This is a genomic window from Mariniflexile fucanivorans, assembly GCF_004341235.1.
In the GTDB taxonomy this organism is placed as follows: Bacteria; Bacteroidota; Bacteroidia; order Flavobacteriales; family Flavobacteriaceae; genus Mariniflexile; species Mariniflexile fucanivorans.
This window is the reverse complement of record NZ_SLUP01000003.1, coordinates 115,343-173,013: the sequence shown is the minus strand read 5'-3', so window position 1 is coordinate 173,013 and position 57,671 is coordinate 115,343. Positions and strand designations below refer to the sequence as shown.

The 57,671-nt window shown below is 32.8% G+C and carries 55 protein-coding genes (2 of these 55 running past the window's edge); 33 read left to right on the top strand and 22 right to left on the bottom strand.

Features of this window, described 5'->3' with window-relative positions; genetic code table 11:
• The 7 genes from EV196_RS07465 to EV196_RS07435 form a co-directional block, all read left to right on the top strand.
• On the top strand, positions 1–2,275 hold the final stretch of the coding sequence (locus EV196_RS07465; protein ID WP_132216946.1) for an endonuclease. Its footprint begins 2,963 nt before the window's first position; 2,275 of the gene's 5,238 nt are visible here — the last part of the coding sequence; its start codon lies off the left edge, out of view; the stop codon is at positions 2,273–2,275.
• A gap of 275 nt (positions 2,276–2,550) precedes the next feature.
• Positions 2,551–3,303, top strand: a complete 753-nt coding sequence (locus tag EV196_RS07460) for an energy transducer TonB (protein ID WP_132216944.1) — start codon at positions 2,551–2,553, stop codon at positions 3,301–3,303.
• Between the two features lie 227 nt (positions 3,304–3,530).
• Positions 3,531–3,956, top strand: a complete 426-nt coding sequence (locus EV196_RS07455) for a DUF2141 domain-containing protein (protein WP_132216942.1) — start codon at positions 3,531–3,533, stop codon at positions 3,954–3,956.
• A gap of 95 nt (positions 3,957–4,051) precedes the next feature.
• Positions 4,052–4,672, top strand: a complete 621-nt coding sequence (locus EV196_RS07450) for a tetratricopeptide repeat protein (protein ID WP_132216940.1) — start codon at positions 4,052–4,054, stop codon at positions 4,670–4,672.
• An 8-nt stretch (positions 4,673–4,680) separates the two neighbouring features.
• Positions 4,681–6,018, top strand: coding sequence for a 2TM domain-containing protein (locus EV196_RS07445; RefSeq protein WP_132216938.1), 1,338 nt, complete (start codon positions 4,681–4,683; stop codon positions 6,016–6,018).
• Positions 6,018–6,329 (top strand): 2TM domain-containing protein, encoded by a 312-nt coding sequence (locus tag EV196_RS07440; RefSeq protein WP_132216936.1) that lies wholly within the window; start codon positions 6,018–6,020, stop codon positions 6,327–6,329. Before EV196_RS07445 ends, EV196_RS07440 begins: the two co-directional genes overlap by 1 nt.
• Before the next feature lie 103 nt (positions 6,330–6,432).
• The gene (locus tag EV196_RS07435) at positions 6,433–7,188 is read left to right on the top strand and encodes a LytR/AlgR family response regulator transcription factor (protein WP_132216934.1); all 756 of its coding nucleotides are present in this window, start codon (positions 6,433–6,435) and stop codon (positions 7,186–7,188) included.
• Positions 7,189–7,195: 7 nt separating this feature from the next.
• Here the strand turns inward: EV196_RS07435 and EV196_RS07430 are convergent, their stop codons facing one another.
• The 5 genes from EV196_RS07430 to lpxD form a co-directional block, all read right to left on the bottom strand.
• Entirely contained in the window at positions 7,196–10,072 is a 2,877-nt protein-coding gene (locus tag EV196_RS07430) for an AsmA family protein (RefSeq protein ID WP_243652201.1), read from the bottom strand.
• Positions 10,073–10,288: 216 nt separating this feature from the next.
• Positions 10,289–10,426 (bottom strand): DUF2200 family protein, encoded by a 138-nt coding sequence (locus EV196_RS07425; RefSeq protein ID WP_132217447.1) that lies wholly within the window; start codon positions 10,424–10,426, stop codon positions 10,289–10,291.
• A gap of 15 nt (positions 10,427–10,441) precedes the next feature.
• Positions 10,442–11,242, bottom strand: a complete 801-nt coding sequence (locus EV196_RS07420; RefSeq protein WP_132216932.1) for a hypothetical protein — start codon at positions 11,240–11,242, stop codon at positions 10,442–10,444.
• Positions 11,243–11,510: 268 nt separating this feature from the next.
• Positions 11,511–13,034: a carbon-nitrogen hydrolase family protein gene (locus EV196_RS07415; protein ID WP_132216930.1), complete on the bottom strand. Its 1,524-nt coding sequence runs from the start codon at positions 13,032–13,034 to the stop codon at positions 11,511–11,513.
• A gap of 256 nt (positions 13,035–13,290) precedes the next feature.
• A complete protein-coding gene (gene lpxD, locus EV196_RS07410; protein WP_132216928.1) occupies positions 13,291–14,286 on the bottom strand; it encodes a UDP-3-O-(3-hydroxymyristoyl)glucosamine N-acyltransferase in 996 nt (331 codons plus the stop codon).
• Positions 14,287–14,423: 137 nt separating this feature from the next.
• Here lpxD and EV196_RS07405 point away from each other — a divergent pair, with 137 nt between their 5' ends.
• The gene (locus EV196_RS07405; RefSeq protein ID WP_132216926.1) at positions 14,424–15,377 is read left to right on the top strand and encodes a Fic family protein; all 954 of its coding nucleotides are present in this window, start codon (positions 14,424–14,426) and stop codon (positions 15,375–15,377) included.
• A 108-nt stretch (positions 15,378–15,485) separates the two neighbouring features.
• Here EV196_RS07405 and EV196_RS07400 read toward each other — a convergent pair whose 3' ends face one another.
• Complete coding sequence (locus EV196_RS07400) at positions 15,486–16,658, bottom strand: LETM1-related biofilm-associated protein (protein WP_132216924.1); 1,173 nt, start codon at positions 16,656–16,658, stop codon at positions 15,486–15,488.
• Positions 16,659–17,040: 382 nt separating this feature from the next.
• Here EV196_RS07400 and EV196_RS07395 point away from each other — a divergent pair, with 382 nt between their 5' ends.
• Genes EV196_RS07395 through EV196_RS07385 form a run of 3 tightly spaced genes read left to right on the top strand, consistent with a single transcriptional unit; the run spans position 17,041 to position 18,783 of the window.
• Positions 17,041–18,330, top strand: a complete 1,290-nt coding sequence (locus EV196_RS07395; RefSeq protein WP_132216922.1) for a DEAD/DEAH box helicase — start codon at positions 17,041–17,043, stop codon at positions 18,328–18,330.
• A gap of 5 nt (positions 18,331–18,335) precedes the next feature.
• Positions 18,336–18,557, top strand: a complete 222-nt coding sequence (locus EV196_RS07390) for a DUF6500 family protein (RefSeq protein ID WP_132216920.1) — start codon at positions 18,336–18,338, stop codon at positions 18,555–18,557.
• Positions 18,541–18,783: a VF530 family protein gene (locus EV196_RS07385; RefSeq protein WP_132216918.1), complete on the top strand. Its 243-nt coding sequence runs from the start codon at positions 18,541–18,543 to the stop codon at positions 18,781–18,783. The genes EV196_RS07390 and EV196_RS07385 overlap by 17 nt, the downstream gene beginning before the upstream one ends.
• A 38-nt stretch (positions 18,784–18,821) precedes the next feature.
• Here the strand turns inward: EV196_RS07385 and EV196_RS07380 are convergent, their stop codons facing one another.
• From EV196_RS07380 to EV196_RS07330, 12 genes are all read right to left on the bottom strand, one after another.
• The gene (locus EV196_RS07380; protein WP_132216916.1) at positions 18,822–19,133 is read right to left on the bottom strand and encodes an EF-hand domain-containing protein; all 312 of its coding nucleotides are present in this window, start codon (positions 19,131–19,133) and stop codon (positions 18,822–18,824) included.
• An 88-nt stretch (positions 19,134–19,221) separates the two neighbouring features.
• The gene (locus EV196_RS07375; protein WP_132216914.1) at positions 19,222–19,671 is read right to left on the bottom strand and encodes a tRNA (cytidine(34)-2'-O)-methyltransferase; all 450 of its coding nucleotides are present in this window, start codon (positions 19,669–19,671) and stop codon (positions 19,222–19,224) included.
• 78 nt (positions 19,672–19,749) lie between these two features.
• Positions 19,750–22,398, bottom strand: a complete 2,649-nt coding sequence (locus tag EV196_RS07370) for a chondroitinase-B domain-containing protein (RefSeq protein WP_132216912.1) — start codon at positions 22,396–22,398, stop codon at positions 19,750–19,752.
• A gap of 186 nt (positions 22,399–22,584) precedes the next feature.
• Positions 22,585–23,700 (bottom strand): T9SS type A sorting domain-containing protein, encoded by a 1,116-nt coding sequence (locus EV196_RS07365; protein WP_132216910.1) that lies wholly within the window; start codon positions 23,698–23,700, stop codon positions 22,585–22,587.
• Between the two features lie 287 nt (positions 23,701–23,987).
• Positions 23,988–24,131 carry a hypothetical protein gene (locus EV196_RS19870; RefSeq protein WP_165876122.1) on the bottom strand — a complete coding sequence of 48 codons (144 nt, stop codon included), beginning with the start codon at positions 24,129–24,131 and terminating at the stop codon, positions 23,988–23,990.
• A gap of 80 nt (positions 24,132–24,211) precedes the next feature.
• Complete coding sequence (gene trpA / locus EV196_RS07360; protein WP_132216908.1) at positions 24,212–24,976, bottom strand: tryptophan synthase subunit alpha; 765 nt, start codon at positions 24,974–24,976, stop codon at positions 24,212–24,214.
• Between the two features lie 137 nt (positions 24,977–25,113).
• On the bottom strand, positions 25,114–26,295 hold the full coding sequence (gene trpB, locus EV196_RS07355; RefSeq protein WP_132216906.1) for a tryptophan synthase subunit beta: 1,182 nt from the start codon (positions 26,293–26,295) through the stop codon (positions 25,114–25,116).
• Positions 26,296–26,365: 70 nt separating this feature from the next.
• Positions 26,366–27,073: a phosphoribosylanthranilate isomerase gene (locus EV196_RS07350; protein WP_132217446.1), complete on the bottom strand. Its 708-nt coding sequence runs from the start codon at positions 27,071–27,073 to the stop codon at positions 26,366–26,368.
• A gap of 137 nt (positions 27,074–27,210) precedes the next feature.
• Entirely contained in the window at positions 27,211–27,993 is a 783-nt protein-coding gene (gene trpC, locus EV196_RS07345; RefSeq protein WP_132216904.1) for an indole-3-glycerol phosphate synthase TrpC, read from the bottom strand.
• Positions 27,990–28,982, bottom strand: a complete 993-nt coding sequence (trpD, locus tag EV196_RS07340; RefSeq protein ID WP_132216902.1) for an anthranilate phosphoribosyltransferase — start codon at positions 28,980–28,982, stop codon at positions 27,990–27,992. Before trpD ends, trpC begins: the two co-directional genes overlap by 4 nt.
• A 52-nt stretch (positions 28,983–29,034) precedes the next feature.
• Positions 29,035–29,619 (bottom strand): anthranilate synthase component II, encoded by a 585-nt coding sequence (locus tag EV196_RS07335; RefSeq protein ID WP_132216900.1) that lies wholly within the window; start codon positions 29,617–29,619, stop codon positions 29,035–29,037.
• Between the two features lie 2 nt (positions 29,620–29,621).
• A complete protein-coding gene (locus EV196_RS07330) occupies positions 29,622–31,025 on the bottom strand; it encodes an anthranilate synthase component I family protein (protein ID WP_132216898.1) in 1,404 nt (467 codons plus the stop codon).
• 334 nt (positions 31,026–31,359) lie between these two features.
• Here EV196_RS07330 and EV196_RS07325 point away from each other — a divergent pair, with 334 nt between their 5' ends.
• From EV196_RS07325 to EV196_RS07310, 4 genes are all read left to right on the top strand, one after another.
• Positions 31,360–31,896, top strand: coding sequence for a TlpA disulfide reductase family protein (locus EV196_RS07325; RefSeq protein ID WP_132216896.1), 537 nt, complete (start codon positions 31,360–31,362; stop codon positions 31,894–31,896).
• Positions 31,897–31,902: 6 nt separating this feature from the next.
• Positions 31,903–32,523, top strand: a complete 621-nt coding sequence (locus EV196_RS07320) for a thioredoxin family protein (protein ID WP_132216894.1) — start codon at positions 31,903–31,905, stop codon at positions 32,521–32,523.
• Between the two features lie 109 nt (positions 32,524–32,632).
• On the top strand, positions 32,633–32,950 hold the full coding sequence (locus EV196_RS07315) for a rhodanese-like domain-containing protein (RefSeq protein ID WP_132216892.1): 318 nt from the start codon (positions 32,633–32,635) through the stop codon (positions 32,948–32,950).
• 272 nt (positions 32,951–33,222) lie between these two features.
• Positions 33,223–33,492 carry a hypothetical protein gene (locus EV196_RS07310; RefSeq protein ID WP_132216890.1) on the top strand — a complete coding sequence of 90 codons (270 nt, stop codon included), beginning with the start codon at positions 33,223–33,225 and terminating at the stop codon, positions 33,490–33,492.
• Positions 33,493–33,586: 94 nt separating this feature from the next.
• On the opposite strand, the gene EV196_RS07305 is transcribed toward EV196_RS07310, so the two are convergent.
• The 3 genes from EV196_RS07305 to EV196_RS07295 all read right to left on the bottom strand — a co-directional run bounded on the left by EV196_RS07305 (position 33,587) and on the right by EV196_RS07295 (position 34,774).
• The gene (locus EV196_RS07305) at positions 33,587–33,895 is read right to left on the bottom strand and encodes a hypothetical protein (protein ID WP_132216888.1); all 309 of its coding nucleotides are present in this window, start codon (positions 33,893–33,895) and stop codon (positions 33,587–33,589) included.
• Between the two features lie 146 nt (positions 33,896–34,041).
• Positions 34,042–34,260 (bottom strand): hypothetical protein, encoded by a 219-nt coding sequence (locus EV196_RS07300; RefSeq protein ID WP_132216886.1) that lies wholly within the window; start codon positions 34,258–34,260, stop codon positions 34,042–34,044.
• 16 nt (positions 34,261–34,276) lie between these two features.
• On the bottom strand, positions 34,277–34,774 hold the full coding sequence (locus tag EV196_RS07295) for a DinB family protein (RefSeq protein ID WP_132216884.1): 498 nt from the start codon (positions 34,772–34,774) through the stop codon (positions 34,277–34,279).
• A gap of 322 nt (positions 34,775–35,096) precedes the next feature.
• On the opposite strand from EV196_RS07295, the gene EV196_RS07290 reads away from it, so the two are divergent.
• From EV196_RS07290 to EV196_RS07280, 3 genes are all read left to right on the top strand, one after another.
• A complete protein-coding gene (locus tag EV196_RS07290) occupies positions 35,097–36,059 on the top strand; it encodes a helix-turn-helix transcriptional regulator (protein ID WP_132217445.1) in 963 nt (320 codons plus the stop codon).
• A 331-nt stretch (positions 36,060–36,390) separates the two neighbouring features.
• Positions 36,391–36,720 (top strand): hypothetical protein, encoded by a 330-nt coding sequence (locus tag EV196_RS07285; protein WP_132216882.1) that lies wholly within the window; start codon positions 36,391–36,393, stop codon positions 36,718–36,720.
• A 219-nt stretch (positions 36,721–36,939) separates the two neighbouring features.
• Positions 36,940–38,280, top strand: a complete 1,341-nt coding sequence (locus EV196_RS07280) for a sigma-54-dependent transcriptional regulator (RefSeq protein WP_132216880.1) — start codon at positions 36,940–36,942, stop codon at positions 38,278–38,280.
• 236 nt (positions 38,281–38,516) lie between these two features.
• Here the strand turns inward: EV196_RS07280 and EV196_RS07275 are convergent, their stop codons facing one another.
• Entirely contained in the window at positions 38,517–40,955 is a 2,439-nt protein-coding gene (locus EV196_RS07275; protein WP_132216878.1) for a hybrid sensor histidine kinase/response regulator, read from the bottom strand.
• A gap of 552 nt (positions 40,956–41,507) precedes the next feature.
• Here EV196_RS07275 and EV196_RS07270 point away from each other — a divergent pair.
• From EV196_RS07270 to EV196_RS07200, 15 genes are all read left to right on the top strand, one after another.
• A complete protein-coding gene (locus EV196_RS07270; protein ID WP_132216876.1) occupies positions 41,508–42,863 on the top strand; it encodes an undecaprenyl-phosphate glucose phosphotransferase in 1,356 nt (451 codons plus the stop codon).
• 33 nt (positions 42,864–42,896) lie between these two features.
• On the top strand, positions 42,897–43,370 hold the full coding sequence (locus tag EV196_RS07265) for a UpxY family transcription antiterminator (RefSeq protein WP_132216874.1): 474 nt from the start codon (positions 42,897–42,899) through the stop codon (positions 43,368–43,370).
• A gap of 555 nt (positions 43,371–43,925) precedes the next feature.
• Positions 43,926–46,208 (top strand): polysaccharide biosynthesis tyrosine autokinase, encoded by a 2,283-nt coding sequence (locus tag EV196_RS07260; RefSeq protein WP_165876121.1) that lies wholly within the window; start codon positions 43,926–43,928, stop codon positions 46,206–46,208.
• Positions 46,209–46,260: 52 nt separating this feature from the next.
• Positions 46,261–47,562 (top strand): lipopolysaccharide biosynthesis protein, encoded by a 1,302-nt coding sequence (locus EV196_RS07255; protein ID WP_243652200.1) that lies wholly within the window; start codon positions 46,261–46,263, stop codon positions 47,560–47,562.
• Between the two features lie 39 nt (positions 47,563–47,601).
• Positions 47,602–48,330 (top strand): CatB-related O-acetyltransferase, encoded by a 729-nt coding sequence (locus EV196_RS07250; RefSeq protein WP_243652199.1) that lies wholly within the window; start codon positions 47,602–47,604, stop codon positions 48,328–48,330.
• 9 nt (positions 48,331–48,339) lie between these two features.
• A complete protein-coding gene (locus tag EV196_RS07245; protein ID WP_132216867.1) occupies positions 48,340–49,278 on the top strand; it encodes a glycosyltransferase family 2 protein in 939 nt (312 codons plus the stop codon).
• 79 nt (positions 49,279–49,357) lie between these two features.
• The gene (gene rfbB, locus EV196_RS07240) at positions 49,358–50,401 is read left to right on the top strand and encodes a dTDP-glucose 4,6-dehydratase (RefSeq protein ID WP_132216865.1); all 1,044 of its coding nucleotides are present in this window, start codon (positions 49,358–49,360) and stop codon (positions 50,399–50,401) included.
• Between the two features lie 13 nt (positions 50,402–50,414).
• A complete protein-coding gene (gene rfbA / locus EV196_RS07235) occupies positions 50,415–51,284 on the top strand; it encodes a glucose-1-phosphate thymidylyltransferase RfbA (protein WP_132216863.1) in 870 nt (289 codons plus the stop codon).
• Positions 51,281–51,826, top strand: a complete 546-nt coding sequence (gene rfbC / locus EV196_RS07230; protein WP_132216861.1) for a dTDP-4-dehydrorhamnose 3,5-epimerase — start codon at positions 51,281–51,283, stop codon at positions 51,824–51,826. The genes rfbA and rfbC overlap by 4 nt, the downstream gene beginning before the upstream one ends.
• Complete coding sequence (gene rfbD / locus EV196_RS07225; protein ID WP_132216859.1) at positions 51,823–52,671, top strand: dTDP-4-dehydrorhamnose reductase; 849 nt, start codon at positions 51,823–51,825, stop codon at positions 52,669–52,671. The genes rfbC and rfbD overlap by 4 nt, the downstream gene beginning before the upstream one ends.
• A 51-nt stretch (positions 52,672–52,722) precedes the next feature.
• Positions 52,723–53,298 carry an acyltransferase gene (locus EV196_RS07220; protein WP_165876120.1) on the top strand — a complete coding sequence of 192 codons (576 nt, stop codon included), beginning with the start codon at positions 52,723–52,725 and terminating at the stop codon, positions 53,296–53,298.
• 66 nt (positions 53,299–53,364) lie between these two features.
• Positions 53,365–54,699, top strand: coding sequence for a UDP-glucose dehydrogenase family protein (locus EV196_RS07215; RefSeq protein WP_132216857.1), 1,335 nt, complete (start codon positions 53,365–53,367; stop codon positions 54,697–54,699).
• Positions 54,700–54,750: 51 nt separating this feature from the next.
• On the top strand, positions 54,751–55,875 hold the full coding sequence (locus tag EV196_RS07210) for a glycosyltransferase family protein (RefSeq protein ID WP_132216855.1): 1,125 nt from the start codon (positions 54,751–54,753) through the stop codon (positions 55,873–55,875).
• Between the two features lie 164 nt (positions 55,876–56,039).
• Complete coding sequence (locus EV196_RS07205; protein WP_243652198.1) at positions 56,040–56,471, top strand: acyltransferase; 432 nt, start codon at positions 56,040–56,042, stop codon at positions 56,469–56,471.
• Positions 56,472–56,476: 5 nt separating this feature from the next.
• On the top strand, positions 56,477–57,671 hold the 5' portion of the coding sequence (locus tag EV196_RS07200) for a glycosyltransferase family 4 protein (RefSeq protein WP_132216851.1). Its footprint extends 62 nt past the window's final position; the window shows 1,195 of its 1,257 coding nt (coding positions 1–1,195); its start codon is at positions 56,477–56,479; its stop codon lies off the right edge, out of view.

Here is a 57,671-nt window from a genome sequence, read left to right as displayed (position 1 = left end):
TATTCAAGATGATACAGCAGGTATAGCCATTTTCGACGAACTTGTTCATGGTCATGGTAATTTTATCATTGGAGATTCTATTACCGTTACAGGTACAAGAAGCGCTTTTAATGATCAAATTCAAATTAGCGCGGTGACTAATGTAGAAAATAATGGATTGCCAAATATCCCTATAGAGCCCGTTACAATTACATTGGCAGACATGGGCAATCACCCAGCCGAATTAGTAAAAATTCTAAATCCGGCATTTCCAAAACCAGGAGATATCCTTTTTGGAAACTCTAATTATGTATTAACAGACGCAAGTGGTAATGGCGAATTGAGAATAGATAATGATGTTGAAGACATTGTTGGACTAGGTCAGCCACAATCTTGTGATGAAATAGTGGGAGTTGTTGGTCGTTTTTATGAAACGTATCAATTATTACCGCGTATGACATCTGATATGGCATGTGCAGGAGCCTATATTCCTTTAGGAAGTTCGGTAACGGTTTCAAAAGATAAAACGTTTGATGTTGTGGCTTGGAATATTGAGTGGTTTGGCGATGAAACCAATGCGCCAACAGCAGGAAATCTAGATTCTGATGCGATACAAAAAGAGAGTGTAAAAACAGTACTTCAACAATTGGATGCCGATGTTTATACGGTAGAAGAAGTTTCAGACGATGTATTATTTGCGCAAATGGTAAGTGAAATGCCTGGATATAGTTACGTGCTTTCAGAAGCTGTTTCGTATCCAAATGATGAAACAGGTACACAACAAAAAGTTGGATTTATATATAATACCAATACCGTTTCTGTGGTAAGTACTAAAGCACTTTTGTCTAGTATGCACCCTTATTATAATGGTGGTGATGATTCCTTCTTGTCAGATTACCCTGTATCCGATAAAACGCGTTTCTATGCAAGCGGAAGATTGCCATTTATGATGACTGCAGATGTTACTTTAGATGGTGTAACCAAACAATTTAATATGGTAGCACTACACGCAAGAGCTAATGGGTCTACAGATTCTCAAGAACGTTATGATATGCGTAAGTATGATGTTGAGGTGCTTAAAGATACTCTAGATGCGCAATATCCAAATGCTAATTTGATTATTTTAGGCGATTTTAATGATGATGTAGACTTTACCGTTGCAGATAATGTATCAACAACAGTGAGTACTTTCGATAAATATGTGGTCGATCCAACAAATTATACGATTGTAACCAGTGCTTTAAGTGCTGGCGATTATCGTTCGTATGTTTTTAGAGAAAATATGATTGATCATATTATGGTTTCTAACGAGGTGGCTCCAATTTACATCAATCAATCCGTGAGTGTAGGCTACGAATTTTATAATGCTAGTTATACATCTACAACGTCGGACCATTTCCCGGTATCCGCTCGTTTTCTGTTAAAGGAACTTACTTTAAATGAAATAACAGCCACTAACGTGACGTGTGCAGGAGAACAAAATGGAACTGCAACAGCAACCGTTTCTGGAGGGATTACACCATATAGTTATTTGTGGAGTGATGGGCAAACAACGGCAACAGCCACAGGACTCATAGGAGGTTCTTACTCGGTAATTGTTACCGATGCTTTAGGAAATACGCTAACGAATGAAGTTGCTATTACTGAACCAATGCCATTAGAGTATACAAAAACAGAGGATGCTACTGTGTATTACGGGTATGCACCAGAATCTTGTACAACCATATCAATTTCTACGGTTTCAGGCGGAATGGCGCCATACACGTATGCTTGGAGTACAGGTGAAACCACCAATGCCATAAAAGTTTGTCCAGAAGAAACCACAACCTACTCTGTAACGGTTATGGATGCAAATGGATGTTCTATAGATACTGAAATCCTAGTGGATGTAGTGGATGTGCAATGTGATAATAATGGTAGATATCCAAAAGTAGAAATGTGTCATAATGGTCGTTCTATTTGTGTATCACAAAATGCAGTTCAAGCTCATTTAAATCATGGTGATACTTTAGGGGCTTGTAACGATAGTGAAAATGGAGATTTAAGTTTTAGCGTTTACCCTAATCCATTTAGATTGTATGTCACTGTAAAGCTAGAAAATGTAAAAGCGAATTCTAAAGTAAAATTCCTAGTTTATAATCATTATGGTAGATTAGTTTACAGATCTCATAATAACTCATTATGTGGTAAAAATAAAGAGATTTTACCATTATGGTATTTACAAAGAGGCTATTACTATTTGCAAATTTATGTAGACGATGAGTTGAAAGACACCCAAACTCTTATTAAAGAATAACAAGATTGCAATTTAAATTTATAAAAACCGCCGATTTTATCGGCGGTTTTTTTATAAAATGGCATTTTCTATAAACTTTTTTTGAACCATTAGAGAGGATAAAAAGAGCAACCAATTGGATGCTTTGTAGATCTGCTTAATTAGTCTTCGGTGGAGTCATTGGAGTTGAGTTTTTTTACTGATGAAATCAATTTCCAAACCAAATTAACCTGATAATTATCATTGTTATTTGTTCTTATATCTACTAACTTTAAGATAACAAAAAATAAATAGCCATGTTACTCCGAAAAAAAAATCCAGAATTAGAAATAGGTAGGAACAGTAGTATTTTTTTTGCTATTGGCTTAAACCTTATGTTGTTTTTTTCTTGGCAAGCTTTAGAGTATAAAACGTATGAAAAAAGTGAAGTTGATATAGATGTTTTAACTATGGAAGCGCAAAATGAAGAAGACATACCCCTTATAAATTACAATGCGCCACCACCGCCACCACCGCCAGCGGCTACCATTGCTATTAGTGAAAACATTCAAATAGTTGATGATGTTAAGGAGGTTGAAGAAACCGTGATGTTTAGTAGTGAAACCGACCAAAACGAAGCTATTTCAAGTAGTAAAGGTGTAGTGGGCGGCGTAGGTGTTAGTGATGTAAGGGTAAATGTGATTGAAGAAGATGTGGAAGTGGCTTTTGCCGTTATTGAAGATGTGCCTGTATTCCCTGGTTGCGAAGGCTTATCAAAAAGTGAAACTAAAGATTGTTTTCAGCAAAAAATGCAAGAACATGTGCTTAAAAATTTCACTTACCCAGAAACGGCATTGCAACTTGGTATTCAAGGGCGCGTATCGGTTATATTCGTAATCGACTCTAAAGGTAATATTACAGGAATACGCTCTAGAGGTCCAGATAAAATTTTAGAAAAAGAGGCTGAACGTATTATTGGGCTGTTACCAAAAATGCAACCTGGTAAACAACGCGGAAAACCTGTTAGAGTAGCTTACTCGGTTCCTATTTTCTTCAAATATCAAATTTAGTATTTTAGCTTGGTTTGATAATTGTATTTAAAAAAATCAAAAGACGTGACATCTTTTGATTTTTTTTTGTTCTTATAAATTGCTTTTTTTTGGAATTTAGGATTTGAAAACTCAGATTTTTCTTTTTATTTACAGTCCATCCTAAAAAAAATACAGTTGGGTAAGTGGTATTTTTAAAATCTGCTAAGGTGTTCGATATTTGTATCATAATTAAAAAACAAACCATCATGAAGAATCTAATTAAAATAGTATGTCTGTCACTTTTTAGTGTCATTACTTTAAACGCACAACAATCAAAACAGAACGATGTTACTGTGGTTATTTCAAATTTGAACAGTAATAACGGACGTGTGTTTGTGGCACTTTATAATTCTGAATCAACGTTTTTAGGTAAAGGCATTAAAAGCGATATTAGAAAAATTGAAAATAATAGCTGCACAATCGTTTTTAAAGATGTTCCAAACGGAACGTACGCCGTGTCTATGTTTCATGATGAAAATGATAATAATAAAATGGATACCAATTTATTTGGAATTCCTAAAGAAGATTATGGCTGTTCCAATAACGTCAAAGGATTTATGGGGCCTCCAAAATGGGAAGATGCTAAATTTCAAATTCAAAATGAATCAATCACTCAATACATAAAAATTTAAAATCAAAATAATAAAACTCCCATTCCGAAGTCTTGACACACAATTCAAGAGCCTTATGGAAGTAGTATGAAACCAAAAATAATAAATATAAACTCATGAAAAATTTAATAATCATCGCCACATTTATAGTTTCAGTAGTTACATCTGCTCAAACTAATTACGAACAAGGCATGCAAAAAGCCTTTGAACTCTGGGGACAAAATAACCCAACCGAAGCTTCCAATTTATTTGAACGCATTGGCAATGCAGAGCCAGATAACTGGTTGCCGCTTTACTACGCAGCTCAAGTTAATATTGTAAACAGTTTTGGTGAAAGTGATGAAGAAAAACTATCAGCACAATTAAAAAAAGCACAAGATCTAATTAATGATGCTACGGCTATTTCAAAAAACAACCCGGAAATTTTAGTATTACAAGCCTTATTACACACTGCTTGGGTCGCTTATGATGGTGCTACATACGGCATGACCTTATCTGGTAAAGTTGTTGAACTCTATACAAAAGCTGAAATGATAGCGCCAGAAAACCCGCGTGTGGTGTATTGCAAAGCCGAATGGAATATGGGTGGTGCCAAATATTTTGGACAAGATACCACGCCCTTTTGTAAGGACTTAGAACACGCTTTAGAACTTTTTACTAACTTTAAACCAGAAACACCTTTTAGCCCAAATTGGGGAAAAGACCGTGCAGAAATGCTATTAGAATCTTGTAAATAACATTTAGAATGAAAAAGTGGTTAAAGAACATACTCATATTATTTTTAATAGGTATTGGAATATTTGTTATAGATAATGCGGCTTCTGGCGGGTTTGAAAATAAAAGTTTTAAAGTATTAGTACTCACTTTTTTTATTTATCAATTATACTCTTTTGTTATTGGTATAGTGAATATGTCCTTTTTCGACTTTATGGAAAAGATAAATTGGAAACCGAAAGATAGATTTAAACGCATCATTATAGGCTTTATTGCTGCTACTGCATTAACGCTTATTTGTTTGTTCTTCTTAAATATGTTTACCGATATGTATTTTGATGGAAAAACATTGGAAGAATTTATTAAAGGTGAAAGTTTAGCTAGGTATAAGTTTAGTTTATGGATTACGTTAACTGTTATTTCTACGTTTCATATTATATACTTTTATAATAGGTACCAACAAAACAAGATAAAAGAACAAAAGGTTATTGCCGGTACAGCAAGTGCGAAGTTCGATGCGTTAAAAAACCAATTAGATCCACATTTTTTATTCAACAGTTTAAACGTATTAACCAGTTTGATTGAAGAAAATCCCGCGAATGCTCAAAAGTTTACCACCTCACTATCTAAAGTATATCGCTATGTTTTAGAACAAAAAAATAAAGAATTGGTATCGGTAGATGAAGAATTGGAATTCGCAAAAACCTACATGTCGCTTTTAAAAATGCGCTTTGAAGATAGTATTATTTTCGATATTCCCGAAAAAGCCAACAACCCAGAAAGTAAAGTAGTACCACTATCATTACAACTACTATTAGAAAATGCCGTAAAGCACAATACGGTAACATCTAAAAAGCCATTGCACATAAAAATTTATGAAGATGGTGATAGTTTGGTGGTTGAAAATAACCTGCAACCCAAACAGATAGTGAAAAAGAGTAGTGGCGTAGGTTTAAACAATATCATGCAGCGGTATGATCTGCTAACCACAAAAAAAATAAACATTAACAAAGAAGCAAACAGGTTTACAGTAGCTATACCAATGCTTACAAAACAAATTTATAACATGGAAACCAATCATAATTACAACGAGCAAGACGCCTATTACAAAGCCAAAAAACGTGTGGAAGCTATTAAAGCTTTTTACTCCAATTTAATATCTTATTGTTTAGTCATCCCCTTTTTAATATTTATAAACTACAAAACTTTCTGGGGTTTCCAATGGTTCTGGTTTCCAATGTTGGGTTGGGGATTGGGCTTAACATTTCATGCCTTTGGGGTTTTTGGATACGGCAAATCATGGGAAGAACGCAAAATTCAAGAAATTTTAGAGAAAGAAGAATCGTCAATCAATAAAACCTGGAAATAATGGATAAGAACTATATAGAAAAAGACAGATATCAACGCGCAGCGAAACGTGTAAAACAAATCTCTGGATTTTACAGACACGCCTTAGTGTATGCAATAGTCAACATCATGGTTGTTATTATAAACATTCAAAATTTAGGCGAAGGCGAAAGCTATTTTCAATGGCAAAATTTCATCACATTAGTCTTTTGGGGCATCGGTTTGTTGGCCCACGGGCTCTCCGTTTTCACCCCTAGTTTTCTATTAGGCAAAGACTGGGAAGAACGCAAAATAAAAGAACTTATGGAAAAAGATAAAAAACCTTGGCAGTGAAATTAGTTTTCAGTCACAGTCACATTCGCAGTCTCAGTTTTCAGTAAAAACTTTGCGACTTTGCAACTTTGCAACTTTGAAACTCATTTAAAAAAACCAACCAATGAAAGTAATCATCATCGAAGACGAAAAACCATCAGCACGACGCCTACAACGTATGCTAGCAACATTAAATATGGAATCCGAAACCATGCTCCATTCCGTTGAAGAATCCATCAATTGGTTTCAAAATAATGAACACCCCGATTTAATTTTCCTAGACATTCAATTAAGCGACGGATTATCATTCGAAATCTTTGAAGCCATCGAAATTAAATCTGCAGTTATTTTCACCACAGCTTATGATGAATATGCGCTTCAAGCTTTCAGGCTAAACAGTATAGATTATTTACTGAAACCTATTGATGATGAAGATTTAGCCAAAGCCCTAAATAAATACCAAGAACGCTTACCTCAAAAACAAGCCGTTACTTTAGATTTTAACGACATAAAAAAACTACTAATTAACCCAATAGACCGCGAATACAAAAAACGCTTTTCGGTAAAAGTAGGGCAACATTTAAAACTCATCAATATTGACGACATAGAATGTTTTTACAGTGAAAATAAAGGGACTTATTTACACACCACCGAAGGCAGAAACTATCTATTGGACACCACTTTAGAATTGTTAGAAAACGAATTAGAACCACAAACCTTTTTCCGTATCAATCGTAAATTCTTTGTAAATATCAATGCCATAAAAGATATGGTAAGCTACACCAATTCTCGTCTTCAAATAAAACTAAACTCCTATAACGACGATGAGGTTATTGTTGCTCGTGAGCGTGTAAAAGATTTTAAAGCGTGGTTGGAGTAATTAGTGATTAGTTGTTAGTCGGTTCTAGTGTAGGTTCTGTTTTTAAATTAGTACTCGGTATCGAGTCGTTTTGAACGGGGTTTACAGGAAGCGCTATCACTTCAGTGGTAGGCGTAGGGACATCATTTTCATTATATTCCGTTTCTTCCAGATCTTCAGTTTTTTTGCCAATATTCACATTCGGGTTATCTTGGGTGCCTGTTACTTTTATTGGAATTCCAATAATGCCAAGTGGCGGTAACCCTAAACGCATTTTAATATTTAGTTGGTTGTCAAAACTAGTTTGTCCTTCAATTCTGGTTCTAAAACCTGCCACTCTAAATCGAAATTGTTCAATATTAATAATGTTGTTTTTTATATTGGTTTTGATGTCTACTTTTGATAAGTCGGGATCTTTAAAAGCATCGGTTGCTGTTTGTTTACTTACCACATTAAACATTTTAAAACCTTTCATCTTTACATTTTTTATGGATAATGTGCCACCGCCAACAAGCGAAGGGTAAATAGGCGTCATATTTCCATCTAATTTTCCTTTTACTTTATAGTCGAGCGATACAATACCTTCTGCATTTTCAGCAGCCGAAGCTATGTTTCTAAACATTTTAATGTTGGTGTATGCTTTTTGAATATCGAAATCTTCTGCTTTAATTGAAAAATCAAAATCTGCTTTATTTACGGTTTCATCTTTATATGTTGCAGTCATTCTAGCGGTGCTTCCAATAATGCCGAAATTCACGTTTTTCAGTGATAATGTGCCTTGGTTTATTTGTAAGTTCCCTAATAAATTTTGGATGTTTAAATCTTGGAAATCAACTTCTTTAAAGTTGGCATTTAAATTAAAATCAAATATTTTAGGAATGACAACAACGCCTATCGTTGCGGTGCTTGTTGTTACGGTATCGGTTTCAGTTTTAGCAATTTCAGCATCCGTTTCTACTTCGTTTTCATTAACCGAAGATAAAAATTCATCTACATTTAAATAATTAGAGCTTACAGAAAAATTTCCTTTTAGAATTTCATTTTCAGAAAGTGCAAAATTAATAACATTTTCCATGTAACCATTCATCAAGAAATTTGAGGCACCATAAGACGCATTAAAATTGGTGAAGTTCATTTTATCTTGATTGAAGGTGAAAAGTCCTTTATTAATAACGAACGCTTGCGGTAAAAATTCCGAAGTTGTTTTTATATTCCGAAGTTCTAAAGTTCCTTTGTTTTCCAAGGCGTTATAATTACCGTTTGTAGCATCACTTTGCTTGCCTTTAAACGAAACATCGGCATTGGCGTACCCTTCAAGATCTAAACCTTTTTGAGAAAAAACCTTGTAGATTTTAGAAATATCCAGTTCGCCTTTGGCTTTGATGTTGTAATTAATATCTTCAAAATTGTTTAGTGAAGCTGTTAAATAAAAAGGTTTGTCTTCAAATACAAATGAAGCAGGTTCAATGTTCAAACTCAAACTTTCCATGGTGCCGTTGGTGTTTAAAATAGCACCTTTAAAGTTGATATCTTTTATTGGGTTTGGGTAATATGCTGTTTTAATTGAAGCATTGGTAAGTTCTAAATTTCCTTTGGTTTTAGGGAATTTGTTTTCAGCTTTGTTATAGGTTCCTTTTGCAACAATGTCTGCAAATAAGTTTCCTTTTAAATCGAATCCGGAAACGCCAATGGTTTTATGCAATTTGCCTAAATCTATTTTAGACCTAATTTTGGCATCAATATCAGAATTGGTTAACCCTTTTAAATTCAAAATAGCACTAAAATAGTCTTTACCTAAATTGAAATAAATAGAATCCAAAGTCACTTCCACCTTATCAGGATTTAAAGCTGGTAGTTTTGTTTTTAAATTCATATAAATATTCTTAGCAGGTTCCAAAGCTTCATTATAAGCGACTAAACCATTTCTAATATTCATGTTAAATAAAACATCTGGACTTATATTTTCTGAAGCAATGTACTTGCCTTTAAGAGAAAAGAACAAGTCGGTTTCTCCCTCAATTTTTGTTTTTCCTAACCAAGTAACATATTGTGGAGGAAGCGCCGTAAAGAAGTCTAATAATTGGCTTTTTTCAGATTTCACAACAAAATCAAGATTATAGCCATTACTTAAAAAATTGAATTTCCCTTTAAAATCTACAGGAAGTTGATTGATCATTAAATCGTTTTGGTCGAAAATAAATGATAAGGAGTTGGTGTTAATTTTTGTAACAAGCTTCGCATTTACTTTTTTGTTTTGAAGATATTGTTCTTTTGCAAATTGAAAATCGAACGATTCAATTTGAGCTTCGGTTTGTAAATCGAAAATAGCTTCATCTAGTTTGCCTTTTCCTAAATAATTAAATCCCTTCGCATCAATTAAAATATCGGTAGAAGCATCATTATAAACCAAGTGTGTATCGGTAATTTTAATACGTCTTAATCTTACTTTAGCAGATGATTCATCGTTTTCAACATCTTTATTTTCAGAAACATATACATTGTAGTTGGCGCCACCATTTTTGTTGACTTTAATATTTACAAATGCTTTGTCTATATAAATACCGTCTACATTTACAGATTTTGAAAAAATTAAACGGCTTACATTTATACCCAATGAAATTTGGTTCGCAGATACTAAAGTGTCGTTTTTAAAAGGTTCAGAGCCTTTAAGTAAAAAATCTTCAAGATCTAAAGTTAGGGAAGGGAAGTGGGTGAAAAAAGATAAATTGGCTTTGGTAAAACTAAGTTCGCCTTTTAAGTTGTTGTTTGCTAATTGCTTTATTTTATCGGTTACATAATCCGGAAATAACATCGGGAACACAATAATAAATACGAGTACTGATACAATAAAAACGCCTGTTATTTTAAGCGTTTTTGTTATTATTTTTCCACCTGAATACTTCACTTTGGTACGATTTTAAGATTAAGAATCATCGTTTTAAAAATCAGGCAAATATATTAAGTAAAAGCACATTTTGGTAAGTAATTGTTATTAAAGAAATCACAAAGTTTTAAATGGTTTTTTTGCGAAAGTAAGTCGTTAAATTTCAATGTTATTCAACAAGAAAACGTTCTCAATTTCACGTACTTTGGCTAATTCATCAACTAACTTATCTAAATATCATACTTGTTTAGTTAATGTGTATTCAATACCTTCTATCCAGTAGCCACAAATGACGCCTTTAATTAAATGGGTATTTGGGTTTAAATTTGCTTTTTCAAAAAAGGTTTTGAAAGTTTCTTTCTCGTCTAAAAGTATTTGTGTTTTATTTTTTCAAGGCCGATTGTCTATAAATGTTATTGAAAAAATAATGTTTAGAGCTTCACCATGTCTAAAATAATAGTCATAATCGGGTAATTTGTTTAAAACTTCAACAAGTTTTGTTTCTAAGTTTTTGTTAGCAATTCCTTTGATTTTTGAAATAGAAAAATCATATTTTGATTTACCCGTTTTTAAATAAATAGAAATTTTTTTATTTTTCAATTCATTTATAGTTTTTTGGTCTAAATTATTTTCAATAAAAGTTATTAAGTTTTTCGTATTCTTAGTGTAAATGGATTTATAATAGTTGCCATTTTCAAGTTCCATATTTTCAATTTGTCCTTTTTCGATATTTAATTCCCACTCTGATTCGTAAATTGGGAAACCTGGACTTTGACTCATCCATATATGTTCTCCTTTTGGTACAAAAAGACTGCCAGAATACCAGTCGACTAAAACTAAATTATTTTTTGTTTTATGAGGAAATAATTTATTCAAATCCGTTTTTATACTATCTTTTTTAAAGTTGTAACTGTATATGTTAGATAAATATAGTTCACTATTTATAATTTTCCATTCAGCAATATAATTTTTTAAACAACCCCAACATTCAGGTTTTACTTCTTTGTTGTCGAAAAGATTTTTTTGGTCAAATTTAGGCAGACATTCTAAAGGGAAAGTTTGAATTTGAATTGTGTCATTTTCCCATATTAACAAATCTGGGAGCGAGTAGGGTTGTGAAGAATAGTTTCTATATTGAGAAAAAACGATGTTTATTGAAAATAAGATTATATAAAGGACTGTTCTTTTCATATATATGCTAACGGCTTGATATGAAGCAGTTTTAATATTTCATATCCAAATCTAAACGAATATAGTTGAAATTTTTTACAAAGTCAAGAGCTAAATTTCAAATAATGAAAAGAGGCTGTCTGAAAAGTATAATTCTGTGTCATATTGAGCTTGTCGAAATATTTTAACCTACTGATAATCAACATCGGTTTCGACAAGCTTAACCTGACAAAGTAAATATAATACACTTTTCAGACAGCCTCTTCGAATATTTAGATGTCTTAAAAATCTATTTCTTCCGTAAGTCAAACAAATCTTTACGTCTATCACGTAAGTTTCTAACGCTACCAAATTGGTTTAGTTCGCGAAGCATGTCAATATCAACATCGGCAATTAAAATCATTTCGGTATTGGTGGTTGCTTCGGCTTTAATACCGTTTGCAGGAAATGCAAAATCGCAGGGCGTAAACACCATAGATTGTGCAAACTGTATATCCATATTATGTACTTTTGGTAAGTTGCCAACGCTACCCGCAATGGCAACATAACATTCGTTTTCTATAGCGCGTGCTTGGGCGCAATGGCGCACTCTAGAATATCCATTTTGAGTATCGGTTAAAAACGGTACAAATAATATGTCCATACCTTCATCGGCAAGAATTCTGCTTAATTCAGGGAATTCAGCATCATAACAAATTAAAATACCAATTTTTCCACAGTCTGTATCAAACGTTTTTAATTCGTTACCACCTTGCATGCCCCAAACTTTAGCTTCATCGGGTGTTACATGTAGTTTTTCGTAGCGTTCTGTTGTTCCATCGCGCTTACATAAATACCCCACATTGTATAATAAATCGCCTCTTAATTCGGGCATACTACCAGTAATAATATTGATGTTGTATGAAATAGCAAATTCCGAAAACTTTTTCACAATGGTTGGCGTATATGCAGCCAATTCCCGAATAGCCTGACTTTCGCTCATGTGGTTATGGTCTGCCATTAAAGGAGCGTTAAAAAACTCTGGAAACAAGGCGAAATCCGAACGGTAGGCAGATACAGAATCTATAAAAAACTCTGCTTGTTGCATCAATTCTTCCATGTCTTTATACAAACGCATTTGCCATTGTATTAAGCCCAGGCGAATAACTTTTTTCTTAGTAATAGCCTTGTTGGTTTTCTTTTCGTAATAAATGTTATCCCATTCCAATAAAACCGCAAATTCCCCCGAAGCCGTATCACCTTCCAAATAACCTTTTAATATTTTGGAAGGATGAAAATCGTTCGATATCTGAAAGTTTAAAACTGGGTCGTGAATTTCTTTTCTTCTAACCTTGTTAATATATTCTTTAGGGCTCATTTGGTCGGCGTGCTTGTGGTAATTTGGTATTCTGCCACCAAACGCAATACCTCTCAGGTTTAGTTTTTCAGTAAGCTCTTTTCGGTAATCGTACAAACGTCTCCCAAGTCGTAAACCTCTATATTCTTTCTTTATAAACACATCAATACCGTAAAGTACATCGCCTCTATCGGTATGCGTACTAAACGTGAAATTCCCCGTAATATCTTCGTAGGTATGGTGATCGTCAAATTGGTTGTAATCTAAAATAATAGATAAAGCGCAACCGGCCAACTGCCCATTTACTTTAATAACTACTTGCCCTTCCGGGAATTTTTCAATTAAAGATTTTATATGGTATTTTCTCCAGTACGACCCAGGCATACTTGCGTAAGCTTCAATCATGACTTCTTTAAGTTGTTGGTAGTCTTCCAATGTTAAATACTGTAATTCTATGTTTTCAATATTACGTATCATGTATAAATTAATTCTTTTTTAATATTAATAATTATTTGGGCGTTACCCTTATCCTGAAACAAGTTCAGGAACCGGGTCGGGCTATTCGTTACAATCTTTTTAAAAAAGTTATTGTAAGGAAGCACGACAAAATCTCTTATAAATTTTTAGTCTTTACCAAAGTTTTTTTTCAATAGGTTTTAAAAAGGATTTTCACTGCTATCCCTAACGCAAAAAAAGCGTGTAAATTTAATGAAATTCTAGGTAAATAAGATAGTTATTGTTTTTTCATAAACTGACGCATGGCCACCCATTGTTTCAACATATCTCTAGCATCTTGCGCCGGATATCCCAACACGGTTTTTCCAGCTTCAACATCGCCCACAACACCAGAACCAGCACCAACAGTAGCCCCAGAATGTATAGTGGTATGGTCTTTAATTGAAGCACTTCCACCAATAATAACGCCATCTCCTAAAGTTACTGAACCTGCAAGTCCGCTATGTCCAGCCATAATGCACGAGCGTCCCATAATACTGTTATGAGCAATTTGTACAAGATTGTCAATTTTACAGCCATCGCCTACAATAGTCGAGCTAAATTTAGCGCGGTCTACACACGAGTTGGCTCCAATTTCAACATAATGCCCGATAATAACGTTACCAATTTGTGGTATTTTAACCAGTCCTCGTCCATCATCACTGGGTCTGTATCCAAAACCATCGGCGCCAATACTTACATTGGTATGAAAAATACAGTGGCTTCCAATAATACAGCGTTCGCGAATAACGGTTCCAGACCATATTACCGTATTATCACCAATAATAGTTTCATCAAACACACATACATTGGGGTATAAAATTACATTATTACCTAATTCAACATCTTTACCAACATAACAATTAGGGCCAATTTTACAACCAGAACCAATTTTCGCCGTATCGTGAATAACGGTTGTTGGGTGAATATCGGTATCAAAAACTGGTGGTGGCGGATTGAATAGCTCTAATATTTTAGCCATCGCTAAATCGGCATTTTTCACCTTAATGATGGCACGATTATCACTTGGTTCAATTTTTATATTGTCATTTACCACGACAGCACAAGCTTTTGAGTCTGCCCAATATTTTAAATATTTTTGACTTCCAATAAATGAAATATGATTGCTTTTGGCGCTTTGTAATTGTTCGGGACCTGTTATTTTTTCAGTCGTATTACCAATAAGCTCCCCTTTTAGAATGGTATTAATTTCTGATATTGTGTAAGTTGTCATTTGTTTTTGGCTGATTAGTTTTTTGTAAAGCTAATAGAAAAAAATTGGAATTAAATATATTTCTTTATTTTAAAAAATAATTTAATATCGGATAAGTTAAAAAATTAATATATCCGATTAATTTGTATCTTTGTGGTGTGTGGACAATAGATGTAACATATAGAGAAATATTAAACCCAACATTTGAGCGTTTGTTTGATAAACTAAAAAGCTTAAATGCAGCCAGAACATTGCCTAATAGTGCCTTGTTTAAAATTAAAGAGGCACTTACCATAGAATGGACTTACAACTCTAATAGTATAGAAGGCAATACTTTAAACCTTAGGGAAACACAATTAGTCTTGCAGGAGGGCATAACCATAAAAGGGAAATCTTTAAGAGAACATTTTGAGGCTAAAAACCACGAGCACGCCATCAACTATTTGTACACTTTAATTCATCCAGATTATGTGTTTAATAGTCATGATGTGTTATCGCTACATGGGTTGGTTTTACGCTCCATTGAGGATGATTTTGCAGGTAGATTAAGGAATGGTGGCGTAAGGATTTCAGGTGCTAATTTTATTCCGCCAAATGCCAACAAAGTACCCGATTTACTTGATGATTTGGTGGTGTTTGTAAATTCAAATCCAAAACAATTAAATGTTATTGAATTGGCTACTTTTTTTCATCATAAAATGGTTTGGATTCATCCTTTTTTTGATGGAAACGGAAGAACGGTGCGTTTAGCCATGAATTTAATTTTAATGAAAGCAGGTTTTCCGCCAGCTATCATATTAAAAAACGATCGAAAAAAATATTATGAAGCCTTAAATCAAGCAAATAATGGCAATTATGATAAATTGATGTTATTAATGTGTCAAGCTGTGGAGCGTACTTTGAATATTTATTTAAGCACTTTACCCAATAGTGATTACGATTATAAAAGTATAGCCGATATAGTTGAAGAACCTGATGTAATTTATGGTCAAGAATATGTGAGTTTGCTTGCTAGACAAGGTAAGATTGATGCGCACAAAGAAGGTAGAAATTGGTTTACTACCAAAAAGGCCATTGATGACTATATTTTAAATAGGAAACGCAACCGTTAATTTTTTGACACGAATTTCCACTAAAGATTCGTGTTTTATTTTTATTAAGTTTCTTATTTGTCAGGTTTGGAATTTCCATTATATGGAATTTAAACCTTTTTAGGTTTTTTATTCTTCAATTCTGTTCTCATCAAATGCAGATGGGAGCAGTTTGGGAATAAATTTCACTACTAATGGTAATAATAAAGCACCTCCAGGTAAAAGGAATATAGCAAGACTTGGTATGGATTTAAAAATATCCAATAGTTGTTCTTGTACCTTTTTTTGCTCTGCTGCAGTTAAATCGCGTTGGGTAGACTGTGTGAGTAATACCATAAGCTCCTTACTATCTTTCAATTCTTGGTATAGGCGTTTACTATTTCTAATAATTAATTTTTTTACCATTTTAGTAGAGTTATTGTAAAAACTCTTCGCCATGTTGCCAGAGCTTAGCAGTGCAATGCTGTCTCTATGTAAATTGTAAAAGGTGTTTATAGTTTTTATTGATTGTTTTATATGTAAAGCATCCAGCTGCAAATCGGTACTTAATTGAATTAAAAATGCTTGCTCTTTCTTGTCAATAGTTTGGTCATTCCAAGTTGCCATACATGCTAAATCCAGAATATAATATTTTTCTAAAATGCTATGAATGTTTTTTATGGCATCAGAATAAACTAGAGGCGTGCTATTATGAAATCGTAAAGACGATTCAAATAATTTTATTAAACTATCATCATATTTGTTTTTTGATGCTTTTGAATTCAAGGCATTTAAAGAAACCGCTTCAATTGTAGATTCTAAGTTTTTAATATAATCAACAGATATCGATTTATGCTTTAAAAACGCTTCGTAAGCCAATACATCTACATATAATAGAGCGTTTATAATAAAATAATTAAAGTTTTTAGTGATGAAATTGTCATCAATTTGAATACGCTTATGTATTATTTTTTCTAATTGTTCATTAGATTTTTTTTCACCAAGCAACCCAAAAAGGAATGATGTTTTAAGTTCGTTTATTTCGGTGTAAAAATTAATGACACTATCAACAAAAGGAGTCTCAGATCCCGTATTTTTATGTGTGTAAAGTAGCGCTAAACATAAATTGGTTTTAGAAAGCTCTTCGTCTGTAAAATCTTTATTATTGATAACATTACAAACAATGTCAAAATTACTGCCATAAATAAATCCGCAATCCTTTAAAGCGTTATAAAAGGTTTCACTTTCAACGTTTAAAAAAGAGTTGTTTTTTGCTACTTCTTTAAGCAATTTTTTTATCCAGCCTTTAGCTGATGGGTTCATAGTGCCAATATTTGTTCATGCAAAAGTAATGTTTTATGACTGTTATTAGCAAATATTTTGGTTAACAAAACTTTAACAAAGCCTTCTCTGGATTTAAATGTTATTAATTGTTTTAACCTGTTTCGTTTAAGCTTAATTGTGTCTATCGGATTTACTTTTGCCTGTGTCGCTTATAAAAATTAAACAGATATTATTGTATGTTAAGAAAACGAGCAATTAGGAATGAGCCACTACATGCCAAATATCTTTCAAAGTATATTAAAGCTAAAGCATCTAAATAATTAACCGTACATTTGTCGCTTAATAAAAAAAAAGAGGTGATGTTTAATAGAATAGATTGTCATCTCAAAATACCCAATTAAGGGTTTATCAAACAATTTATATGCAATTCAATTCTTTAGGCTTATCCCAAGCCTTGCTAAAAGCAATTAGCAAAAAGGGATACACAACCCCAAGTCCTATTCAACAAAAATCCATTCCCCATATATTACAAGGCAAAGATGTATTGGCAAGTGCCCAGACAGGTACTGGAAAAACAGCAGGGTTTACTTTGCCGCTTTTACATATTTTATCAGAAAACCCAAAAGAAAAATACAGACCCATTCGTGCATTAATATTAACACCAACGCGTGAATTGGCAGCACAAGTATATGCCAATGTTAGAGAGTATAGCGAGTTTTTAAACATAAAAAGTGCCGTTATTTTTGGAGGCGTTAACCAAAACCCACAGGTTGCCACCATGCGCCAAGGTATTGATGTATTGGTAGCCACCCCAGGGCGTTTATTGGATTTAATTAACCAAAATCACATTTCGTTAAAACGTGTTGAAATCTTGGTTTTAGATGAAGCAGACCGCATGTTGGATATGGGCTTTTTACGCGATATTGAACGTATTATTAAATTAATGCCCGAAAAACGCCAAAACTTAATGTTTTCGGCAACGTTTTCAGCCGATATAAAAAAACTGGCACATGGTATTTTAAATCACCCGGTGCAGGTAGAAGCTACTCCAGAAAACACTACGGTAGATGCCATTTCACAAAAAGTATACAGAGTTGCCAAAGGTTTAAAAACTGATTTGATTATAAAGTTGATATTAGACGGAAACTGGAAACAGGTATTGGTTTTTACCAGAACCAAACATGGAGCCAACAAGCTATGTGAAAAAATGGCAAAAGCAGGAATAAAAGCTGCTGCTATACATGGAAATAAAAGTCAAGGCGCGCGTACCAAAGCATTGGGAGGTTTTAAAAACGGCAGTGTGAGTGTGTTAGTAGCTACTGATATTGCAGCGCGTGGTTTGGATATTCCATTATTACCCCATGTTATTAATTTTGAATTACCTAATATTGCTGAAGATTATGTACACAGAATAGGCAGAACGGGTAGAGCAGGAGCTAGTGGTGAAGCGCTATCATTAGTAAGTGCTGATGAAACAACCTATTTACGAGATATTGAAAAGTTAGTAGGGATAAAAATTCCTGTTGAAATAGTTGAAGGGTTTGAACCTGACCCGAACGCCTCAACCGAACCAGAAAAACGCCAGCAACGTGGTGGTGGAAACCGTTCTAGAAACAATGAACGTTCGGCAAAAAGCAATACTCAAAAGAATGATAGTAGCCGTCGCCCGAAGCGTAACAACGATAGAAAACGAAACGACAGACGTAATTAATAGGTATGACGCCCAGTTTAAAAGCTAAAATTATTGAAGTTTGTAATGAAAAAATACAAACAAAAGGTGAAAATGTAGGTTTGTCTTTTTATGCATTTTTTGAAAATAAAAACAATAACCCAGAACTTTTAATGGAGGCTGCCACTTGGTGGATAAAAGAACATAAGTTAGACCACTTTGAAAAAGCTGTAAAAATTAAAGATTTAGCGCATGGAACAGCAACCTAACAACCCGTTACACGGTATAAAGCTAGAACAGATTATTAATGATTTGGTGGCGCATTATGGTTGGGAGTATATGGGTTATACCATAAAAATTAAATGTTTTATTGATAATCCTTCGGTAAAATCGAGTCTAAAGTTTTTAAGGAGAACACCTTGGGCAAGGACCAAAGTAGAGACCATGTATTTAAATATGTTGAAAAAGAATGAAAAGAAAAAAGGTTCAAGTTAATTAACTTGAACCTTTTTTAATATGGGATAAACAACTATCTATTCTTGTTTTTTCTTGCCTTCACCTTTACCTTTTACTTTTGCCATAGAAGTTTTAAACTCCTCTAAAGTTACTGCGCCATTGGCATCAGCATCCATAGCAGCAAATCTTTTTTCTTGTGCTTCAGCAGATACTTCTTTTTTAGTTTTGCGTGCCTTCATTTCTTCCAGAGAAATAGTACCATCTTTATTTGTGTCTAAAGTAGTAAACATTTTTTCTGGGTCTGGTTTCTTTTTGTCTTGAGCGTTTACTTGAGAAAAAGCTAATAAAGCAAATGAGAATAAGGCGAATTTTAAAATTGTTGTTTTCATTATTTAAGTTTTTAAATTGTTATTTGGCACTTTGACTATAAATTTAGAAAAAGGTTTAATGCCTAAAATAATTTTGTGAAAACTTTAATTATAAATGTTTTACGCCCTCATAAACAACGATGGCTACAGCATTTGCTAAGTTTAAACTTCTAACATGTGGGCTGTACAAAGGAATTTTGTAAAGTTGATTTGTGTGGGTTTCAGTAATGGATTTAGGCAATCCTACCGACTCTTTACCAAACACTAAAAACAGATTATCCTCAAAAGGAATTTCCCAATGGTTTTTTGTGCCATGGCTGGAAAGAAATACCATGTTGCCCTTTTTGTTTTTAGAGAAGAATTCATCTATACTATCATAATAAACAATTGTTACATGCTGCCAGTAATCCAAGCCAGCACGTTTAAGGCGAGCATCACTAATTTCGAATCCAAAAGGTTTTACCAAATGAAGTGTAGAGCCAGATGCCAATGCTAAACGCCCGATATTACCCGTGTTGTTGGGTATTTCGGGTTCAATAAGAACGATGTTAAGGGGCATAAAAAAGTGTCATTTTATTTAAAAAGCAAAGATACTGCAATTAAATAAAATGACACTTGGTCTGATCAATTATGCTATTTAATGTGAAACAATAAACATTTTAGAATCTTTAGAGGCATCACTATTTACAAGGTTTAAAATATAAGCACCATTGGATAAGGTTGAAACATCTACTTTAATTTCAGAGGTTAACGATTTAATAGGTTTTTCCATAACTTTTCTACCATCCAAAGTAAATACTTGTATAACATTTACTTGTGTTTTTATCTGGCTTACTGTTAGTATGTTGCTAACAGGGTTAGGATACATTTTAACTTGATTAGTTATTTGCTTATCATCAACGGATAAACTAACAGGGTCGCCATAAAACTCGATTTCATGAATAGTTGTATACCTAGAACCACCGGGTTGGCCATCACCAACTATTTTTACATATCTGGTACCTGCAGCGGCAGGCGATATTGTATAAGGTACTTTAACTGTTGGGGTTGTGCTAATTTGAAAAAATCCACTGCTTGGATATGCTAGTGTAAAATCACCGTTAGCTGGATATGTTTCAGGTGATACAGGTACTGTAGAGGACACCCAAATTTGTAAATTGTAAGTTTTTCCACTTGTAGTTGCAATATCTACTAAATCTAAATCAAAAGCGCCTTTTAAATCGTAAATTATAGAGGTATATCCAGCACTTGCGCATTCACCTAAGGCAGCACTTCCGGCCCATTGGGTGTCAGGGTTTTTATCCAAACTTTTCCATGCATCATTAAATTTTCCGGAGTGCCCATTAGCTTCTGTTTCTTCGTGACAAGCATATACGGCTTCAACGTCAGCGAAAAGAGGGTTTATAAGGTTTAAGCCATCACGTGGGTCTGGTGGAGGTGGCGCATCTTGGGTGATGTTTAAAGTTTTGGTAGTACCATTACCATCCCCTGAAGTTTGTGTAAAAGTTACAGAACCACTTCTGCTTTCGGTTCCAGTGTTTTCAGTAACTGTAACTGAAACTGTAGCGTCTCCAGTACCCGAACTAGGATTAATGGTTGTTATCCATGAATCGTTAGATGTAGCAGACCAACTTACGTTGGCAGTAATTGAAACATCCATACTACCCCCAGTGTGAGCAAATGTGGATAAACTGCCTACGACTAAAGTTTCAGGTATTACAACAGAACAAGTACCGCTATAGGAAGCACCTAAATAATTTACAAAACAAGCTCCAATTTCATTACCAACCATCCCATCAGTTATTGGTGTGTAAGTACCCATATCGGCACCTTTACCATCTGCACCTGTAAAAGTGAAAATTTCGCCAGATTGTGTAGCCGTAATTCCTGCCACTTCGGCAAAACCAGTATTCGTTGCACCTAAGCTGCTCGCTCCTTTCCAAACGTTTCCAGAGTAAGTCAATGCTGTACCAAGTGCAGTATAATCTTGATTAATTACAGGTGTTATATTTGAGTTACCTGAAGTAAAATAAATTAAGTTATCATTAACACTTCCTAATGGATCGGTTGACCCTTGAGCTATGTTATAAAATAAAGGCGCATTCGTGTTTACAATCGTGTTATTACTCAGATTAAGATTTTCAACTTTTTGATAGCCATTTGAAAGGCCAGTTGTAACTGAACAATCAACTGCCTTAGCTGCGCTTCCACCTAAAAATGTGATACCATTATTCCACTGTGCTTGATCTATAACAGTAATACAATCTTGAATATAATTATTCCTAATTATTTGATTACTATCAACAATTCTAATACCTCCAGTACCGTCAACATTCATACCTAAAAAGTAATTTCCATTAACTGTGGTGTCCGAACCATGGCGCAGTACTAAAGAACCTCTACATCTTCTAAAAGTGTTATTGATATAACTATTGCCTTTGCTTTTATTAGTGATGATTTCATTTTCACCATCTGCTTCAACAAAATAATTGTTCTGAACTAAAGCATTACTATTTACATTTTGATACTCACTTGTACCTATACGAATAGCTTCACTATCTCCTGAATTGGTATATGTGTCATCAATTTTCGCATATTTATAGAAATAATTATTAATAATTTTATGACCAACTTCGTCACAACGTGTATTTGGAAGTCCAGTACCATCAGCAGATGCGTTGAATTGATATTCTGCTAGAATAAAATTACCGGAACTTATTTTATTCATAAATGAACAATTAATTACGGTGTTGTAATTTCCATACATAACAACCCAATTATGTTTAACACTTGCGTATACACCTGTTGAAGCATTATATGTTGGTGTGCCGCCTGATACTTGTAAACCATCAACTACACAATTTTGAAGGGTACTATAGTAAGCATAATTAGAGCCATCTCTAAATTCAATAAAATTGCTGGCGCCATTACCACCTTGCCACCATAAGCCATCAATAATACAGTAATCTCCACCAATTTTCAATTGCTGGCCGTTGGTAAATTTAACGCCGCCTGGGGTTTGCGCCTTGAATGTAATGGGATTAGTTGAAGTTCCCACACCATTAACTTTCATTGTAAAACTTCCAGAATACGTACCATCTGCTATAGTTATGGTCGTTCCTGGGGCAAGTGTAGAAGTATAAGCCGCTGTAAGTTCTGAAGGGAGTTTTGTAGCGTCTTGCGAAAACACATTCGTATTCCATAAGAATATCAATACAATAATACCAGTTTTTAACAGAAACCCTTTAAATAATAAACCTTTTGTTTGAGTAATTTTTAGTTTCATTTCGAATAGTTTAGTTTGTGAATAATATGTGGTAAACCAAATTGGTAAACCAAATATAATATTTTTTTTTAAAAAGCAACTAAAATTTCATTCATTATTAGAACCTGTTACACAGGGAAATAGGTTAGTTTTAGATGAGTTTACTAAGAAAAAGGATTAAGCGGTAATTTAAGGCAAGTTCGAAATTTAATTTACTAGCAATTTTTCAATACAAATTGTACTTGAATCTTTTTTCAATTCTATAAAGTAGAGTCCTTTTTTTAAATTTGAAGTACTAATAGTTTTAGATGATGATTTTTGAGAGCGAATAATTCTACCTAAATTATCAAGGATATTGATGTAATTGAAGCTATTTGGAATGGTTTCTTTGATATAAACTTCATTATTACTAGGGTTTGGAAAAATGGTAATTAAATTATTTTTTTTTTCAGAGTTGTTTATTGATAACTTTGGGTTTTCATCAATACTAAAATTAGCGAATAACACTTGTTCATCACGTAAATCATCAGAGAAGTCCAAGCTTCTGTAAATACCCCATTTTGGACGGATATATATATCATCTATAGAACCACCAGATGGTACAACATTTCTCCAATTATTATTGGTATTAGAGTATGTTAAAAGGTTTGTGCCATCGCTTACTTTATTAATAACTACAGAATAAGTTCCTGGATTGCTATAGGTAATTGTTTCGGTCACTTCAACCCAATTTCCTAAAAAATTAGAAAGCGGGACTGATTTAACGGTTGTTTGAGAGCTAGATTCTGCATAACGTACTACAAAAACACCACCAGATGATGAATATAGGGTGAATGTATACATAGGCATGCTATCGAATTCATCATTTACACTTTTTAATTGGTGAATATGAGTAAATTTTGTGGTAGGTTGGAAACCTAAAGGTAATTTGAATTTCCATTTATAAACAAACGTTTCTCCTTCAACAGCTTTTAAATTTTCAGGTGATTTATCATAAACTTTAATTTCGTTACGTTGTCGATCTGTTGTAGTAGCGATGCATCTGTCATTATCAGGTGTAACGTGTATGTGAAAACGAAATACATTGGTGTTTAAGTCGGCATCAAAAATTTCGTCAATATGTCTGCTTGGGTTAGAAGTTGCTCCATTGTTGAATGTTTCATGTGCACAATCTGGTGCCTCAATAACATCATATCCAGGAGCTAAAACAGAGTTTATTAATTCGTAGGTGTTACCCGGTCCATCTGCATTTAGAATGACTTGCGAATTTATATGTTGAAAAGTAAAAAGCAGAGAGAAATAAAATAGAATGGCAGATTTCATATTTAGGGGTTTAATTGGTTTACCAATATGTTTTGCCAAATATATTGAAAATAGTATTCAAAAGTGGTGTTTATTATTTGCTGGGGTGTTATAAAACCAAAGCTTTTCATATATTATGGCATTAAAAATAAAAAGAGGCCGTCTGAAAAGTGTATTGTATTTACTTTGTCAGGTTGAGATTGTTGAAACTGATATTGATTATCAGTAAGTTAAAATATTTCGACAGGCTCAATATGACACAGAATTACACTTTTCAGACAGCCTTCTTTTTATTTAAAAGCATACCATTATTTTTTTGTTTGTTGCTTTTTTATTGTTTCCGCATTAATATCAAACTGGTTTGTTTTTTGATTGATATTGCCAGTTGGATTAGTCGGAGTTTTCTGTTCTTTAGTTCTTTTAAATTTCTTTTGATCTTCAATAATTCCCATAGTTTTAATTTTTTTTGGTTCATTAGGAATATAAGAAAAACACTTTAAAATTTTATTAAAACAATCTTAAAATTGGATGATTAAGTGTTAAATTCCTTCAAAAAAGTACTTAGGGTTTCTATGCCATTGTTGGTAATATGCTTAATAAATGCACTTCCAATAATAGCACCTTTAGCATATTGTGTAGCTTGGGTAAAGGTTTTGTTGTCTGAAATTCCAAAACCTATAATTTGTGGATTTTTCAAATTCATGTCCGCAATACGTTTGAAATAAGAAGTTTGTTCGTCTCCAAAACCAGATTGGGATCCTGTAACGCTCGCACTGCTTACCATATATATAAATCCGTTAGAAATGGAGTCAATAAAATTAATACGCTCTATACTTGTTTGAGGTGTGATTAAAAACACATTGATAAGCCCGTATTTTTCAAAAGTAGCTTTGTATTCGTCATGATATACATCAACTGGTAAATCGGGAATGATTAAACCATCAATACCAATTTCCTGACATTTTTTGCAAAACGCTTCTACACCATATTGCAGCATTGGGTTAAAATATCCCATGATGATTAACGGAATGGAAACTGTTTTTCGGATGTCTTTTATCTGCTCGAAAAGCACCTGCGTAGTCATGCCGTTTTTTAAAGCTTGGGTTGAACTGGCTTGTATGGTTGGGCCATCGGCCAATGGATCGCTAAAAGGCAAGCCTATTTCGATCATATCCACCCCATTTTTTTCTAAATCTTGAATGATGGAAACGGTGTCGTTTAAACTTGGATAACCAGCTGTAAAGTATATTGATAATAGCTTTTTATCTTCTTGTAGTTTTTTATTTATTCTGTTCATTTTGAAATGTTTATTGCCACTAATTCACGAATAATTTTCTTTGAATCTGGATTTGCGTTAGGGATTGAGCAATTGTTGGAGCTCCTCTTTTTGAGAGCGACTTGCGAAAGCCCGACCCTTGTGGTAACGCCATTATTTTAAATTTTAAAATATTCTATATAATTTTGTAAATCTTTATCACCACGGCCAGATAAACTTACCACCACCACATCGGTTGGTTTGAATGTTTTCTGATCGAAAATAGCCAAAGCATGCGAACTCTCTATAGCAGGAATAATACCTTCTAGTTTACACAATTCGAGGCCAGCGTTCATAGCTTCGTCATCTTTAATAGACATGAATTCGGCACGACCCGTTTTGGCTAAATGTGCATGCATAGGGCCAACACCAGGATAATCTAATCCTGCAGAAATAGAGTAAGGTTCGGTAATTTGTCCGTCTGGAGTTTGCATTAGCAAGGTTTTACAACCATGAATAATACCTTCTTTTCCTAATACTGAAGTGGCAGCACTTTCACCAGAATCGACACCTAAACCGGCAGCTTCAACAGCAATAATTTTCACATCTGGTTCATGTAAATAATGGTAATAGGTGCCAGCAGCATTACTACCACCACCAATACAAGCAACTACATAATCGGGATTTTCGCGCCCTTCATGTTCTTTTAACTGCCATTTAATTTCTTGGGAAATAACCGACTGAAAGCGTGTCACCATATCGGGATAGGGATGCGGCCCAATAGCAGAACCAATAATGTAATGCGTATCTACGGGGTTGTTAATCCAATCGCGAATGGCTTCGTTGGTGGCATCTTTAAGCGTACGACTTCCTGATAATGCTGGAACAACGGTGGCGCCTAACATTTTCATACGGGCAACGTTTGGTGCTTGTCGAGCAATGTCAACCTCACCCATATAAACGATGCATTCCAATCCCATTAAAGCACAAACCGTTGCGGTTGCCACACCATGCTGTCCAGCGCCTGTTTCGGCAATAATGCGATGTTTACCTAAGCGTTTAGCTACTAATATTTGACCAATGGTGTTGTTGATTTTATGCGCACCAGTATGGTTTAAATCTTCGCGTTTCAAATAAATTTTAGTATTGTACTTTTCTGAAAGACGCTTTGCAAAATAGAGAGGGGATGGACGCCCTACATAATCTTTTAAAAGTTGGTCGAACTCTTTTTTAAAATCGGGTTCTGCCATTATTTTTAAATAGTTTTGGCGTAATTCTTCTACATTGGGGTAGAGCATTTCGGGGATGTATGCACCTCCAAATTCGCCGTAATAGCCTTTTTCGTTTACGTTGTAATTCATATTATTTATATTTGTCGTCATTGCGAACACAGTGAAGCAATCTGTTTGTATTTAGTTTCAGATTTTGAGATTACTTCTTCATTCGTTCCTCATTCATCGTAATGACGGTATCTTTAAATTTTCGTAATAAATCTATATTTTTTAATCCAGGCTCCTTTTCAAATTTGCTATTAACATCTAAAGCATAACAATATTTAGAAGCGGAACTTTGCATAAATTCTTTAATTTTATCTACTTCTTCTAACCCAATCCCACCACTTAAAAAGAAGGGTTTGGTTGAAGGGTAATTGTTTAAAACATTCCAATCGAACGTATAACCATTACCACCGTGAAGTTTTCCTTTGGTATCGAACAGAAAATAATCACAAACATTTTCATAAGGTTTTAAAACCTCAAAATTGAATTCGTCTTTAATGGAAAATACTTTGATTATTTCTAGTTTTTCGTCATTGCGAGACTTTTTTTCAAAGTCGAAGCAATCTGTTTCTTTTGAAGGGATTACTGCGTCGTTTCTCTCCTCGTAATGACGTTTCAATTTTAAACAATACTCAGGAGATTCTTCACCATGAAGTTGAACTGCGTGTAAATTATGAGCAGTTATTTTATCAATAACAACATCTATATCTTCATTAACAAATACACCTGTTTTGTTAATGGATTTTGGTATGTCAGGAATGTTTTTTGAATCAAAATGTCTTGCAGATTTATCATAAAATATAAAACCAAGATAGTCTGGCTGTAAAGCTGCAACTTGTTCTATGTTGTCTTGATATTTCATGCCGCAGATTTTAAGAAGCCCCACCCTAACCCTCCCCAAAGGGGAGGGAATGGATTGCGGAGTATTTCGTTTATCTTTGTTCATTTATTTTTTATTCGTACTGTATGCCATTTGAGTGTTCTCCTCCTTCGGAGGAGTTAGAGGAGGCCTTTAATAAATTGTTTAGCACTTTCACCAGCATTATCGGTCTTCATAAAATTTTCACCTATTAAAAAACCTTTGTAGCCATAAGGTTGTAATTCTTTAATGGCTTCCATATTGCTAATGCCACTTTCTGACACTTTTACAAAATCGTTTGGTATGAGTTCACTTAGTCCTTTACTAGTATCTAAACTAACATCGAAGGTTTTTAAATTACGGTTGTTAACACCCAACATATCTAAACTTGGCATGATGGATTTATGCAATTCTTCTTCGTTATGCACTTCTAGTAATACATCTAAATTTAGGCTTTTTGCAAATTCTGAAAACTGTTTAATTTCTTCTCTGGTTAAAATAGCTGCAATTAGCAAAATAACATCGGCACCATAAGCCTTCGCTTCTAATAATTGGTATTCGTCAATGATGAATTCCTTACGCAAAAGCGGTAAATTACAACTGGCACGCGCAGTTAGCAAATCGTCTAACGAACCACCAAAATATTTACCATCGGTTAAAATGGACATCCCGCAAACGCCTGCATCTTCATAGCCTTTTGCCACATCAAACACATTTAAGTTTTGATTGATAACCGATTTTGAAGGAGAACGACGTTTGTGTTCTGCTATAATACCTGTTTGGCTATTTTTTAATTTGTCTGCTAATGAAATCGTGTTTCTTTCAAACAAAACCGATTGTTCCAATTGTTTCACTGGAATAAGCGATTTTCTTAGATCGACTTCAATGCGTTTATCGGCTACAATTTTATCTAGAATGTTCATTTACTCAATTCTTGAATGGTTTGTAATGCTTTTAATCCTTTACCAGAAAGTAAGGATTCTTTGGCTAATTCAAAACCTGCTTTATGACTAATTTTATTTGTGGTTGCAATGGCTAAACCTGCATTGGCACACACCACATGGTTCTGTGCTTCTGTCCCTTTTCCTTGAATGACATCCATGAAAATTTTGGCAGATGATTCCACTGTATCTCCACCAAAAATCGATTCTTGGGTGATTTCTGAAATACCTAAATCTTCCGGTGAAAACATGGTTTCTGAATGATTAGAAATCACTTTGGTTGATCCTGTTAACGATATTTCATCATAACCATCCAACGCATGCACAATGGAATAATTTTTATCGGTATTTTGATATAAATATCCATATAAACGAAGCAATTCCAAATTAAAAACACCGACCATTTGATTTTTAGGAAACGACGGATTTACCATGGGTCCTAACATATTGAAAAAGGTTTTTACCCCTAATTCCCGACGAATAGGTGCCACATTTTTCATAGCTGGATGAAACAAAGGGGCATGTAACACACAAATACCCGCTTTATCAATAGAACGTTTTAAAAAATCTTCATCACTTGAAAATTTAATACCTAAATATTCCATAACGTTTGAAGAACCACAGGTGGATGACACTCCGTAATTGCCGTGTTTTGCAACTTTCACACCAGCGCCCGCAGTAACGAATGATGCCAACGTTGAAATATTAAATGTGTCTTTGCCATCACCACCAGTTCCACATAAATCAATGGCATTAAATTCTTTTAAATCAATAGGAATACATAATTCCAAAAGGGCGTCACGAAACCCTTGTAACTCGTTTAGTGTGATGCTACGCATCATGTAAACGGTTAAAAACGCTGCAATTTGACTTTGGTTATAATCGCCTTTCGAGATATTTACCAAAGCTTGTTTCGCTTCTTCAGTAGAGATATTTTCGTGGTTTATAAGTCTGTTTAATATGTTTTTCATTCCTCTCCCTAACCCTCTCCATAGGAGAGGGAATTTTTATTAATTATATTTTTTAAGCCCCTTTGGGGTTTGGGGAATTTACCCAGTTCTTTAAAATTTGTTTTCCGTTGGGAGTTAAAACTGATTCTGGGTGGTATTGTACGCCTTTAACATCATAAACTTTATGACGTAGCGACATAATTTGTCCATTAGCATCTATCGAGGTAGCTTCTAAGCAATCAGGAAGGTTAGGATTTACAACCCATGAGTGGTAACGGCCCACTTCAATTTCTTTATCCATGCCTGCAAACAAAGATTCATCATCAACCGTAATGTTCACTTTGGTTGCTACACCATGGTAAACATCGTCTAAATTAATAAGCGAGCCTCCAAAAACTTCGCCAATAGCTTGCTGCCCTAAGCACACACCTAAAATGCTTTTTGTTGGTGCAAAACGTTCGATGATGGGTTTTAGTAAACCGGCTTCATCGGGAACGCCTGGTCCTGGTGATAATACAATTTTATCAAAAGGTTCTACATCGTCCAAGGTTAATTTGTCGTTTCGCACAACGGTAACATGGCAGTTTAAATCTTCTAAATAATGTACCAAATTGTATGTAAAACTGTCGTAATTATCTATAACTAATACTTTCGTCATCTTTAAATTGTTTCTGCTAATTCAATAGCTTTCGTTAGGGCTCCTAATTTATTATACACTTCTTGTAACTCGTTTTCAGGAGTTGATTTTGATACAATGCCAGCACCTGCGCGCCAATGTAATTCGTGGTTTTTACTCAGGAAGGTTCGAATCATGATGGCATGATTGAAGTTGCCTTCAAAGTCCATAAAACCAATAGCGCCACCGTAAAACGAACGGTTTGTTTTTTCGTATTGTTCTATTAATTGCATGGCTCTGTGTTTTGGCGCACCGCTTAAAGTTCCAGCTGGAAAGGTATCGGCAACCACTTGCATGGTTGAAGTTTCTTTATGTTTTTGTCCGGTAACTTTGCTTACCAAATGGATAACATGCGAGAAAAACTGAACTTCGCGGTAGGTATCCACCGTTACATGACTACCATGACGGCTTAAATCGTTTCTTGCTAAATCGACTAACATCACATGCTCTGCGTTTTCTTTGTCGTCTAGTTTCAATTGTTGGGCTAATTCAGCATCTTGAATGTCGTTTCCTGTACGTTTAAAGGTACCCGCTATGGGGTGAATTTCCGCTTTTCCATCGCTCAGAATAAGTTGTGCTTCGGGTGAAGACCCAAATATTTTAAAGTTGCCATAATCAAAATAAAACAAATAGGGTGAAGGGTTGATGCTTCGTAACGCACGATAGACATTAAATTCATCCCCTTTAAATTCTTGTGTAAAACTTTTTGATAAAACGAGCTGAAACACATCACCACGACCACAATGTTTTTTTGCTAATTCTACATGGTGCTTATACTCATCATCAGATAAATTAGATGAGATTTCTCCGCTTGAAGCAAAGTTGTAAGAGGCAAAGTTTTTAACTTTAATTAAATGGTCTATTTCGTCAATATTAGATTCATTATCAAAACAATGTGCAAAAATATATGCTTCATTTTTTTGATGATTAATAGCGATGATGTTTTGATACACCGCATAATTAACCTCAGGAATTGTTATGGAATTTTCTTTTTTAGAAATGTCAATATCTTCAAAATATTTAACCGCATCGTAAGCGATGTAACCAAAAATACCATTATTTATGAATTTGAATTCTTCTTCAGAATTTACTTTGAAACGTTTTGTGAATTGATTAATTTCTTCCGAAACATCGGTGCTTTTTGTTATGGGTTTTTCAGTTTCACTACCATCTGGAAATGTTTGAAAAATGGTCTCGTTTTCAACCTTAATAGTAGCAATAGGGTTGAAACAGATGTATGAAAAACTGTTATCGTTGGCATGATAATCACTACTCTCAAGCAAAATACTGTTTGGGTATTTATCTCTTATTTTTAAATAAATACTAACAGGCGTAATGGTGTCTGCCAGAATTTTTTTGTAGTGCGTGTATAAGTTAAATTTGTTCATTATGCTGAATGTGTTTCAGTGTTTTGGTATTAAAAAAAGGCTTGTCGTGAACGACAAGCCTTTTGGATATTTTAAGTTTTAAATATACTAAGGTTTTACTTCACGAAACGTAAGTTTAGTAAGCTCCACCACCAAGTATTATTTAAAATTGTATTCATAGTTATTATTAATTGGTTCAAATATAGAAATCAAAATAGAACTACGCAATACTTCAAGTTAATTTTTGCATAAAATATTGTTAAACGGGGTAATAACATTGAAGTATTAATTAGTTTTATGGTTAAAATGATATATCATTAAATCAATTAATCATTTTTTTAGTCTAAAAGAAGCTATGAAATTTAAAACAGTACTTATAATATTACTTGTTTTTGCAAGTTGTAAAAATGAAGAGAAAAAAGCAGAAATAGCAACCAATGATAATGTGGTTGAAAAGCAAATTGAAGCTAATTTAGATTTAGAAGTTTATGATTTTGCTGGTTTTGAAAAATTTCTAAATAGGGATGATGGTAAAATTCACGTTATTAATTTTTGGGCCACTTGGTGTGCGCCTTGCGTGAAGGAACTCCCGTATTTTGAAAAATTGAATGCCGAGTATGGAAATGAAAATGTAGAGGTATTGTTGGTGAGTTTAGATTTTCCACATTTATATGAATCAAAGTTGAAACCATTTATAAAAGACAATAAACTAAAATCGAAAGTCATTGCTTTAGATGATGCAGATATGAATACATGGATCCCAAAAGTGGATGAAACATGGTCTGGGTCGTTACCAGCAACCATCATTTATAAAAATAATAAACGTAAATTTTTTGAACAATCATTTACATTTGAAGCATTAGAAACCGAAGTCAAACAATTTTTAAAATAGAACACTATGAAGAATACATTCAAATTAATTTCAGTAGCTATTATTGTATTGTGCGTAAGTGCATTCACAATAAATAAAACAACTTTAAATGAAGGTTATAAAATAGGTGATGTTGCCGAAGATTTTTCACTAAAAAATGTTGACGGGAAGATGGTCTCATTATCCGATTATAAAGATGCTAAAGGATTTATAATAACATTTACCTGTAACACCTGCCCCTATGCGGTGATGTATGAAGACAGAATTATTGCTTTAGATAAGAAATACGCAGCAAAAGGCTATCCTGTAATTGCCATTATGCCCAATAATGTCTCTGTAAAACCAGATGATAATTTAGATGCCATGAAACAACGCGCCACCGATAAAGGCTTTACGTTTCCTTACTTAATTGATAAAGAACAAAAAGTATATCCAAAATTTGGAGCTACAAAAACGCCACATATGTTTATACTTCAAAAAACAAAGAAAGGAAATGTGGTTAAATATATAGGTGCTATTGATGATAATTATAAAGACGCATCATCTGTAACCACTAAATATGTTGAGAAAGCGGTGGATGCACTTTTACAAGGAAAAGAAGTTGAACAAACTGAGACTAAGGCGATAGGTTGTTCAATAAAAGCATAAATTGAAAGTATTTAACTAAAGAATCAAAAATCTAAAGTGTAAAACTTTAGATTTTTTTCGTCTATAAATTTTAGATGATTAATTTTGTAGCATAAAAAATAAATTAAAAATGGAAGATTTATCACAAGAAGAATGGGCATCTCAACTAGCTGAGGATACAAACGCCGTAGTTTTAGATGTAAGAACAGATGCAGAAGTAGCAGATGGTATCATACCAAACGCCATCCATATAGACATATTTAAAGGTCAAGCGTTTATAGATGAAGTAGAAGCTTTAGATAAAGATAAAAACTATTATGTGTACTGTCGCTCTGGAAACAGAAGTGGGCAAGCCTGCGCCATTATGGATCAACTTGGGTTTGCAAACGCTTATAACTTAGAAGGCGGTATTTTGGAGTGGGAAGGCGATTTGGTAGACAAGGATTAATTCCTTTTATAATGATTCGCTTTTAAGCAGTTTTTTTGTAAAAAGATGAACTTTATACAAACAAAGCCAATTATAATCGAATACCTAATAGATTTTATTTCTTTATTTAAAAAAGTTATAGGCGTGTAGTTCGTCGATATTTTGCTTTTTTATCTTTTTTTTGGGTACTTCATCTTTTTTATTTTAAGAATCAAGCCGTTATTTATAACTTTATAATAAGTTGAGGCCCTTACCTTAATTTAAGACTACAAGATTAATTAATCCAATTTATTATGCAAAACGGTTACATCATATTAGGAATTATAGCTTTACTATTTATGAGCATGTATGGCTACGCTTATTTTTCTGTTTTTATGGAAAAAGTGAAAGCTAGAAAAAATAAAGAAATAGATATTGAAAAGGAAGCAATAAGGCTTGAACAACGTAAAAAAAATCAAGAACTTATTGACCAACGTGTTAGAAAATTCAATGAACGAAAAGAAGAAATTCAAAAAGAATTGATGCTTTTGGAAAAAATGAAAGAAAGACAACAAGTGAGCTAAACTAAACTCCAATATATTGAAAAAGTCCATGTAAATAGTTATTTACATGGACTTTTTCTTTTCTATATGTTGATGTTCATTAAAGAAAATAGTATCAAAACATGCTAGAGGCTGCGGAAACTAGATGCATTGTTTCAATAGTAGGATCTAATTCCAGTTTGCTCTCATCTCTTTCTTTTTGGAATGTTAAAAATGAAGCTGTTTCTAATAATTGTTTTTGAATCGTTTCATCTTTGTAATGAGACAGATGAACAAAGGTTTTTTCGTCTTCGCATAAGTAAACATGATATTGAAAATTGTTAGTGTTCAATTTTTTAAAATCAAGCATAAATAATTTAATGTTCTCTCGGTTCTTATATAAAAAATCGGGGTTTACGGTGTAAGTTACTTTTACTATAATCATCTTAATTTTTTCATTTGATTTTTTAGGGTTTAATACCCCGAGGCTTGCCTCGTCTTCATTTATGGAATTTGGATTTTCTTTTTTTTTTTTTTTGGAATTTAGTCCCTCATGGGCTTGCCCTGAGGTAGTTTATTAATATTAGTAAATCAATATAACTCTTCACACAAAAAGCCATGATTATTTAAAACACTACAAATAGAATCACTTTTAATTATTTTGGTTTCAATTCGGAGGATATTGTCACAATCCTGCAAATCAAAATTCCAAAAACCATTTTTACCAATCAAATTATTCAAAAATGGTTGTACTGTTTTAATATGTCTTTTTTTAGAAATAGAAGTTTTAAATACTAAAACGGTTTTCATTAATATTTGTTTTTAATTAGCGTTCATAAAATGCAGGTGGTTCAATACCTAAAGAGCGTAAATATACATAAGCTTGCGCGCGATGGTGAATTTCATTATCAATAAAATAGAATATAGATGAATACACCGTACCTTCATATTGACCAAAAATTTTAATATTCTTTTGAAATTGTTCGGGCTTAATTTGAACCCAATAGGTATTAATTTCATTCGTTGCTTCATCCCATAACTCAAGAATTTTTGATTTCTGGTTAGCATGTTCAAAATGCTCATTAAGAGGCGCTGTTTTTCCTGTTGCTATTTCTTTAATGCCGGGACCAGCAATCCCTAAAAGCTCCATCACCATTTCAGAGAAAGGACGCATCCCACCAATGGTATGATTGAAAAAAGCGTTTTCCGGAAAAGCTTCAATAGTTCGGCGCGTTAAACTTCGGTGTCCTTGCCAATGGTTTATTAAATCTGTTGGGGTGATAACTTCGTGTAATTTTGCAGTTTCTTTTAATGTGGTTTCCATAATTGTTGGTTTTAAATTGATTTATATTTCTAAACCAAAATTAGTAATCAGGTGTGACAGCCTTTTGTCAGTAGTAAAAAAATATTTTAAATTTAATTACTAAATAAATGAAAATCAATTAATTAAAAAATGATGTTGTTTTTTTGAAAATGAATAAATCTGTTAAAACAGATTTATTGTTGACAAAGGGTTGTCACAATCCATACATTACTTTGTATAAGATTATAATGTTAATTATGGAATTGTTATGGATAAAATGAAGTCTCATTTTGGTTTATACTTTCATTTGAAGTCCTATCTTTGGGAAATATGCTATGCTATTATGAGTTTAGATTCTGTAAAACGTTTTGACCGCATTGTTGCCATTCTTGTGCAATTACAATCTAAACGCATTGTTAAGGCACAGGAATTAGCTGATAGATTTCAGGTAAGTTTAAGAACTATTTATAGAGATGTAAGAACCTTGGAAGCATCGGGCGTACCCATAATTAGTGAAGCGGGCGTGGGGTATTCTATTATGGAAGGGTATAGATTGCCTCCTGTGATGTTTACTCGCGAAGAAGCTGGAAGTTTTGTTGCTGCTGAAAAGTTTATGCAAAAGTTTGTTGATAAATCTTTAGGGAGTTATCATGAATCTGCGATGTTTAAAATTAAATCGGTGTTACGAGGACGTGAAAAAGATTGGATTTCGGCATTAGAATCGCAAATAATGGTCGATCCTTCACAAGAACTCTTCAATAAAAACTTACCCAATGCATTACAGATTCTTTTTGAAAGTATTGCTGAAAAGAAACAAGTATTTTTAAAATATCAAGCTTTAAATAATGAAATACCTTCAGAAAGGCATATTGAGCCTGTTGGTGTGTTTCATGAAAATGGATTCTGGTATGTTTTGGGGTATTGCCATATTAGAAATGATTACAGGCAATTTAGAACCGATAGAATGTTGTTAATAAATAAAACCCAACTTCCATTTACTATCGAACACGGAACGATAGATGAGCATCGACAAAAAAATGAAACGGTTCAAAAAACAAAAGTTGTAATTTTGGTTGATAAAAGCGTCTCACGTCACATAAGTAGCGGTAGAAAGCATTATGGTTTTATATCAGAAACCACAAAAGGTAAATACGTAGAAATGACATTTATGACAGCAGACATTGAAAACGGATTTTCTAGATGGTACCTAATGTTTTGCGATTATGCAAAAATTATAGAACCCGAAAGTTTAAAACAGCGGGTTATGGATATCTTGAAAACAGCAGAATCTAAAATTTTAAGCTGAAAAGGTTTATGTAGATTTTAAAAAGATGACTTTCACATTCATCAGTTAGAAAAAACATATAAAAACTATATACAAAGCTTTTATAAGTTTGTTTTAATGAAATCAAAATGATTTTAATAAGCCCTATAGATGGTGTAATTTTTACCCAATTTACTACGCAATTACCCATTATTTACACATGTTAAGTTCTGCAGTTTAAAAAAAACAAACTTATTAACTCATTAAAAAACAGTTATTTAAGTGTTTTAAGGTGTTCTTTATTATTAATGGCATATTTATTTCTTTATACTAATCGTAAATAAATTAATAATAATTAAAAACCCTAAAAATCATGAAAAAATTAATTTTAACAGTAGCAATTTTAGCAAGTGGAATTTCAACTTTTGCATTATCGAACACCATTCTGCCATCAGAAACCATCAGTGTTGTAATGAATGAAGAATTTAAGGAAATCGCAGTTGATAAACTTCCAGCAGCAGTAACAAGTGCTGTGGAAAAAGATTTTGCTTCATCTACCATAACAAAAGCTTACATGAACAGTAAAGAGCAATATAAACTTGAGCTTGATGTTGAAGGAACTGCAACTACAGTTTATGCAGATAAAGAAGGAAATTGGTTAGAGGAAAGTGCCGTTACAGGTGCGAAAAAAGAAATGGAGTAAAAATAAAATCATATATTTTAACTCAATTTTTTTGGAAAAAGGACGTTTTAATTAAAACGTCCTTTTTTTATATTTTTTTTAAATGTATTAATCCTTTTATCTTAATATTTTTGTAAGAACTTATTTAAATTTATGGAATTTCCATAACTAAATAATGAAACCCAAAAGGATGATTATATAGATGAAACCTGTGATCTCTAAAACAATAAATATAAACGGATGAAACATATCTTATTTATAGAAGATGATGTTACGTTTTCTGAAATGCTAAAAAATTTCTTAGAGCGTCATCAATATACAGTGGATCTTAGCTATACGATTCATAATGCTTCTACTTTATTAAAAAAGCATAAATACGATTTGGTTTTTACAGATTTAAGACTTCCTGATGGTGATGGTATTGGTTTTTTGAAGCAAATAAAACAATCAAACAGCCATATTCCCGTGGTTTTAATGACGGGTTATGCAGAAGTTTCTACAGCTGTGCAAGCCATGAAACAGGGGGCTTTCGATTATATTTCAAAACCGTTTAATCCAGATGAAGTTTTAGAAGTTATTGGTAATGCTTTGGAAGTAAAAAAAACAGCCGCTGTTTTGCCTAAAGTTAACCACGAAAAGAAAAGTGAAAAATCAAATACAGATTTTGTTGCAGGCATTAGTGCAGCATCAAAAACTTTAAACGAGTACATCCATTTGGTAGCACCAACCAACATGTCTGTTTTAATAACAGGCGAAAGTGGTACCGGAAAAGAAGTTGTTGCAAAAAATATTCATTTAAAAAGTTCACGAAGTGATAAACCATTTGTAGCGGTAGATTGTGGTGCCATACCAAAGGAAATTGCATCCAGCGAATTTTTTGGACATAAAAAAGGATCGTTCACTGGGGCTACAGATGATAAAATAGGCCATTTTGAATCGGCTAATGGTGGTACGCTTTTTTTAGATGAAGTAGGTAATTTAACCTATGAAAACCAAGTGCAGTTACTGCGCGCCTTACAAGAAAGAAAAGTAAAACCTATTGGAAGTAGTGATGAAATTTCAGTAGATATTAGATTGATTACTGCCACCAATGAAGATTTATTACATGCTGTTGAGAAAGGCGATTTTAGGGAAGATCTATACCATCGGTTAAATGAGTTTTCTATTAAAGTCCCAAATTTAAAAGATAGACATGATGATTTAATTCTGTATGCCGATTTTTTTTTAAACAAAGCAAATGAGCAGTTAAATAAAACTGTAGCAGGTTTTTCAAAAGAGGTATTAACGGTTTTTCAAAATTATCAATGGCCCGGGAATTTAAGGGAACTTTCCAATGTTATTAAAAGAGCAACTTTATTAACGCAGTTAGAGGTTATTGAGGTACAAGTTCTGCCAGAAGAATTGCTACATTCAAAGAAAAATAATGATTCATCAAATAAATTTTCTACCAAGAAAAACGAAAAAGAACTTATTATAACTGTTTTACAAGAAGTTGATAATAATAAAACGCAAGCTGCTAAGTTATTAAACATCACAAGAAAAACACTTTATAATAAAATGAAGGAATACAGTCTTAATTAAGCTGGTGTGAGTTCAGTATAACGAATAATTACATACTGATGATAAAATAATTGATTGTCTACATTATGTTTTAAATCCATAAATAGCTGTTTTATGGAGACTTTATTATAGTGTCACGAAAAAATAAATAATAGTATATTGTAAAATTATTCTGCTAATTTTTGTGGATAACCGCTTATTTTTTACAAATATGTAAAAACGGACATACAGTAAAAAAACTTTAAAAATAGAATTTCTTACGTCGAACGCGCGTTAAGATAAGTTTCTAACGCTTCTAAAAAATGGCTTAGGTTAGTTTCAAAATCAATAAAAAGCTTATCATCAATCCGTGTGCTTATTTCAAACAATTCTAAAAAAGGAACAACTTTGTTAACCTCCAGTTGCTTGAACATGCTAAGCATCCTATGGCTAACACTGTTAAAAGTATCAATATCATTATCTTTTTTGGCTTGTTTTAATATTAGAATGTTCTTTTTGGTATCTTCTAGAAAAATATCTAAGGTTTTTTTTATTGCGTCTGTATCATTATTTAAAAAAGAGCTTAAAGTTTTTATGCTAAATCCATTGGGTTTTATAAGTTCTTCAATCAAGATTTTATGAGTTCTTTCAAATAATTCATCATCAAAAAAACACTGTAAAATACAGTCTAGTTTACTGTTGTTGAAGGGTTTAATCAATACTTCGGAAAAGCCACTTTTTATATAATCTTCTATGGAAAGATTGGATCTTCCCGTCATCGCTACTATGGGTTGATTTTTATAAGACTGATGGTTTTTAAGTATTTCCATAAAATGGATGCCATTCATTTTAGGAAGTTGAATATCGGTAAGAACTAAGTCGAAAGGCATATTATCAACAGTTTCTAAAGCACTTTGTGCATTATCAAAAACATGTACTTCTATGTTGTATTGGTTTAAGAGTTCCTTTATTAGTTGTTGCATCGAGGTATCATCTTCAACAACCATGGCTTTTAAATTGTATTTTTTTTGTGTTGCAACCAACTTTTTTTCATCCAGAGATTGCTCGGATAAAGTGATGGGAATTTTTAAGCTAAACGAACTCCCTTTGCCCAATTCGCTTTTTAAGGTTAAGGTGCCACCCAATAATTCGGCAAGTTTTTTTGAGATAGTCAGCCCTAATCCAAAACCATTTTTTTTACTTTCTTTTGTGTTATTGGCTTGTGTAAAAGCTTTAAAAATATTTTTTTGTTCCTCTTTGTTAATACCTATTCCGGTATCGCTCACCAAAATTTGTAAGAGGTTTTTATTATTGTTGGGAAGCAAAACACTTTCAATAGTTATGGAGCCTTCATTAGTAAATTTGCAGGCATTTGTTACCAAATTGTATAAAATTTGTTTCATCCTAAAAGGATCGCTTACTATTTGGTTTTCAATAGTTTTGTCATGTTTTATAATGATGTTTATGGGTTCATCTTGCACTAAGTTTTTTCCGGTTTCACCAATTTCATTTATAAGATTTTCTAAATTGAAAGGTATGGTTTCAATTGAAACGGTATTGTTTTCCAATTTCGAAAATTCCAAAAGGTCATCAACCAATTGTCCCATGTAAGTGGATGCATTTTGAATGTGTTCCACATAATTCTTATCCTTGAAGCTTTTGGTCGATTTTTGAAGCAATTCACTATAACCTGTAATGGTACTTAAAGGAGTTCTTAAATCATGGCTTACCATAGATATAAGCTGTTCCCTACTTTTTAAAAGCGAGGAGGTGGTTTTGTTGGCTTGTTCCAATTTAGCACGATACCGTTGACTTTTCCAAAAATCATTTAAAAAAATAATGGAAAAGATGATGATAATTATGAAGCTAATCCCTGCCGCGAAAAGTATGATATTGGTGCTGCGATTAAGTGTTTTTTCTCTTTGTTTATTTATGTTTTTGGAATATATAATGATCCCTTTTTCTAAGGAAGTTAGCAATTCTTGTAGTTTTCTAGAAATAGTGAGGTCGTTTTCAATGAGTTCCCGTTCCTTTTTTTGTAATGAGATGCGCTGTTTATTCGTTTCCTTTTGTGCATCTTTCAGCATGTTTTTAGAAATAGATAGCAACGAATCAATATGCTTTTGGTCAATACTATTAATGGAGTCTTGTGGGTTGTATTTATTGAGTATGCCAACATATTCCTCCAGGTTTTTACGGGTTTTTATATCTAGGGATTGTGGGTTTTCGACAAAATCTGTAATAGAAATTTTGCCTAAAAACGGATCGATGGAACTTAATTTATTAATAGCTGTATTTAGAGATTCACCAGAATTGTCATTAATTTTCAGATTTTTTAAATCGGTTATATTTTTAAGTTTGTTATTAATAACCAGTTTAATGCTGTCTAAAATAAATTCTTGAGAACCATTATTGGCTATAAAATTCAATGAATCAATTTTTAACAATAACTGCTGGTTTTCATAAACATATTCATTAAATTTTTCTGATGAATTTAATTGAATCGCTGCTCTTGCCAAACTTTCGTTTTCATAAATATTGGCAATTAAACTTCCCACTTTTACAATTTTACTTCGGTCTGTACTATCTTCTCGTTGTAATTGCGTGAAGGTTTTTATCTCCGAAAGCACTAAAACACCAGAAATGGTCGCTAAAATTCCAAGTATAAAATAACCCGCTAATAGCTTAAATGGAACTCTGTGTTTAGGTAACTTCATAAAGGATAAATAAGCTTATATAGTAAATAAATGTTGTTCTGTTTTTATTAAAATGAAAACGGTTTGAGTTCTATTTTGTTGTTTAAAAGGAGTTTGAATTTTTTAAAAAAGCATGAAAAAATGTGTTAAATTAAATACTGAAAAAAAACTTGAACAAAAACGAGATGAACACCACATTTCATTCTTTTAAACCTTGAAAATATATACTATATTAATATTGATATATGTTATTTTGATGTGTAAAAAAAAACCTGTAAATGCTTGAAATTGTTAAGCATAAACCAAATATTGTACTTCAACGATTATAATTGCTATGTGAAGAATATTTAATTCATATTCAAAATTTCTTGTTTTTTTTGCGCTAATATCTAGTAAAAGTTACACAAATTAGTAGTTTTTTAAGTATAGATTAATAGCGTTTTTTATTGTGACGACATAAAAATAAATGTGTCAAAATATTTAAAGTATAAATCATTTAAGTACAATGCTTAATATGTAAGGTTTTGCTTTATAAATAATTAGGTGCATTGTAACGATTTTTTTAAATACTAAATGAAAACTAAAAGCTATTCAAATTTAATTATACCTCTCACAGCTGTTGTCCATTTAATAATAATAAATGGTGTTTTGTGGCTTTTTACACCAGAAATTTATTTGAATTTTTGGGCCTTTGTATATTACAATACTTCTTGGTTAGTTATTGCACATCACTTAAATTTTTATCCCACAGGTCGTAGAGAGGTGTTCATGACCAATATTAGAAGATTGGCTTATTTATTTGCCATTTATGGATTTGCCTATTTTTCTTGGTTTGCGGTTGCAGGTATTACAGTAACTTCATTGTATTACTACATATTTGTATATGGGTTAATTTGTTTTTGTATTACCGCCTACAGGTTTGTTTTCTATATGTTTGTTAGTCACTACAGGTTAAAAGGAGGTAACTATGTGAATGTGGTCGTTATAGGTAGGGATAAAAACCTTAAAAAAATACGACGAATTTTTGATCATCCTCAATTTGGTTATAGGTATCATGGTTTTTTTGATGATGGCCCTTCTGGGAGTCCAACGTATCATGGTCCAGTTATGGGGTGTTTTAAATATATTTTAGAGAATAGAATTGACGAAGTGTATTGTACAGCTGCAAAACTTTCAAAAGATCAACTTCAAAACCTGATTAATTTTGCCGATAATAACTTAATTAAGCTTAAAATTATACCAGACAACAAGGATATATTTACTAGATCGATGTCTATTGAACAGTATGATAATATTCCTGTGTTAAAATTAAGGACCGTGCCCTTAGAAACAGAATTTTCTATGGTTGTTAAGCGTGCTTTTGATGTTGTTTTTTCAAGTTTTGTAATAATCACATTATTATCGTGGTTAATTCCTTTGTTATATATTCTTATAAAGTTGGAATCACCAGGCCCGTTGTTTTTTAAGCAAAAGAGACATGGTTTAAACCGTCATGCCTTTTGGTGCATCAAATTTAGGTCCATGGCCAATAACGCTGATTCAGATAGTAAAATGGCTACAAAAAATGATATGCGTATTACCAAAATTGGTAGAATAATACGTAAAACGAGTATTGATGAGTTGCCACAGTTTTTAAACGTTTTTATGGGCGATATGAGTGTTGTAGGGCCACGTCCGCATATGGAAAAGCATACTGCAGACTATGAAATATCTGTAGATAAATATTTGGTAAGACATTTTGTGAAACCGGGTATTACAGGTTTAGCACAAGTACAGGGGTACCGAGGCGAGATTAGTACGCCATCTGATATATTGAATAGAATCCGTTTGGATATTCTTTATGTAGAAAAATGGTCCTTGTGGTTGGACTTAAAAATTATATTCAAGACGGTGGTTAATGCGGTAATGGGCGAAGAAAAGGCATACTAAAAAGGTAAATATTAATATATAAATCGATAAATTATGAATTGGTTCGTATTATGTGTTAAAGCACAACAAGAAAAAAAAGTTGCAGATATTTTAACAAAAATGCAAGTTGAGGTTTATTGCCCTATGCTGAAAGAAACTAAGGTATGGAGCGACCGCCAGAAAGTAGTTGAAACACCTTTATTTAAATCTTATGTATTTGTTAAACTTGAAGAGAAATATAGAGGCATAGTGTTTGGCGCACCAGGAGTCATTCGCTATTTGTTTTACCTAGGAAAACCAGCGTTAGTTCGCGATGAAGAGATTTGGGATATCAAAAAATGGATGGCAGGTGATAGTAAGGATTTAAATGCTCTTTCTCAATTAATACCAGGAAGTGAAATCGTTATTCAAAACGGAGTTCTAAAAGACCATAAAGGGATAGTGTATTGGATTAATAAAAACAACGTATCTTTTTTCTTAAAAGAAATGGGCGTTTCAGCTCAAGTAAAATTAAGGGATGTGGTATAGGAGTATTTAAAAATGGAAACCTTTTGCGATAATTAACAAATCTTTAAACACTTAGTTTAATAAAATAACTGGTATCATGAATGTTTTGGCATGTGTAATTTTGCCTTTATATAATTGTGGTTTGTTTATTAGAAACTATTATAAATTATAGATTACATAAATCTGTAAAATCACCTTTTGCAATTAATCAAATTACTTTGTAGAGTATAATAAAATATGTTTCTTTGGCAAGAATCTAATATAAAACTGGGTTTATTTCAGTATAAAAATTGGTAACAGGTTCAATTTGTGTCTGTAATTAATTAACAGCTATTAAAAGAGGTATTTAATATCTCAAATTTATAATTAAAATTTATTTCTATGGTCTTAAAAATGGGACTCGTACGGCGGAGCCGTGGAATAGTAGGTATTTTTCACGCATTAATTAAACAAAAAAAATAGAAACTTTAGTGTGGTAAGTGTTTTTATTTACATATTACTTTACTAAGTTTCTTATACATTAAATAACATCTATGTCTCACTATGTCAGAAGTTAATAAAATTTCCAAAAAAAATATGGAAAAAGATATCATTAAAATAATTTCCAGTTACTTAAAATATTGGTACTTGTTTGTAATTGGAGCTGCTATTTGTGTAGCATTAGCTTTTTTTCACTTGCGTTACCGAGTCGTTACGCAATATGATATTTACGCTAAAATCCTTCTAAATGATAAAAAAGGAAGTGATCAATCTTCAAATTTAGAATCTTTGAGCGATTTTGGATTACTAAAAGTTTCAAAAAATATTCAAGATGAAATAGGTGTATTACAGTCTTATGATTTAATGAAAATAACATTAGATGAATTAGGGATGGCGGTAGGATATTATTATGAAGGACGATTGAATGAAATGGAAGTTTATAAAACACAAATCCCTTTTCATATCGTTTTAAATGATAGTCTTTCAATATCGCAATATGGTAATTTTGGCAGTATAACCTTACTAAATTCAAAAACGTACCAAGTAGAAGTTACAGATGCAGAAGGTAATCCACAAAAAACAACCTATAATTTTGATGAAGAAGTAAAAACTCCATTTGCAACATTTACCGTTGTTTTAGATGATAAAAACATTGATTTTAAATCTCAAAAACCCATTTTGGTTAGCTTTAACAACACTGAGGAATTGGCTAAGATTTATAATCAAAAATTGATGGTTCAAACTGTTGAAAAAGATGGTGGTGGCTTATTACAAATTACTATTAACGATGTAATTCCTGATAGAGGAGTTGATGTTGTTAACAAACTCATAGAGATTTATGAGCGTAAATCAACTGAACATAAAAATATACTAGCCAATACAACACTTAGTTTAATTGATGGCCGTTTAGAATTGCTTTCAGGAGAACTTAGCAGTGTTGAGAAAAATGTTGAAAGCTATAAAAAAACAAACGATTTAACTGATGTAAGTTCTGATGCGGCACGTTTTATTCAACTAGCGGGTGAATCAGACAGGGAGCTAGAAGCTATAAAATCTCAAATAGATGGGATTAATGCTTTAGAAAATAATTTAGCACAATCTAGTGGAGATTCTTACGAATTAATTACAGCTATCGGTTATCAAAATGCGTCTTTAGCTGGTTTAATTTCTAGGTACAATGAATTGGTGCAAACTCGAAAAAGTATGTTAAGGACAGCAGGTGTAGGAAATCCGGTGGTTATTGAGGTAAGTAAACAGTTATTGGATTTGAAAAATGCTATTGCAGGAAATGTTCAAAGTATTAAATCTGGTTTGCTCAGCTCGAAAAGGAATATTTTAAATAACGCAGTAAGTTACAAATCTAAAATATCAACAGTCCCAACCGCTGAAAGAGCGCTTTTGGAAATTAATAGAGATCAAGGTTTAAAACAAAATTTATACCTGTACTTATTGCAAAAAAGAGAAGAAGAAGCCTTATCTATCTCTGTGCCTTTTTCCGAAACTCGAATTATTGAATCGCCAAGAGCTTTTATGGCAGGTAAAAGTAAAATGCCCGTTTATTTGGGTGCTATTCTTTTTGGGCTATTTGTGCCATTCCTATATATCTTTTCCAAAAACATGCTAAACAATAAAATTCAAACGAAAGAAGATATTGAAGAAATAACCGATTGTTTTATCTTAGGAACTATTGCTACAAATACCGAAAAAAACACGGTAGTCGTCACCGAAAACAATGTGAGCCCTTCAGCAGAGCTATTTCGTTTATTACGCCATAATTTAAAATTTAGTACCCAAGGGAAATCCGAACAAGTTATCATGGTCACTTCTGGAAATCAAGGCGAAGGAAAAACCTTTATATCTATTAATTTAGCGGCTAGTTTAGCCGTTACCGGAAAAAAAGTAGTGGTTCTAGGATTCGATTTACGCGCTCCAAAATTAATGGCAAATGTGGGGTTAGCAAATACTTTAGGGATCACAGATTTTATAATAGACCCTACATTAGATATAAATGATATCATTGTAACGTATCCAGAAGCCAATAATTTATTCTTTATAGGTTCTGGTACGTTGCCTCCAAACCCTGGAGAATTGATGCTGAGTAATCGTATTAAAAGTTTAATAGATACGCTTAAAGAAACATTTGATTATATCATTATTGATACAGCCCCTATAGGCAAAGTATCCGATGCTTTTTCTTTAATACCTTATGTAAATTCAACCTTATATGTAGTGCGCAGTAACTATACTGAAAAAGCAGAACTAGAAGTGTTTAGCGACATTGTTGAAAGTCATAAATTACAATCTGTTATGGTGGTTTTAAACGATGTAAAATTAGATAAATCATCGGGATATGGTTATGCTTATGGTGGGAAAGCATAATGTTAAAATACTGTAATCGATAATTTAGATAAACAAATTTTAATAATTAAAATTGAGCAAAATCAAAAATAAAATAAAAGGTATAAAATCTCATCCATCTTACAATAAATTACTTTATTGGGGGAAAAGTATTTCTATTACAGCCTTATCTCAAATTGTAGTGCAAGGGTTGGCATTTCTCTGTGGTATTTTAGTTATACGTTTATTACCCCTTGAAGAATATGCATTATATACTTTAGCAAATACTATGTTAGGTTCTATGACTATGCTTGCAGATGTTGGCGTTTCTAATGGTGTTATGGCACAAGGCGGTAAAGTTTGGCAGAATAGAGAAAAACTTGGAGCCGTTTTAATGACAGGATTGTATTTAAGGCGCAGGTTAGCTTTTTGGAGTCTTATAGTAATTACTCCAATATTATTTTATTTATTAATGCACAATGGGGCTAGTTGGTTTACAGCTGTTTTAATTGTATTATCAATAATTCCAGCTTTCTACGCATCACTTTCGGATAACCTACTTGAAATTGTACCAAAATTACACCAAGATATTTATCCTCTTCAAAAAAATCAAATTTCAGTTAGTATTGGACGATTAGTGCTTTCTGCTTTATTGGTTTTTATTTTTCCTTGGACTTTTGTTGCAATATTAGCAAGTGGAATTCCAAGAGTTATAGGCAATATTAAATTAAGAAAAATTGCATATAATTTTGCAGATGAATCTCAAAAACCTGATAGTATTATTAGTAAGGATTTAATGACTATAGTAAAAAGAGTATTACCTTCTTCAGTATATTTTACCTTTTCCGGACAAATTTCTATTTGGTTAATTTCTTTATTTGGTACTACCATGGCCTTAGCCCAAGTTGGAGCTTTGGGACGCATTTCTCTTATATTTAGCCTTTTTGGTGCGATATTTGGATTTTTAATTATTCCACGTTTGGCAAGATTGCCAAATGAAAAGCACATACTTTTAAAAAAGTACTTACAAACAATATTATTTGTATTAGTTTTTTATACTGGATTAGCAATAATTATATCACTTTTATCAACAGAAATACTATGGGTTTTAGGAGATAAGTATTCGGGTTTAGAATATGAATTGACTTTAAGCATTATAGGTTTTTGTGTTTCAACATTTGCAGGAGTATCCTTTAGTTTTTATTCTACCAGAGGCTGGATAATACACCCTATAATTGTTATTCTAGTAGATTTAAGTGCTGTAGTCTCAGGAGTTTTTATATTTCCAATATCTAATTTAAAAGGAGTTCTTGAGTTTAATATATACGTTGCTTCAATATTATGTTTGATGAACTTTTTGTACAGTTTAATTAAAATTAAAAGTATTAAAATTTAATTTATTTATTATAGAATTATGAGTATTTTGTTAAATGTATTGAAAAGATTTATACTAATTATAGTAAGTTATGTACGCTATTACAAATCAATTAAGGGGACAGGGGTAAGAATAAAAAAATCTCAAATTGATGGAAATAATAATATATTTAATTCTAATTCTTTCGTTCTTGCATCCAAGATTTATGGAAATACTACTGTAAATTCAAATTCCATAGTTATTAACAGTACTTTGAGTGAATTTACAAAGTTGGGAGTTAACTGTGCTTTTGCGAATTCAACTCTTGGTGAGTTTTCGTATATAAATGATTCTTCTAACGTTAATAATACAAAAATTGGCAGATTTTGTTCCATCGGACCTGGTTTAAAGGTAGGTTATGGTGCACATCCAGTTAATTTTTTAAGCACAAGCCCCTTATTTTATAGCTCAAAACCTTGGTTTGGATTTGCATTAACGAATAAAGATGAATATGAAGAACATGCAACAACTGTTATTGGTAATGATGTCTGGATAGGAGCCAATGTTTTTTTAATGGATGGTGTTACTATAGGTAACGGATCAATTATAGCTGCTGGTGCAGTTGTTACTAAAGATGTGCCAGACTATGCCATAGTAGGGGGCGTTCCTGCGAAAATAATAAAATATAGATTTGTAAGCGATAAGATAAAAGAGATACAAAACCTAAATTGGTGGGATAAAGACTTAGAATGGTTGAAAAAAAATGCACATCTTTTTCAAAAAGATATTTCCATTTCACCAATAAAATAAATTAAATATATGTTCAGTATTGGAATACCGGCCTATAAAGCTAAAGATTTAAAAGAATGTATTGACAGTATATTAATTCAAACTTATAAAGATTTTGAACTGATAATTGTTAATGATTGTTCACCAGAGCCTATTGATGAGATCGTTTCTCAATATGATGATTTAAGGATTCGATATTATAAAAACGAAAAAAATTTTGGGGCAGAACATGTTGTAGATAATTGGAACAAATGTTTAAGTTTTGCTAAAGGAGAATATTTCGTTTTAATGGGAGATGATGATAAAATGGAAGCAGAATATTTAGAGGAATTCGTTAGGCTTGTTAATAATTATCCAACTTTAGATGTGTGGCATTGCCGCTCTATTATTATAGATGGGGACTCTAAACCGATAAGATTAACCCCTAATAATCCTGAATATGAAGATGTTTATGACTATATAATAAATTGTTTTGGAGAACGAGAGCAATTTATTTCAGATTTTGTTTACCGTACAGCTGCATTGAATTTAAATGGAGGTTATTGTAAATTACCTCTGGCTTGGTGTTCAGATTACCTTACATCATTTGTTTTAGCACAAAAACAAGGTATTGCTCACACTAATAAACTAATTTTTAATTATAGATCGCACTCAACAAGTATAACTAGTACTGGTAATTTAGAATTGAAATTTGAAGCCATGGATCTTTATATCGATTGGATTAAAAAATTTTTATCAAATGAACCAAATAATGAATATCTTTTATTAAAACATCAAATGATAAAGAATTTATTAAATAAATTCATAATTAGAGAACGTCAGGATGAAATTAGAACGGCATTTGGAAAAAGAAATTTGTATCAAGGATTTTTAAAGTATTTTCAAATTAAAAGGAAATATAATCTATCTATTAGTGATCTAATTGGGAGTATTGCAGCTTCTTTTTATTTTCGCTCATTAAGAAAGTAAAAAATTTAGAAATTTGAATGAATTAATTTTAGTAATTCTTATTAAAACATACAGATAAAAAATATTTAAAATAAATTATATGAAATTATTAGTTACAGGAGGGGCAGGGTTTATTGGTTCACATGTTGTTCGAAGGCTCGTTAACAATTATCCTAAGTATGAAATTTATAATTTAGATGCTTTAACCTATGCAGGGAATCTAGAGAATTTACGAGATATTGAATCTGCTTCCAATTATTCCTTTATAAAAGGGGACATTAACGATATGGATTTTATTAATTCGTTGTTTACCAAATATAAATTTGATGGTGTTATCCATTTGGCTGCCGAGTCTCATGTAGACCGCTCTATCACAGACCCTTTGGCATTTGTTAGAACAAATATTATTGGTACGGTTAATTTATTAAATGCTGCAAAAATAATATGGAAAGACAATTTTGATGGAAAACGTTTCTATCATGTAAGTACGGATGAGGTTTACGGTTCTTTGGGGCAAACAGGATTATTTACAGAATCAACATCCTATGATCCTAATTCACCGTATTCTGCATCAAAGGCAAGTTCCGATCATTTTGTGAGAGCTTATGGTGAAACTTATGGTTTGCCATATGTTATTACCAATTGTTCAAACAACTATGGACCGCATCATTTTCCTGAGAAACTAATACCTTTATTTATTAATAATATCATTCAAGAAAAACCATTACCTGTTTATGGTGACGGTAATTATACACGGGATTGGTTATTTGTAGAAGACCATGCTAGAGCTATAGACCTTGTCTTCCATAAAGGAAAAAATGCCGAAACTTATAACATCGGTGGGTTTAATGAATGGAAGAATATTGATTTAGTAAAATTACTTTGCAAGATTATGGATGCCAAATTAGGTAGGAACAATGGACAAAGTGAAGCCTTAATAACATATGTTAAAGATAGGCCGGGACACGATTTACGATATGCCATTGATGCATCCAAAATTAATAAAGAACTAGGTTGGAAGCCTTCCGTAACGTTTGAAGAAGGACTAGAAAAAACAATTGTTTGGTTCTTAAAAAATAAGGAATGGTTAGACAACGTAACTTCAGGAACATATCAAACTTATTATCAGAATCAATACAAATAAAAAACATACAATTATGAAAGGAATAATTTTAGCAGGAGGTTCTGGAACTAGGTTGCATCCATTAACATTGACGGTTAGTAAGCAATTGATGCCTATTTACGATAAACCAATGATATATTATCCATTATCAACACTAATGTATGCGGGCATAAAAGAAATTTTAATTATATCCACACCTAAGGATCTGCCACTTTTTAAAGATTTACTTGGAGATGGGAAAAAATATGGTTGTACTTTTTCATATGCAGTGCAAGAAGCCCCTAATGGATTGGCAGAAGCTTTTATAATAGGTGCTGATTTTATTGGAAAGGATAAAGTGGCATTGATACTTGGTGACAATATCTTTTATGGTACGGGTTTAGCTAAATTATTACAATCGAACAACAATCCAGATGGAGGTATTGTTTATGCCTATCGTGTTCAGGATCCAGAACGTTATGGAGTTGTTGAGTTCGATGAAGAAGGAAAAGCTGTAAGTATAGAAGAAAAGCCTAAGAACCCGAAATCAAATTATGCAGTTCCAGGAATTTATTTTTATGACAATGAGGTTGTTGAAATCGCAAAAAATATTGCACCTAGCCATAGAGGAGAATTAGAAATTACCGATGTTAATAGAGTATATCTCGATAAACAAAAATTAAGTGTTAGTATTTTAGATAGAGGGACTGCTTGGTTAGATACAGGAACCTTTCAATCGTTAATGCAGGCTTCTCAATTTGTTGAGGTTATTGAAGAACGTCAAGGTTTAAAAATTGGTGCTATTGAGGCTGCCGCTTATGAAATGGGATTTATTTCATTAAATGAATTGAAAGCGCTTGCAGAACCATTAATGAAAAGTGGTTATGGTAAAAATCTATTAGGAATATTAAATAAAAATCTATGATTTTTAGAGAAACTAAGTTGAAAGGGTGTTTTATTATTGAACCCAAAGTGTTTTCGGACAGTAGAGGTTATTTTATGGAATCTTTTAATAAAGAAACATTTAACTTTGGCATAGGAGAATCAGTAGATTTTGTACAAGATAACCAATCATTTTCTTTCAGAGGTGTTATTCGCGGGCTGCACTATCAAAGAGGTAATCATGCCCAAGCTAAATTGCTACGAGTGTTAAGTGGACGTGTTTTGGATGTGGCAGTCGATTTAAGAAAAGGCTCTTCTTCCTTTGGTGAATATGTTTCAATAGAGTTGACCGGTGAAAACAAAAAACAATTATATATCCCTAGAGGGTTTGCTCATGGCTTTGCTGTATTAAGTAAAACGGCGGAGTTTTTTTATAAGTGTGATAATTATTATAATAAGGAATCAGAAGGAGGTATTTTATACAATGATAATACATTGAATATTAATTGGGAATTGCCCCTGTCAGAACATTTGATTTCAGAAAAAGATTTAGTTTTACCAAAATTTAAAGAGGCAAAGTTATGAATTACGTTCTTGTAACTGGAGGAAATGGCCAATTGGCATCTTGTTTAAAAGATCTGTCTAAAAACCTACAAGGATATAAGTTTATTTTTACTGATGTAGAAGAGCTGGATATAGCCAAATCAGTCGACGTTGATACTTTTTTTAAAAAAAACAACATTGTTTATTGTATAAATTGTGCTGCATATACAGCGGTTGATAAAGCCGAATCAGAAAAAGAAATTGCAAAAAAAGTAAATGAGTCAGGGCCTAGGAATTTAGCGGATGCTTGTCATAAATATAAAGCTACGCTAATTCACATTTCTACTGATTTTGTTTTTAGTGGTAATCAGTCAAATTTATATACAGAAGAAGATTCTACTCATCCTATAAATTTTTATGGTATTTCAAAGTTAGATGGTGAAAAAGCAGTAATTTCTTTAGAGAAGCATATAATAATTAGAACGTCTTGGTTATATTCAGAATATGGTCATAATTTTCTAAAAACTATGTTGCGATTAGGAAAAGAAAAAGAAACATTAAGTGTTGTATGTGATCAAATTGGCACACCAACTTATGCCGGTGATCTTGCTATGACTATTGTAAAAATGATTTCAAGCCAATTTAATAAGTATGGTGTATATCACTATAGTAATGAGGGTGTTGCAAGTTGGTATGATTTTGCAAAAGCAATTTTTGATGAAACACAAACAAATGTCAAGTTATTTCCAATAAGTTCAGAAGCATACCCAACACCTGCAAAACGTCCAGCATTTAGCGTCATGGATAAATCTAAAATTAAAAATGCTTTAGATATTGAAATATCTTATTGGAGAGATAGTCTTAAAGAGTGTTTAGAAAAAATATAAATTGTAAGATAATATAACTCGGAAAGAAGAAATTTAATTAAAATTTAATGCATGCCCTATAATATACTTCATCAATCACTTTTTGTTTTGCGGTTTAGATATTTATCTTCAATAAAATCGATTGTAAGAAAAATATATTTTGGTGTGTTTGGTATGAAAGTAGGGCATCATACAAAACTTCCATCAATTCGTGTCACATGGCCACATCAAGTTGAAATTGGTGATAATTGCCAGTTAGAACCTGATATATTTTTTAAATTTGATGGCGTTTGGGAAAAAGGTCCTTCTATATGTATTGGTAATAACGTGTTCATTGGAGCTAATTGTGAATTTAATATTTCAAAAAAAATTATAATTGGTGATGAAAGTATGATTGCATCTGGTTGTAAATTTATTGATCATAATCATGATACATCAGCTATATTAAAAGAACATAGAGGAAGAGATGAAGAAAAGGAAATTAAAATAGGTTATGATGTTTGGTTAGGCTTTAATGTTATTGTATTAATGGGTGTTGAAATTGGGGATAGTGCCATTATAGCTGCAGGTTCTGTGGTAACTAAATCTGTACCACCCCATGAAATTTGGGCTGGTATACCTGCAAAAAAAATAGGAAAAAGAGTATAGCTAAAGAATTAAAAAAAATGAAAATTATTTTTTTATTCAAAAATTAATTAATTAATAAAGTATTATATGAATATAACAGTAATAGGAACAGGCTATGTAGGTCTTGTAAGTGGCACCTGTTTTGCAGAAATGGGGAATAAGGTAACTTGTATAGATGTTGATGCCAATAAAATAGAAAAACTGAAGGAAGGGGTTATCCCTATTTTTGAACCTGGCTTGGAAGCCATGGTAAAAAGAAATTATGAAAATAAAACCTTAAGGTTTAGCACCAACTTATCAGAACATTTAGACAAATGTGATATTGCATTTATAGCAGTAGGTACACCCATGGGTGATGATGGTTCTGCCGATTTAAAATATGTATTGCAGGTGGCAAAAGAAATAGGCGAAAACATGTCACATCCTCTCATTGTGGTAGATAAATCTACCGTACCCGTAGGTACAGCAGATAAAGTAAGAGCAACTATAAAAGAGGCTTTGGAAAAAAGAAAAGTAGATATTGCTTTTGAAGTAGTGTCCAATCCAGAATTTTTAAAAGAAGGCGATGCGATTAAAGATTTTATGAAACCAGATCGTGTGGTCATTGGGTCTGATGATGCTGAAACTACTGAAAAAATGAGGAATTTATATGCGCCTTTTTTCAGAAGTGGTTCGGCACGACTTATCACCATGGATGTGCGTTCTGCGGAAATGACCAAATACGTTGCCAATGCCATGTTAGCCACCAAAATTTCATTTATGAACGAGGTAGCCAACATTTGCGAATTAGTGGGTGCCGATGTTAATGACGTACGGATCGGTATTGGTTCAGACAGTCGTATCGGGTATAGTTTTATTTATCCAGGTAGCGGTTATGGCGGGTCTTGCTTTCCAAAAGATGTAAAAGCATTGCACAGAACCGCTGCAGAACATGGCTATGATGCCAATTTAGTGGCGGCCGTAGAAGCTGTAAACGATAAACAAAAATTAGTCATTGCTAAAAAAGTGATTAAGCGTTTTGGTGAAGACCTTACAGGAAAAACCTTTGCTATTTGGGGCTTATCTTTTAAACCAGATACCGATGACATGCGTGAAGCACCTGCTATTTATGTTATTAAAGAATTGATTGGTAGAGGCGCCAAAATAAAGGCATACGATCCTAAAGCAATGCATGAAGCTAAAGCGTTTTACTTAAAGGGTATGGATGGTATTACCTATTGTAATTCAAAATATGAAGCCTTAATTGATTCAGAGGCTATGATCTTGTTAACAGATTGGAAAGAATTTAGAATACCAGATTTCGAAGAATTAAAAGCGCAATTAAAACAACCCATGGTTTTTGATGGCCGTAACCAATACAATGATAAAATGATGCGCGAAAATGGCTTTGAATATTTCCAGATAGGGAAAAAATCCATTTAGTCTGTTATTTCAAAACTCTTTTTTAGTAATATTTTTAATGAATCAATTTTCATGAAGATTATTTTCATTTGCGGATCTTTAGAACCAGGAAAGGACGGTGTGGGCGACTATACCCGTAGACTTTGTGCAGAATTGATTCTTCAAGGTATTCATGTAGGTATTTTATCTTATAACGATAAAGATGTTAATGGCGCTACCCAAGTGACTCAATACGCAGATGGACAAGCTATTTATTGTTATAGAATTTCAACATTTATAAAACCCAAAGAGCGTTGTGTTCTAGCAAAACAATGGATTGACACTCATAACCCCGAGTGGTTAAGTTTACAATTTGTACCCTATGCCTTTAATAATAAAGGCTTGCCTTTTGGTTTTGCAAGTCAACTAAAAACAATAGGACAGAATAGGAAATGGCACATTATGTTTCATGAGTTATGGATTGGAATGAATAAAGAATCAACTCTAAAAGAAAAATGTATTGGGTATATTCAAAGATATATTATAAAAGAATTAACTTTAAAATTAAAGCCAAATTTAGTTAATACACAGACTGAGTTATATAAAAAACAATTAGAAAAGCTTACAATTACGTCTTCTTTATTACCCTTGTTCTCTAATATTCCTGTTATTCAAAAACCTATTGAAAAAACGCACTTAGATAGCATACCCTTTGATATTCCGAACAAATATTTTGTTTTATTTGGGTCTATTCATTATGGTTCACCAATTAATCATTTTGTAAAAGATTTTGTTGATTATTTAAAAAATGATTCTTTTTCATTAATAACCATTGGCCGTAACGGTAATGAACTAAGGGAATGGATTTCAATTTGGGAATCTTATAAACTTGAAGTTAAATGTCTTGGAGAACAATCCGTTGAAGTTATTTCGCATGTGCTTAAAAATGCCACTTTTGGTATTAGTACAACACCTATGGCTTTGGTTGAAAAAAGTGGATCTGTACTAGCAATGCATGCACATGGCATCCCTGTAATATGTATGTCAAGACCTTGGACACCCTTGGGCATAAAAAACGATTGGGCATATGAGGGTATTACAGAGTATAAGTTAGGGGAAATAGCAGCTTGTATGGAGTGTATAGAAAATATAAATCCAGAAAAGAATAATGTGCATACTATTGCTTTATCCTTGATAAAAAAATTAAAAAATAATTAACTATGGCTAGTTTAAGTTATTTATGGTCTAATCGAGCTAAGTTTTCGCTATTATCAATAAACTTCTATCGCGCTTGGGGTAAACGATTATTTCTTTTTTCAGATTTAATAAAAAAAAATTATCGTTATAGATCTTTATTAAAACGAGGGGCTAACATAAGTAAAATGGCTGAAATTGGTGAAGCTGAAATTCATGGCAAGATTAATTTGCTTTCCATTGGGGATTTTTCCTCTTTAGGGAAGGTTAATATAGCACTGCATGATAAAGTGATAATAGGAGACAAAGTATGTATTAACGATGGCGTTGTAATATTAACAGCATCTCATGATATTTTTGACCCCAAATGGGTACATAAAAAAGCGGAAATAATTATTGATGATTACGTGTGGGTTGGTACAGAAGCCATGATACTACCGGGAGTGCACCTAGGTAGAGGGTGTGTGGTAGGAGCGCGAGCAGTGGTATCCAAATCAGTGGCTCCAGGAGAAATTGTTGTTGGAAATCCAGCAACTACATTAAATAAAAAACGAGAAATTGAATTTAACTATAATCCATGTGAGTTTTTGGCAACAAATAGAGCATGGTTAATTGGATGAAAAATATGAAAGTAATTTTATCAGGTCCTGCTAATAATGCAAATTGTAAATCTGTTGCTAAAGGGCTAGTAGATCAACATCTATTAGCAAAGTACTATACTTCTATAGCTGTTTTTCCGAAAAGCACCTTGGATCGCTTAGGGGGTATTAATATGTTTTCCGAAATAAGGCGTAAACGTTTTGATCCTCTATTAAAGAATTATATTAAAACAGCTCCTTTCTGGGAAGCAGGGAGAATGTTCTCTAATAAATTTGGGCTTCACAATCTAACCAAGCCCGATAATAGCATTTTTAGCATAGAAAGTATTAATCATAAACACGATAAACGCGTAGCATCAAGTTTGGTTAAGGCAAAAAAAAATGGGGTAAAAGCTGTTTTTTGTTATGAAGATGTGGCTTCAATGACATTTAAAGAAGCTAAAAACTTAGGTTTAAGAAATTTTTATGAACTTCCTATAGGTTATTGGCGTTCAGCTCATAAGTTATTAAAATCTGAGCAAGAACAATGGCCAGAATGGGCTAATACAATAACTGGATTTAATGATTCCGAAGAGAAATTAAAAAGAAAAGATGAAGAAATAGCGCTTGCAGATAAAATTTTTGTTGCTAGTTCTTTTACTGCAAAAACGTTAGAAGAATATCCATGTAAATTGCCTCCAATAGAATTAATACCATATGGTTTTCCGCCTGTAATTCAAGAATCGATGCAAAATTTAAGTTTTGATAGAAACAGAAATAGAGTATTAAGATTGTTATTTGTTGGAGGACTTTCTCAACGTAAAGGAATTGCAAATTTATTTGCTGCTGTAGAAGACTTAAAACCATACGTTGAGCTAACTATTATTGGTCATAAACCTAATGTGGATTGTAAGCCATTAGATATGGCTTTGTCTAAGCATCATTGGATACCTACTCTTTCAAATAATAAAGTTTTAGAGTTAATGAGAGAGCATGATGTACTTGTTTTTCCTTCATTGTTTGAAGGTTTTGGATTAGTTATCACAGAGGCTATGTCTCAAGGTACACCCGTAATAACAACAGACAGAACAGCTGGGAAGGAGTTTATAACACATGATAAAAATGGTTGGTTAGTTGAAGCAGGATCAACATTGGCACTTAAACAACAAATAGAGCGATTAATAGATAATAGAGAAATTATTGAAGATGTAAGTCGCAATGCGCTTATAACTGCTAAAAATA

Coding starts and splice junctions, on each gene's coding strand:
- EV196_RS07460 (WP_132216944.1), top strand. CDS start 2,551: ATGTTACTCCGAAAAAAAAATCCAGAATTAGAAATAGGTAGGAACAGT.
- EV196_RS07455 (WP_132216942.1), top strand. CDS start 3,531: ATGAAGAATCTAATTAAAATAGTATGTCTGTCACTTTTTAGTGTCATT.
- EV196_RS07450 (WP_132216940.1), top strand. CDS start 4,052: ATGAAAAATTTAATAATCATCGCCACATTTATAGTTTCAGTAGTTACA.
- EV196_RS07445 (WP_132216938.1), top strand. CDS start 4,681: ATGAAAAAGTGGTTAAAGAACATACTCATATTATTTTTAATAGGTATT.
- EV196_RS07440 (WP_132216936.1), top strand. CDS start 6,018: ATGGATAAGAACTATATAGAAAAAGACAGATATCAACGCGCAGCGAAA.
- EV196_RS07435 (WP_132216934.1), top strand. CDS start 6,433: ATGAAAGTAATCATCATCGAAGACGAAAAACCATCAGCACGACGCCTA.
- EV196_RS07420 (WP_132216932.1), bottom strand. CDS start 11,242: ATGAAAAGAACAGTCCTTTATATAATCTTATTTTCAATAAACATCGTT.
- EV196_RS07415 (WP_132216930.1), bottom strand. CDS start 13,034: ATGATACGTAATATTGAAAACATAGAATTACAGTATTTAACATTGGAA.
- lpxD (WP_132216928.1), bottom strand. CDS start 14,286: ATGACAACTTACACAATATCAGAAATTAATACCATTCTAAAAGGGGAG.
- EV196_RS07400 (WP_132216924.1), bottom strand. CDS start 16,658: ATGAACCCATCAGCTAAAGGCTGGATAAAAAAATTGCTTAAAGAAGTA.
- EV196_RS07395 (WP_132216922.1), top strand. CDS start 17,041: ATGCAATTCAATTCTTTAGGCTTATCCCAAGCCTTGCTAAAAGCAATT.
- EV196_RS07390 (WP_132216920.1), top strand. CDS start 18,336: ATGACGCCCAGTTTAAAAGCTAAAATTATTGAAGTTTGTAATGAAAAA.
- EV196_RS07385 (WP_132216918.1), top strand. CDS start 18,541: ATGGAACAGCAACCTAACAACCCGTTACACGGTATAAAGCTAGAACAG.
- EV196_RS07380 (WP_132216916.1), bottom strand. CDS start 19,133: ATGAAAACAACAATTTTAAAATTCGCCTTATTCTCATTTGCTTTATTA.
- EV196_RS07375 (WP_132216914.1), bottom strand. CDS start 19,671: ATGCCCCTTAACATCGTTCTTATTGAACCCGAAATACCCAACAACACG.
- EV196_RS07370 (WP_132216912.1), bottom strand. CDS start 22,398: ATGAAACTAAAAATTACTCAAACAAAAGGTTTATTATTTAAAGGGTTT.
- EV196_RS07365 (WP_132216910.1), bottom strand. CDS start 23,700: ATGAAATCTGCCATTCTATTTTATTTCTCTCTGCTTTTTACTTTTCAA.
- EV196_RS19870 (WP_165876122.1), bottom strand. CDS start 24,131: ATGGGAATTATTGAAGATCAAAAGAAATTTAAAAGAACTAAAGAACAG.
- trpA (WP_132216908.1), bottom strand. CDS start 24,976: ATGAACAGAATAAATAAAAAACTACAAGAAGATAAAAAGCTATTATCA.
- trpB (WP_132216906.1), bottom strand. CDS start 26,295: ATGAATTACAACGTAAACGAAAAAGGCTATTACGGCGAATTTGGAGGT.
- EV196_RS07350 (WP_132217446.1), bottom strand. CDS start 27,073: ATGAAATATCAAGACAACATAGAACAAGTTGCAGCTTTACAGCCAGAC.
- trpC (WP_132216904.1), bottom strand. CDS start 27,993: ATGAACATTCTAGATAAAATTGTAGCCGATAAACGCATTGAAGTCGAT.
- trpD (WP_132216902.1), bottom strand. CDS start 28,982: ATGAAAAACATATTAAACAGACTTATAAACCACGAAAATATCTCTACT.
- EV196_RS07335 (WP_132216900.1), bottom strand. CDS start 29,619: ATGACGAAAGTATTAGTTATAGATAATTACGACAGTTTTACATACAAT.
- EV196_RS07330 (WP_132216898.1), bottom strand. CDS start 31,025: ATGAACAAATTTAACTTATACACGCACTACAAAAAAATTCTGGCAGAC.
- EV196_RS07325 (WP_132216896.1), top strand. CDS start 31,360: ATGAAATTTAAAACAGTACTTATAATATTACTTGTTTTTGCAAGTTGT.
- EV196_RS07320 (WP_132216894.1), top strand. CDS start 31,903: ATGAAGAATACATTCAAATTAATTTCAGTAGCTATTATTGTATTGTGC.
- EV196_RS07315 (WP_132216892.1), top strand. CDS start 32,633: ATGGAAGATTTATCACAAGAAGAATGGGCATCTCAACTAGCTGAGGAT.
- EV196_RS07310 (WP_132216890.1), top strand. CDS start 33,223: ATGCAAAACGGTTACATCATATTAGGAATTATAGCTTTACTATTTATG.
- EV196_RS07305 (WP_132216888.1), bottom strand. CDS start 33,895: ATGATTATAGTAAAAGTAACTTACACCGTAAACCCCGATTTTTTATAT.
- EV196_RS07300 (WP_132216886.1), bottom strand. CDS start 34,260: ATGAAAACCGTTTTAGTATTTAAAACTTCTATTTCTAAAAAAAGACAT.
- EV196_RS07295 (WP_132216884.1), bottom strand. CDS start 34,774: ATGGAAACCACATTAAAAGAAACTGCAAAATTACACGAAGTTATCACC.
- EV196_RS07290 (WP_132217445.1), top strand. CDS start 35,097: ATGAGTTTAGATTCTGTAAAACGTTTTGACCGCATTGTTGCCATTCTT.
- EV196_RS07285 (WP_132216882.1), top strand. CDS start 36,391: ATGAAAAAATTAATTTTAACAGTAGCAATTTTAGCAAGTGGAATTTCA.
- EV196_RS07280 (WP_132216880.1), top strand. CDS start 36,940: ATGAAACATATCTTATTTATAGAAGATGATGTTACGTTTTCTGAAATG.
- EV196_RS07275 (WP_132216878.1), bottom strand. CDS start 40,955: ATGAAGTTACCTAAACACAGAGTTCCATTTAAGCTATTAGCGGGTTAT.
- EV196_RS07270 (WP_132216876.1), top strand. CDS start 41,508: ATGAAAACTAAAAGCTATTCAAATTTAATTATACCTCTCACAGCTGTT.
- EV196_RS07265 (WP_132216874.1), top strand. CDS start 42,897: ATGAATTGGTTCGTATTATGTGTTAAAGCACAACAAGAAAAAAAAGTT.
- EV196_RS07260 (WP_165876121.1), top strand. CDS start 43,926: ATGGAAAAAGATATCATTAAAATAATTTCCAGTTACTTAAAATATTGG.
- EV196_RS07245 (WP_132216867.1), top strand. CDS start 48,340: ATGTTCAGTATTGGAATACCGGCCTATAAAGCTAAAGATTTAAAAGAA.
- rfbB (WP_132216865.1), top strand. CDS start 49,358: ATGAAATTATTAGTTACAGGAGGGGCAGGGTTTATTGGTTCACATGTT.
- rfbA (WP_132216863.1), top strand. CDS start 50,415: ATGAAAGGAATAATTTTAGCAGGAGGTTCTGGAACTAGGTTGCATCCA.
- rfbC (WP_132216861.1), top strand. CDS start 51,281: ATGATTTTTAGAGAAACTAAGTTGAAAGGGTGTTTTATTATTGAACCC.
- rfbD (WP_132216859.1), top strand. CDS start 51,823: ATGAATTACGTTCTTGTAACTGGAGGAAATGGCCAATTGGCATCTTGT.
- EV196_RS07220 (WP_165876120.1), top strand. CDS start 52,723: ATGCCCTATAATATACTTCATCAATCACTTTTTGTTTTGCGGTTTAGA.
- EV196_RS07215 (WP_132216857.1), top strand. CDS start 53,365: ATGAATATAACAGTAATAGGAACAGGCTATGTAGGTCTTGTAAGTGGC.
- EV196_RS07210 (WP_132216855.1), top strand. CDS start 54,751: ATGAAGATTATTTTCATTTGCGGATCTTTAGAACCAGGAAAGGACGGT.
- EV196_RS07205 (WP_243652198.1), top strand. CDS start 56,040: ATGGCTGAAATTGGTGAAGCTGAAATTCATGGCAAGATTAATTTGCTT.